59 protein-coding genes and 1 CRISPR repeat array (2 of these 60 running past the window's edge) are annotated in these 57,443 nt (G+C 39.5%); of the genes, 36 read left to right on the top strand and 23 right to left on the bottom strand.

The window, feature by feature from the left end:
- Together CRG89_RS00605 and CRG89_RS00610 are read left to right on the top strand one after the other, a co-directional pair.
- Nucleotides 1-829 carry the 3' portion of a M24 family metallopeptidase gene (locus tag CRG89_RS00605; protein WP_197706634.1) on the top strand. 254 nt of this gene lie to the left of the window's left edge, so 829 of the gene's 1,083 nt are visible here — the last part of the coding sequence; its start codon lies beyond the left edge, outside the window; its stop codon occupies nt 827-829.
- 123 nt (nt 830-952) lie between these two features.
- A complete protein-coding gene (locus tag CRG89_RS00610; protein WP_103286464.1) occupies nt 953-1,432 on the top strand; it encodes an Lrp/AsnC family transcriptional regulator in 480 nt (159 codons plus the stop codon).
- A gap of 12 nt (nt 1,433-1,444) precedes the next feature.
- Here the strand turns inward: CRG89_RS00610 and coaBC are convergent, their stop codons facing one another.
- The 4 genes from coaBC to CRG89_RS00630 are packed head-to-tail and all read right to left on the bottom strand — an operon-like array spanning nt 1,445 to nt 5,468.
- Nucleotides 1,445-2,740: a bifunctional phosphopantothenoylcysteine decarboxylase/phosphopantothenate--cysteine ligase CoaBC gene (gene coaBC / locus CRG89_RS00615; protein WP_158648640.1), complete on the bottom strand. Its 1,296-nt coding sequence runs from the start codon at nt 2,738-2,740 to the stop codon at nt 1,445-1,447.
- A gap of 18 nt (nt 2,741-2,758) precedes the next feature.
- Nucleotides 2,759-3,679 carry a 3-methyl-2-oxobutanoate hydroxymethyltransferase gene (gene panB / locus CRG89_RS00620; protein ID WP_103286466.1) on the bottom strand — a complete coding sequence of 307 codons (921 nt, stop codon included), beginning with the start codon at nt 3,677-3,679 and terminating at the stop codon, nt 2,759-2,761.
- A 42-nt stretch (nt 3,680-3,721) separates the two neighbouring features.
- On the bottom strand, nt 3,722-4,510 hold the full coding sequence (locus tag CRG89_RS00625) for a 4-phosphopantoate--beta-alanine ligase (RefSeq protein WP_103286467.1): 789 nt from the start codon (nt 4,508-4,510) through the stop codon (nt 3,722-3,724).
- On the bottom strand, nt 4,485-5,468 hold the full coding sequence (locus tag CRG89_RS00630) for a pantoate kinase (RefSeq protein WP_103286468.1): 984 nt from the start codon (nt 5,466-5,468) through the stop codon (nt 4,485-4,487). Before CRG89_RS00630 ends, CRG89_RS00625 begins: the two co-directional genes overlap by 26 nt.
- A 90-nt stretch (nt 5,469-5,558) precedes the next feature.
- Here CRG89_RS00630 and CRG89_RS00635 point away from each other — a divergent pair, with 90 nt between their 5' ends.
- Nucleotides 5,559-6,500 carry a phosphate signaling complex PhoU family protein gene (locus CRG89_RS00635; RefSeq protein WP_158648641.1) on the top strand — a complete coding sequence of 314 codons (942 nt, stop codon included), beginning with the start codon at nt 5,559-5,561 and terminating at the stop codon, nt 6,498-6,500.
- 68 nt (nt 6,501-6,568) lie between these two features.
- Here CRG89_RS00635 and CRG89_RS00640 read toward each other — a convergent pair whose 3' ends face one another.
- On the bottom strand, nt 6,569-9,082 hold the full coding sequence (locus CRG89_RS00640; protein WP_103286470.1) for a M1 family metallopeptidase: 2,514 nt from the start codon (nt 9,080-9,082) through the stop codon (nt 6,569-6,571).
- Between the two features lie 201 nt (nt 9,083-9,283).
- Between CRG89_RS00640 and phnD the strand changes: the two genes are divergently transcribed.
- The 4 genes from phnD (at nt 9,284) to CRG89_RS00660 (ending at nt 12,105) form a co-directional block, all read left to right on the top strand.
- Nucleotides 9,284-10,240: a phosphate/phosphite/phosphonate ABC transporter substrate-binding protein gene (gene phnD, locus CRG89_RS00645; RefSeq protein ID WP_103286471.1), complete on the top strand. Its 957-nt coding sequence runs from the start codon at nt 9,284-9,286 to the stop codon at nt 10,238-10,240.
- Nucleotides 10,237-10,956 (top strand): phosphonate ABC transporter ATP-binding protein, encoded by a 720-nt coding sequence (locus tag CRG89_RS00650; RefSeq protein ID WP_103286472.1) that lies wholly within the window; start codon nt 10,237-10,239, stop codon nt 10,954-10,956. Before phnD ends, CRG89_RS00650 begins: the two co-directional genes overlap by 4 nt.
- A gap of 10 nt (nt 10,957-10,966) precedes the next feature.
- Nucleotides 10,967-11,692: a PhnE/PtxC family ABC transporter permease gene (locus CRG89_RS00655; protein ID WP_103286473.1), complete on the top strand. Its 726-nt coding sequence runs from the start codon at nt 10,967-10,969 to the stop codon at nt 11,690-11,692.
- 113 nt (nt 11,693-11,805) lie between these two features.
- On the top strand, nt 11,806-12,105 hold the full coding sequence (locus CRG89_RS00660; RefSeq protein WP_103286474.1) for a hypothetical protein: 300 nt from the start codon (nt 11,806-11,808) through the stop codon (nt 12,103-12,105).
- On the opposite strand, the gene CRG89_RS00665 is transcribed toward CRG89_RS00660, so the two are convergent.
- Entirely contained in the window at nt 12,102-12,614 is a 513-nt protein-coding gene (locus CRG89_RS00665; protein WP_103286475.1) for an NUDIX hydrolase, read from the bottom strand. The genes CRG89_RS00660 and CRG89_RS00665 overlap by 4 nt on opposite strands.
- 38 nt (nt 12,615-12,652) lie before the next feature.
- On the opposite strand from CRG89_RS00665, the gene CRG89_RS00670 reads away from it, so the two are divergent.
- The 3 genes from CRG89_RS00670 to CRG89_RS00680 all read left to right on the top strand — a co-directional run bounded on the left by CRG89_RS00670 (nt 12,653) and on the right by CRG89_RS00680 (nt 15,342).
- Nucleotides 12,653-13,072 (top strand): secondary thiamine-phosphate synthase enzyme YjbQ, encoded by a 420-nt coding sequence (locus CRG89_RS00670; protein WP_103286476.1) that lies wholly within the window; start codon nt 12,653-12,655, stop codon nt 13,070-13,072.
- A gap of 151 nt (nt 13,073-13,223) precedes the next feature.
- Nucleotides 13,224-13,616, top strand: a complete 393-nt coding sequence (locus tag CRG89_RS00675) for a hypothetical protein (protein ID WP_103286477.1) — start codon at nt 13,224-13,226, stop codon at nt 13,614-13,616.
- Nucleotides 13,617-13,707: 91 nt separating this feature from the next.
- Complete coding sequence (locus CRG89_RS00680) at nt 13,708-15,342, top strand: ABC1 kinase family protein (protein ID WP_103286478.1); 1,635 nt, start codon at nt 13,708-13,710, stop codon at nt 15,340-15,342.
- 100 nt (nt 15,343-15,442) lie between these two features.
- On the opposite strand, the gene hsp14 is transcribed toward CRG89_RS00680, so the two are convergent.
- Nucleotides 15,443-15,814, bottom strand: coding sequence for an archaeal heat shock protein Hsp14 (gene hsp14 / locus CRG89_RS00685; protein ID WP_103286479.1), 372 nt, complete (start codon nt 15,812-15,814; stop codon nt 15,443-15,445).
- Nucleotides 15,815-15,986: 172 nt separating this feature from the next.
- Here hsp14 and CRG89_RS00690 point away from each other — a divergent pair, with 172 nt between their 5' ends.
- The 5 genes from CRG89_RS00690 (at nt 15,987) to CRG89_RS00710 (ending at nt 20,763) form a co-directional block, all read left to right on the top strand.
- Nucleotides 15,987-16,904 (top strand): metallophosphoesterase, encoded by a 918-nt coding sequence (locus tag CRG89_RS00690; protein ID WP_103286480.1) that lies wholly within the window; start codon nt 15,987-15,989, stop codon nt 16,902-16,904.
- A gap of 32 nt (nt 16,905-16,936) precedes the next feature.
- Nucleotides 16,937-17,530 (top strand): dTMP kinase, encoded by a 594-nt coding sequence (gene tmk, locus CRG89_RS00695; protein WP_103286481.1) that lies wholly within the window; start codon nt 16,937-16,939, stop codon nt 17,528-17,530.
- A 31-nt stretch (nt 17,531-17,561) separates the two neighbouring features.
- Nucleotides 17,562-18,878 carry an HD domain-containing protein gene (locus tag CRG89_RS00700; RefSeq protein ID WP_103286482.1) on the top strand — a complete coding sequence of 439 codons (1,317 nt, stop codon included), beginning with the start codon at nt 17,562-17,564 and terminating at the stop codon, nt 18,876-18,878.
- A 72-nt stretch (nt 18,879-18,950) separates the two neighbouring features.
- On the top strand, nt 18,951-19,706 hold the full coding sequence (gene pyrH / locus CRG89_RS00705) for a UMP kinase (RefSeq protein ID WP_103286483.1): 756 nt from the start codon (nt 18,951-18,953) through the stop codon (nt 19,704-19,706).
- A gap of 298 nt (nt 19,707-20,004) precedes the next feature.
- The gene (locus CRG89_RS00710) at nt 20,005-20,763 is read left to right on the top strand and encodes an SAM-dependent methyltransferase (RefSeq protein ID WP_103286484.1); all 759 of its coding nucleotides are present in this window, start codon (nt 20,005-20,007) and stop codon (nt 20,761-20,763) included.
- Nucleotides 20,764-20,850: 87 nt separating this feature from the next.
- Here CRG89_RS00710 and CRG89_RS00715 read toward each other — a convergent pair whose 3' ends face one another.
- The 5 genes from CRG89_RS00715 to CRG89_RS00735 all read right to left on the bottom strand — a co-directional run bounded on the left by CRG89_RS00715 (nt 20,851) and on the right by CRG89_RS00735 (nt 25,260).
- A complete protein-coding gene (locus CRG89_RS00715; protein WP_103286485.1) occupies nt 20,851-21,600 on the bottom strand; it encodes a PAC2 family protein in 750 nt (249 codons plus the stop codon).
- A 49-nt stretch (nt 21,601-21,649) separates the two neighbouring features.
- Nucleotides 21,650-22,174, bottom strand: a complete 525-nt coding sequence (locus tag CRG89_RS00720) for a stage II sporulation protein M (protein ID WP_103286486.1) — start codon at nt 22,172-22,174, stop codon at nt 21,650-21,652.
- A gap of 43 nt (nt 22,175-22,217) precedes the next feature.
- Nucleotides 22,218-23,408 (bottom strand): Cdc6/Cdc18 family protein, encoded by a 1,191-nt coding sequence (locus CRG89_RS00725; RefSeq protein ID WP_103286487.1) that lies wholly within the window; start codon nt 23,406-23,408, stop codon nt 22,218-22,220.
- Between the two features lie 530 nt (nt 23,409-23,938).
- A complete protein-coding gene (locus CRG89_RS00730; protein ID WP_103286488.1) occupies nt 23,939-24,916 on the bottom strand; it encodes a DHHA1 domain-containing protein in 978 nt (325 codons plus the stop codon).
- A 101-nt stretch (nt 24,917-25,017) separates the two neighbouring features.
- Entirely contained in the window at nt 25,018-25,260 is a 243-nt protein-coding gene (locus CRG89_RS00735; RefSeq protein WP_103286489.1) for a hypothetical protein, read from the bottom strand.
- Between the two features lie 38 nt (nt 25,261-25,298).
- On the opposite strand from CRG89_RS00735, the gene CRG89_RS00740 reads away from it, so the two are divergent.
- Nucleotides 25,299-25,805: a HEAT repeat domain-containing protein gene (locus tag CRG89_RS00740; RefSeq protein ID WP_197706632.1), complete on the top strand. Its 507-nt coding sequence runs from the start codon at nt 25,299-25,301 to the stop codon at nt 25,803-25,805.
- 50 nt (nt 25,806-25,855) lie between these two features.
- On the opposite strand, the gene CRG89_RS00745 is transcribed toward CRG89_RS00740, so the two are convergent.
- Nucleotides 25,856-26,095, bottom strand: coding sequence for a hypothetical protein (locus CRG89_RS00745; protein ID WP_103286490.1), 240 nt, complete (start codon nt 26,093-26,095; stop codon nt 25,856-25,858).
- A gap of 267 nt (nt 26,096-26,362) precedes the next feature.
- Between CRG89_RS00745 and CRG89_RS00750 the strand changes: the two genes are divergently transcribed.
- Entirely contained in the window at nt 26,363-26,746 is a 384-nt protein-coding gene (locus CRG89_RS00750; protein WP_103286491.1) for a hypothetical protein, read from the top strand.
- On the opposite strand, the gene CRG89_RS00755 is transcribed toward CRG89_RS00750, so the two are convergent.
- Both CRG89_RS00755 and CRG89_RS00760 read right to left on the bottom strand, forming a co-directional pair.
- On the bottom strand, nt 26,743-27,471 hold the full coding sequence (locus CRG89_RS00755) for a winged helix-turn-helix domain-containing protein (protein ID WP_103286492.1): 729 nt from the start codon (nt 27,469-27,471) through the stop codon (nt 26,743-26,745). The genes CRG89_RS00750 and CRG89_RS00755 overlap by 4 nt on opposite strands.
- 74 nt (nt 27,472-27,545) lie before the next feature.
- On the bottom strand, nt 27,546-27,902 hold the full coding sequence (locus tag CRG89_RS00760; protein ID WP_103286493.1) for a hypothetical protein: 357 nt from the start codon (nt 27,900-27,902) through the stop codon (nt 27,546-27,548).
- 60 nt (nt 27,903-27,962) lie between these two features.
- Here CRG89_RS00760 and CRG89_RS00765 point away from each other — a divergent pair, with 60 nt between their 5' ends.
- The 4 genes from CRG89_RS00765 (at nt 27,963) to CRG89_RS00775 (ending at nt 29,569) form a co-directional block, all read left to right on the top strand.
- Nucleotides 27,963-28,709, top strand: a complete 747-nt coding sequence (locus CRG89_RS00765) for a phosphoglycerol geranylgeranyltransferase (RefSeq protein WP_103286494.1) — start codon at nt 27,963-27,965, stop codon at nt 28,707-28,709.
- A gap of 27 nt (nt 28,710-28,736) precedes the next feature.
- Nucleotides 28,737-28,922, top strand: a complete 186-nt coding sequence (locus CRG89_RS08520; RefSeq protein WP_148695288.1) for a hypothetical protein — start codon at nt 28,737-28,739, stop codon at nt 28,920-28,922.
- A gap of 106 nt (nt 28,923-29,028) precedes the next feature.
- Nucleotides 29,029-29,283, top strand: a complete 255-nt coding sequence (locus CRG89_RS00770; RefSeq protein ID WP_103286495.1) for a hypothetical protein — start codon at nt 29,029-29,031, stop codon at nt 29,281-29,283.
- Nucleotides 29,264-29,569, top strand: coding sequence for a hypothetical protein (locus tag CRG89_RS00775; protein ID WP_103286496.1), 306 nt, complete (start codon nt 29,264-29,266; stop codon nt 29,567-29,569). Before CRG89_RS00770 ends, CRG89_RS00775 begins: the two co-directional genes overlap by 20 nt.
- 91 nt (nt 29,570-29,660) lie before the next feature.
- On the opposite strand, the gene CRG89_RS00780 is transcribed toward CRG89_RS00775, so the two are convergent.
- Both CRG89_RS00780 and glnA read right to left on the bottom strand, forming a co-directional pair.
- Nucleotides 29,661-31,019, bottom strand: coding sequence for a serine hydroxymethyltransferase (locus CRG89_RS00780; protein ID WP_103286497.1), 1,359 nt, complete (start codon nt 31,017-31,019; stop codon nt 29,661-29,663).
- 35 nt (nt 31,020-31,054) lie between these two features.
- Nucleotides 31,055-32,515 carry a type I glutamate--ammonia ligase gene (glnA, locus tag CRG89_RS00785; protein ID WP_103287842.1) on the bottom strand — a complete coding sequence of 487 codons (1,461 nt, stop codon included), beginning with the start codon at nt 32,513-32,515 and terminating at the stop codon, nt 31,055-31,057.
- Between the two features lie 56 nt (nt 32,516-32,571).
- Here glnA and CRG89_RS00790 point away from each other — a divergent pair, with 56 nt between their 5' ends.
- The gene (locus CRG89_RS00790) at nt 32,572-33,123 is read left to right on the top strand and encodes a DNA replication complex subunit Gins51 (protein ID WP_103286498.1); all 552 of its coding nucleotides are present in this window, start codon (nt 32,572-32,574) and stop codon (nt 33,121-33,123) included.
- A gap of 88 nt (nt 33,124-33,211) precedes the next feature.
- Complete coding sequence (locus tag CRG89_RS00795) at nt 33,212-33,487, top strand: hypothetical protein (protein WP_103286499.1); 276 nt, start codon at nt 33,212-33,214, stop codon at nt 33,485-33,487.
- A 118-nt stretch (nt 33,488-33,605) separates the two neighbouring features.
- On the opposite strand, the gene CRG89_RS00800 is transcribed toward CRG89_RS00795, so the two are convergent.
- Together CRG89_RS00800 and CRG89_RS08525 are read right to left on the bottom strand one after the other, a co-directional pair.
- Nucleotides 33,606-34,628, bottom strand: a complete 1,023-nt coding sequence (locus CRG89_RS00800) for an alcohol dehydrogenase catalytic domain-containing protein (RefSeq protein ID WP_103286500.1) — start codon at nt 34,626-34,628, stop codon at nt 33,606-33,608.
- Between the two features lie 32 nt (nt 34,629-34,660).
- Complete coding sequence (locus CRG89_RS08525; protein ID WP_158648642.1) at nt 34,661-34,807, bottom strand: hypothetical protein; 147 nt, start codon at nt 34,805-34,807, stop codon at nt 34,661-34,663.
- A 76-nt stretch (nt 34,808-34,883) separates the two neighbouring features.
- On the opposite strand from CRG89_RS08525, the gene CRG89_RS00805 reads away from it, so the two are divergent.
- From CRG89_RS00805 to cas1b, 9 genes are all read left to right on the top strand, one after another.
- Nucleotides 34,884-35,432, top strand: coding sequence for a thioredoxin family protein (locus CRG89_RS00805; RefSeq protein ID WP_103286501.1), 549 nt, complete (start codon nt 34,884-34,886; stop codon nt 35,430-35,432).
- Nucleotides 35,433-35,538: 106 nt separating this feature from the next.
- Complete coding sequence (gene cas6 / locus CRG89_RS00810) at nt 35,539-36,297, top strand: CRISPR-associated endoribonuclease Cas6 (RefSeq protein WP_103286502.1); 759 nt, start codon at nt 35,539-35,541, stop codon at nt 36,295-36,297.
- 196 nt (nt 36,298-36,493) lie between these two features.
- Nucleotides 36,494-37,996: a hypothetical protein gene (locus CRG89_RS00815; protein ID WP_103286503.1), complete on the top strand. Its 1,503-nt coding sequence runs from the start codon at nt 36,494-36,496 to the stop codon at nt 37,994-37,996.
- The gene (locus CRG89_RS00820; RefSeq protein WP_158648643.1) at nt 37,977-38,363 is read left to right on the top strand and encodes a hypothetical protein; all 387 of its coding nucleotides are present in this window, start codon (nt 37,977-37,979) and stop codon (nt 38,361-38,363) included. The genes CRG89_RS00815 and CRG89_RS00820 overlap by 20 nt, the downstream gene beginning before the upstream one ends.
- Entirely contained in the window at nt 38,335-39,390 is a 1,056-nt protein-coding gene (gene cas7i, locus CRG89_RS00825) for a type I-B CRISPR-associated protein Cas7/Cst2/DevR (RefSeq protein ID WP_103286505.1), read from the top strand. The genes CRG89_RS00820 and cas7i overlap by 29 nt, the downstream gene beginning before the upstream one ends.
- A 6-nt stretch (nt 39,391-39,396) precedes the next feature.
- On the top strand, nt 39,397-40,233 hold the full coding sequence (cas5b, locus tag CRG89_RS00830; RefSeq protein WP_103286506.1) for a type I-B CRISPR-associated protein Cas5b: 837 nt from the start codon (nt 39,397-39,399) through the stop codon (nt 40,231-40,233).
- Entirely contained in the window at nt 40,205-42,874 is a 2,670-nt protein-coding gene (locus CRG89_RS00835) for a CRISPR-associated helicase/endonuclease Cas3 (RefSeq protein ID WP_103286507.1), read from the top strand. Before cas5b ends, CRG89_RS00835 begins: the two co-directional genes overlap by 29 nt.
- Nucleotides 42,875-42,914: 40 nt before the next feature.
- Nucleotides 42,915-43,484, top strand: coding sequence for a CRISPR-associated protein Cas4 (cas4, locus tag CRG89_RS00840; RefSeq protein ID WP_103286508.1), 570 nt, complete (start codon nt 42,915-42,917; stop codon nt 43,482-43,484).
- A 4-nt stretch (nt 43,485-43,488) separates the two neighbouring features.
- A complete protein-coding gene (cas1b, locus tag CRG89_RS00845; protein ID WP_103287843.1) occupies nt 43,489-44,475 on the top strand; it encodes a type I-B CRISPR-associated endonuclease Cas1b in 987 nt (328 codons plus the stop codon).
- A gap of 164 nt (nt 44,476-44,639) precedes the next feature.
- Here the strand turns inward: cas1b and CRG89_RS00850 are convergent, their stop codons facing one another.
- Complete coding sequence (locus CRG89_RS00850; RefSeq protein ID WP_148695286.1) at nt 44,640-45,269, bottom strand: hypothetical protein; 630 nt, start codon at nt 45,267-45,269, stop codon at nt 44,640-44,642.
- Nucleotides 45,270-45,391: 122 nt separating this feature from the next.
- Here CRG89_RS00850 and cas2 point away from each other — a divergent pair, with 122 nt between their 5' ends.
- Nucleotides 45,392-45,655: a CRISPR-associated endonuclease Cas2 gene (gene cas2 / locus CRG89_RS00855; RefSeq protein WP_103286510.1), complete on the top strand. Its 264-nt coding sequence runs from the start codon at nt 45,392-45,394 to the stop codon at nt 45,653-45,655.
- 125 nt (nt 45,656-45,780) lie between these two features.
- Nucleotides 45,781-52,596: a CRISPR direct-repeat array (repeat unit 30 nt; unit sequence GTTTGAATCGAACTATAGTAGGATTGAAAT).
- A gap of 88 nt (nt 52,597-52,684) precedes the next feature.
- Here cas2 and CRG89_RS00860 read toward each other — a convergent pair.
- The gene (locus tag CRG89_RS00860; RefSeq protein ID WP_103286511.1) at nt 52,685-54,160 is read right to left on the bottom strand and encodes a hypothetical protein; all 1,476 of its coding nucleotides are present in this window, start codon (nt 54,158-54,160) and stop codon (nt 52,685-52,687) included.
- A gap of 72 nt (nt 54,161-54,232) precedes the next feature.
- Here CRG89_RS00860 and CRG89_RS00865 point away from each other — a divergent pair, with 72 nt between their 5' ends.
- Nucleotides 54,233-54,571 (top strand): dUTPase, encoded by a 339-nt coding sequence (locus tag CRG89_RS00865; protein ID WP_197706631.1) that lies wholly within the window; start codon nt 54,233-54,235, stop codon nt 54,569-54,571.
- A gap of 59 nt (nt 54,572-54,630) precedes the next feature.
- Here the strand turns inward: CRG89_RS00865 and CRG89_RS00870 are convergent, their stop codons facing one another.
- Nucleotides 54,631-55,116, bottom strand: a complete 486-nt coding sequence (locus tag CRG89_RS00870; RefSeq protein WP_148695285.1) for a hypothetical protein — start codon at nt 55,114-55,116, stop codon at nt 54,631-54,633.
- Between the two features lie 121 nt (nt 55,117-55,237).
- Between CRG89_RS00870 and CRG89_RS00875 the strand changes: the two genes are divergently transcribed.
- Nucleotides 55,238-55,702 (top strand): DUF4149 domain-containing protein, encoded by a 465-nt coding sequence (locus CRG89_RS00875; RefSeq protein ID WP_103286513.1) that lies wholly within the window; start codon nt 55,238-55,240, stop codon nt 55,700-55,702.
- Here CRG89_RS00875 and rtcA read toward each other — a convergent pair.
- On the bottom strand, nt 55,694-56,806 hold the full coding sequence (gene rtcA / locus CRG89_RS00880; RefSeq protein WP_158648644.1) for an RNA 3'-terminal phosphate cyclase: 1,113 nt from the start codon (nt 56,804-56,806) through the stop codon (nt 55,694-55,696). The genes CRG89_RS00875 and rtcA overlap by 9 nt on opposite strands.
- Before the next feature lie 91 nt (nt 56,807-56,897).
- On the opposite strand from rtcA, the gene CRG89_RS00885 reads away from it, so the two are divergent.
- Nucleotides 56,898-57,443 carry the 5' portion of a nicotinamide-nucleotide adenylyltransferase gene (locus tag CRG89_RS00885; protein WP_103287845.1) on the top strand. 3 nt of this gene lie beyond the right edge of the window, so the window shows 546 of its 549 coding nt (coding positions 1-546); its start codon is at nt 56,898-56,900; its stop codon lies off the right edge, out of view.

Here is a 57,443-nt window from a genome sequence, read left to right on the forward strand (position 1 = left end):
TGTAGCAGAGGATGCAAGTATTTGCACAGACTGTAACGACCATTCGATATTTGAGAGGATGAGGGTTAAGTTGGTTGATAGTAGTAGGTTAAGGTACAGCAAGGATATCTTCTACAATGCAAGGAAGGTGAAGGATGAGTATGAGATCAGGATGATAGAGCATGCAGCAAGGATACTCGATGAACTATTCAAGGTATGTGAGTATGTGATAAGGACAGGGTTAAGTGAGAGGCAGATACAGGCAATGCTCATGTATGAAGCGATGCGTAGAGGTGCCTATCCTCCATCATACAGGTATACACTCTCACCCCTGATAGTAGCATCTGGTACAAACTCATCACTACCCCATGCTGAGCCAAGTGATAGGATACTCTCAATGGGTGATCTTGTAACAGTTGATCTAACCCTAAGGTACGGTGGTTACATAGCAGATGCAACAAGGACATTCGCTCTAGGCAGTATAGACAGGGAGAAGGAGGATATCTACCATATCGTTAGGGAGGCACAAGAGAGGGCTTTGGAGTCTGTGCATGATGATGTAGAATGTAGAGAGGTAGATGGTGCTGCTAGGGCATACATAGAGGGCAAGGGTTATGGGGAGAGGTTCATACACTCTACTGGCCATGGTATAGGGCTTGATGTGCATGAGCCACCATGGATAAGCCGTAACTCTCAGGAGAGGCTTGCTAGGGGTATGTGCATAACTATAGAGCCAGGTATATACATTGCTAACAGGTATGGTGTAAGGATAGAGGACTCTTTAGCAATAAGCAGAGATGGCAGGGTAGTTGTGATGAATAGATACACAAAGGATCTCATAAGATTATGAAAAGTGGTTATGTAGATAAAGGCCAATTATAAATAAGGGGGAAGATACGATCAATTATGCTAGCATTTATTACATTTCTCGTAATAAACAAGATATTTATAGGCTGGAACAGTAAATATATCTATGCTGAAGAGAAGGGGTAGGAAGCCCAGACTACTAGATGAGATAGATAAGAGCATACTATCTATACTCCATGAGGATTGCTTGATCCCATTTGTAAAGATAGCAAAGGCACTTAATGTGAATGAGGGTACGATAAGGCATAGGGTTAAGAGGCTTGTAAGGAGTGGGATAATCAAGAAGTTCACAATCAAGGTTGATCCAATCATGCTTGGATTGGGTACATTAGTGCTTGTTATAGTTGTTGTTAGCCCTGGGAATGTAAAGTACGTTGCACAAGAGTTGGCAAAGGTTCCAAACGTGCTTGAGGTGCTAGAGGTTCATACATACGGAGATCTACTCCTGAAGGTAAGGGGTAGCAGCATGCAGGAGATAGCAAGCATACTAGCAAACCAGATCAAGACTATAGAGGGTGTTATAAGTACCCAAGTCATCTCAGTGCTTAATGTATGGAAGGATGAGCATCCATTATTCTTAAGATGAGTGCTCTCTCCTTTATTTATTATCGTTCTTATTCTGCTGCTGTTGTTGATGTTGCTGTTGAGATGATGACAATGGTGATTGTGATGATAATGATGCCATCCTCTCTGCCATGTATGCTAGTATCCTCCTAGCCACATCATCCTTCCTGCCATGCAAATCCATGATAGAACCATCACTGCTCACAATTACTGCATCACAACCATCTTTGCTTATACTCCTACTTGCATAGTTTGCAACAACGATATCCCCTCTACACTCCTGCAACTTTGCCTTTGCCTTTGCTATCAACTCCTCCCTACTACAGTCATCAGCCTTGAATGCTATAAGGAATGTATCTGGGCTGAGCATCTTCACAACATCCACTATCTTCTCAGTAGGCTCAAGTCTTAGCATTAAACCATTGCTATCCCTACTCTCTATCTTGCTACTGCTAACCTGAGCAGGTCTAAAGTCTGCAACAGCAGCATTCATTATAACAGCATCGTAACGCTTGCTCTTCAACTCATTAGTTAATGCATTGAGCATATCCTTGCTTGTGCTAACCTTGATGATTCTAACATTGGAAGGTGGATCAATGCTCCCATGCCCATAGATGAGCGTTACATCAGCACCCATTAGCATAGCCTCTCTAGCAAATGCCGTACCAAACCTTCCAGATGATAGGTTTGTTATAACCCTTACATTGTCTATATGCTCAACGGTTGCACCAGCAGTTATCAGTATGCTCTTGCCCTTGAGGAGTGCTCTACGCTTGAGTACCTCTATTGCCTTTGCAAGTACATGCTCAGGCTCTGCAACCTTGGCCTTGCCCTCCTCTATAACTGGATCAACGAACTCAACTATGCCTTGCAATGCCCTTACATTTCTAGCAACCATTGGGTTATGGTACATCACCTCATGCATCGCTAATGCTATTATAATTGGTATTCTAGAGCCTAAGGCTACAGATGCTACTGTAGTAACGCTTGTATCATCTATGCCATTAGCAATCTTGCTCAATGTGTTTGCTGTACAAGGATATATTATTATGAGATCTGCCCTATCCTTATCTGCAAGCTGTATATGCTCCAACTCCCATGTTAGATCAACAACTGCTCTATTCCCAGTTGCCCATGAGAGCAGTTCACTGCCAACAAGCTTTGTTGCCTTCCTTGTAAGCACTGGGTAAACATCTGCACCATGCCTCATGAGAAGCCTAGCAAGATCAACTGCCTTGTATGCAGCAATGCTAGCAGTTACACATAACACTATCCTCTTACCCTTCAACTCATCGCCATGCGAACCAATTATCTCCTTGGATGGGTGCATATGCATAACCTCATCACACTATTTATTGATGCTCTCCTCCCCTCGCTCTCCTCCACCCTTCTGCTCCTGATTCTTCCTCTCAGACCTCATAGCATCCATAGCAATGCTAGTAGCCTTCAACCTCTCATACTCTTTAGCATCCATATGGAATGTATGCTCCTCTCCTGGGAACCTAGCATTCAATACATCATCCCTGTACCTTGTTAACGCTTCTGCAATGATACTGGAGAGATCAGCATACCTCTTCACGAACCTTGGGCTGTACTCGTAGAGACCAAGCATATCATGGAGTACAAGTACTTGACCATCACATGAAGAGCCTGAACCTATCCCAATTGTAGGTATGCTTAATCTACTGCTTATCATCTCTGCAACCTCATATGTAACCTGCTCCAGCACTATGGAGAATGCTCCAGCCTCCTCTATAGCAACAGCATCCTCTATTAGTCTAGAAGCATCATCAACCACCTTGCCTTGAACCTTATACCCATGCCATAGTGGTGCAGTCTGAGGCTTCAAGCCTATATGCCCCATGACAGGTATACCAGCATCAACAATTGCTTCTACAACATGCTTGAACTCCCTCCCTCCCTCAACCTTCACAGCATCAGCATTGCCTTCCTTTATGAACCTACATGCATTGTATAGTGCATCCTCCATGCTGATCTGATAGGACATGAACGGCATATCTGCAACTACCATAGCATGCTCCCTTGCTCTAGATACTGCCTTGCAGAATACAAGCATCTCCTCCATGCTGATAGGGGTTGTGCTCTTATACCCAAGCATGACCATTGCAGCACTATCCCCAACAAGTATGATATCAACACCAGCCCTGTCACATATCCTTGCTGTGGTATAGTCGTATGCTGTTACAGCAACTATCTTCTTCTTACCCTTCATACCCATTATGCTCTCAACGGTTATCTTGCTACCCATAATCCATAACACCTACTTGCTGTATTCACAATCTACTATTACCTACCTACCTCCTTCCCTTCCTTCCCTCTCCCTCTCTACATACATATCATCTACACTACCCCTTATCACTGCTAGGGATGCCTCAAGGTTCCTTGCGTTAGAGAATGATCTGAGTATCTCATTGAGTCTATCCCTTGGCTCATCCTTCAACCATTTAGCGGTCTCAACCATCAAAGGCATTGCTCTTGTTATGTTATCAACTATAGTTATGGTAGCACTCTTTGCAGTCCTTGATAATGGGTTAAGATCTACTGCTACAACCTTCTTGCCCATCCTTACAAGGGCTTCAGTCCTATCCCCATCTTCCAATGGCACAAGAACTACATCAGCACTGTATATCCCATCTCTATCAACCCTCCTCCTCTCACTCATGAGTTCTGGTATGCTCATGCTTGCCCTATCACCTACCCCATACACCATACTGGCACCATGCTCCTTGAGGAGCATCTCTATAGCCTTCTCACGCTCATATGATCTGTAGAATAGGTTAACCTCTATCCTTGCATTGATGAGTGATGCTAACCTTACAACATCCCCTGCGCAGAGGCATGCAACATTCCCGTTAACGGATATGACTGGATTATCTGCAAGGAGCATCATTGCCACTGAAGCCCTTATGGCTTCTCTAGCGTATATGGTTGTACGCTCTCCAAGCAGGTAATCAAATGCCTCTCCCCTACCATGCGCTATCAACCCTTGCTCAACAACTATACCCCTCCTTAAGCACTCTACAAGTCTCTCCCTTATCCTTAACGACTCTGCTCTAGGATGGTTCTCTGGTATCCTCAATTACTGTTGCACCCCTTGTATCTATACTGCATGATAGATAGCATACTGATGAAGAGGAGTTAGAGTAGAGATCCCTGTAGCATGATAGAACCTTCTCAACCTCTCCAACCTTATCATTACTTACTATGGTGAATACAGTCTCTCCAAATAGTGCTACAGATGCCTTGCAGCCTATACAATGCAGTGCATCTATAACCCTTGCTGCTCTATCTGTGATGAAGTCTATAGATCTAGCAAACCTGAAAGATAGATCAAGGAAGGTCTCTACAGATCTGCTCTCCTTGAGTATGTTAAGCATCTTCCCTCCCAGCCCATTTATCATGCCTATCCTGTTTGTAAGGAACTCCTTGGTTGAGTAAGGGCTTATGCAGAGCATCAACACCTTATAGTCATCCACCTCATCTATTATGCTCTCAACAATACCTATACCAGGTGCGCCAGCCTTGAGCCTCATCTCTAATCCTCCATGGTACTCTGCTATCACCGTACCAGCACCGCACCTGCATGCTAGATCTGCCTTGTGTGCTATCCTTGCTGCCTCCTCATTGCTAAGGTTCAACATAAATGCTCTGTTAAGAGCATAGGAGAGGCTGAGTGCTGCTGCCCCACTTGAACCTAAACCATAACCTATTGGGATATCTGCCCTATGCATTATATCTAACTTGAATCTACGTATATCAACTAACCTAAGGTACTCTTTGACTACGTAGAGTGATACATCTGCATCGCTACAAGGTTTACCATTTATAGAGATCTTTATCTCTGGTACTTCTAATCCATCGTATGGGTAGAGGTGTACCTCGGTGGTTATACCCTTACTTATACATACACCAGCACCCCTAGAACCCTTGAGTAGGGGATCATCTAGCATGGGTGTGGGGAACTCAACGAACCCAGTTATATGACCTGGTGCAAATGCAATAGCCTTAGCATATCCATCCATCATCGTCATCATCATAATGCACAACTAGAGTTGTATGCTAGATGAGAGCATATATAAATAACGTTTAAAGAATATAAATTGATTTAAATGAGATACACTAGAAAGGTGCAGAGGATAGGGAGTAGCCTACTCATCTCTCTACCAAAGGAGTGGGTTGAGAACAATGGTATAGAGAGGGGTAGTATAGTACTGATAGAGACTGCAAATGATAACTCTTTGAGGATATATCCAACGCTAGATGAGGTTAAAGAGAGCAAGGAGGTTGTGATAAACTACCCTTCACCATACTACGAGCCTATAGCGAACAAGATAACTGGAGCGTACCTTCTAGGCTATGATCTTATAAAGGTTAAAGCCAACACACCAATATCGTATGAGGAGAGGGAGAGGATAAAGGAGGCTATAGAGAAGCTTGTGAGTTTAGAGATAGTTGATGAGGATGCAACCCATATAGTTGCACAGTTCCTGCTTGATGCAACAACACTCGATGCTGAGAAGATACTCTACAGGATAAGCAGTATAGTCTCTGGCATGTATAGGGATGTTATAACAGCATTGCAGAGCAAGGATAAGGGTATACTCAAGAGCATAGCAAGGAGGGATGATGAGGTTGATAGGCAGTACTTCCTACTTGTAAGGCTATTGAGGAGTCTGCTGAAGGATCAGAGGCTAGCAGCAAAGATGAACCTAACAAGCATAGAGGTCTTGGATTACAGGCTAGCAGCACACCTGCTAGAGAGTGCTGGAGATAGTGCAGTTGAACTTGCAAGGGCTGTAGAATCCCTAGAGCATGAGGTAGATGAGCATAGCAACCTTGTAGAGGTAGCAAAGATGGTTGAGAGGATACAGGATACATCTGTTAAAGCATTCATAAACCATGATAGGAAGGGCTCTATAGATGTTATGAAGCAGTACCTTATGCTAAGTGAGCATATCTCAAGCATGAAGCAGGATACAGATGCCAAGGTTCTTGGCTTTATGCATCTACTTGACAAGTTTGCAAGGATATGGGTGGATATTGCTGATCTAGTAATGCCAATACCTTAAAGAAATAAAATAAACAGCAGGAGTAGTAGGAGTAGGAGGAGTACCTTTACCTTTTATTCTATCGCTACTTAACTTGACTTTATCTCCCTCTCTAGCATATCAAGCCTACTCATCATATCCCTACTCATACCCTTGAGCCTCTCTACTTCCTCTCTCATCTGTGCTAACTCCTTTGGTACCTGTGTAGCCTCCCTTATAGTTATTATTGCCTCCTCTGCAACCCTTCTTACTCTAGCATCTATATCATTGCTAGCAACCCATTCAAGGTCTCTTAATGCCTTCTGCTCCTGAGCCTCTGCAAGTGCCTTTATAGCATTTATCCTTACCCTGAACCAGTGATCTCTAAGCAGTTGTATGAGATGATCTACTACCTTCTCATTACCCTTTGCATACTTGCTTAGTGCTAGAGTTGCTGCTTCCCTAACCCTGTTATGCTCCCCAAGCCTTGTATGATCTATGAGCACTGGTATGCTGAACTCATCCCTAACCTCACCAAATGCAGCCATTGCTGATGCTCTAACAACCTCATTATGGGACCTTATCTGGAGTGAGCCCATAAGGTATGGTAATGCCTTCTTACTCTTACTCTTCCCTATTGCAAGTACAGCCTCTGCCTGTACATAGTAACTCTCATCACTCTGCACTATCCTGTTAAGCAATTGTATGCTATCTTCCCTTGCAAACTCACCTATCGCTCTTACAACTGCCCTTCTAGCCTTTGGATGCTTGATAGACTCTACTATGCTTGTAAGTGCACTGTATGCCTTCTCACCCTTTATGCTTGCCAATGCCTTTGCTGCCTCTGCAGCAACACCCCAGAATGCATCACTTACTATTGCTTCCCTCAATGCATTTATAACATCGTCAGAGTCCATGGTAGTGTTTGCTAGAGCCCTTGCAGCATTTATCCTCTCAACAGTATTGCCATGCTTAAGCATAGCTATGAGCATATGCTTGTCTATCTTCAACTCTACAATCTTCTTCAATGGTAGTTTGTTGAGTGGATCTATGCTTATGTACATAGGCTCATACTTGAGTGGTATATGCATGCTCTGCTCCTTAGCCTCTATGTTGAGCATGATCTCCTCCCTCTTACCATCCCTACTCACTATATGCACATCTAGCGGGAAGATGAATGGCTTGCCCTCATCAATGCTCTGTACTTGTGCTATGTTGATGTTTAGCATACTTGTATCATGGTTGTAATCAACCTTGATCTTAAGCTCTGGATGCCCTGCTCTATACAGCCATTGCTCAAAGAACTCTTGGAGAGAGTAGCCAGTAGCATCCTCACAACATCTTCTAAACTCCTCACTCTCAGCATTGCTGAGCCTAAACCTCTCTAGATAATGCTTTATTGCCCTCCTGAACTGCTTATCCCCAATCATGCATCTGAGCATGTGTAATACACAGGCACCCTTCTCATACGCATGTCTATCGAATAGATCATCTGGATGCTTGTAAACGTTTGTAACTATGGGTCTTGCATAACGTTTACTATACTCCTCAAAGTACTCATTCGCATACTGCATTATGTAGTAGTTGAACTCATCCTCCCCCCTGCTATGTAGCCAGTAGAGTGCCTCAAAGTAGGTTGCAAATGACTCATTCAGCCATATATGCTGCCAATCTCTACACGTTACCAGATCACCAAACCACTGGTGTGCAAGTTCATGTGCTACAAGATGATCGCTTGTAAAGTCTATATGAGCCCTCTTATCATGCAAAGTCTCCACTGTAAGTGTAGTTGCATTTATGTTCTCCATCCCTCCATATATGAAGTCATCAACGGTAACCTGAGCGTATTTGCTGTATGGATACTTCACACCTGTATACTCCTCAAAGAACCTCATCATATCCTTTGTATTTGCAAATGATAGCTCAGCATAATCAACCATATCCTCTGGCACGTAGTAGAGTAGTTCTACGCCATTGTACTCATCCCTCAACTCCCTGAACCTTCCTATTGCAAGTGAGGTTAGATATGCTGGATGTCCACACTCCTCAAGCCAATGGTACCTCTTGTATGAACCATTATCCTCAACTCTTACAAGCCTACCATTGCTTACTGCTGTGAACCCATCTGGCACATCAACTATCATCTCGCTTGTGAACCTAATATCTGGATGGTCTATGCATACAAACCAGTACTTAGAGTATATGCTCTCCCCTTGTGTCCATGCTTGCAATCTTCTCTTTGGATAGTGCTCATCAGGCTTTATGAAGTGCAGACCCTTCCTTGGCTTAGCACTGTACTCTATGGTTATCTTTACGTTCTCACCCTCCTTGAGTTCTCTAGGTAGTTCTATCCTCAACCTCTCATCTACATGCTTGAAGTTCAACTCCTGCTCCCCAAGCATAACCCTTGCTATCTTAAGTTCAGCAGCATCAAGCACTATACTCCTAACCTTTTCACTATTGGCAGTTATCTCAATATCTTCCCTAGCATTTATGCTCCCTTCATTAAGATCTGGCTTGAGTTCAAGTCTAATATGCTTTATAAGGAATGGCTTTGACGGTGCATAATGTGCCTTACTGCCAGGAAGCTCAAACCTCTTGCTATTATTTGCTACTCTGTTCATGGCTCACCATCCTGCTCTGCCATAAAAAAATATTATCATAAAGGAAGGATCAGGGGAGATGCATCTCCTCATCTCCCATATGGGATCAGCGCAGGTCAATCTCATCACCATGATAATCTTCTCCTCTTGGGGATTTATTCTTATATTGTATAACGGGGTTATAACAATGTTTAAATAGGTTTGCCTAATTAGCCTAGCCTAATGAGATATGTGCAGATAGTTGCTGTTTTGGCAGCAGCACTCCTAGTTACTGGGTTGGTTGCTGCTAGCAGCATACAGGTAGAGGCAGAGGCACAGCAGAGGCTCAACAAACTTGTTATAGTTGTGCAACCAATACCAAGGGATAAGGTTGTTGCTGAAGCAGCAGAGTTGGAGAAGTACTTCGAGGATAGGCTTGGCATGGATGTTGAGATACTCTTCCCACAGAACAACGCTGCAATAGTTGAGAGTATGAGGTTTGGGCATGCACACGTTGCCCTAGGCGTTGGCTCACTTGTAGGAGCAATGATAGCAAAGCATGCAGATGTAGTCTCACCAATGCTTGTTGAGAGGAGAGCAGTGTTCATAGGCAATGAGCAGCATGTACTCAACTACTACTACTCATACTGGATAGTGTTAAAGGATTCTCCCTATAACTCGCTTGAGGAGTTGAGGGGCAAGAAGGTCTGCTTCCCTAGCGAGACCTCAGTCTCTGGCTTTGTGATGCCAATGAAGACGTTGGTTGAGAAGGGTTATGTCAAGCCTATAGATGCAAGCAAGAGGCCAGTAGATCTTCCAAACCAGTTCTTCGGTGAGGTTGTGTTTGGTGGAGGTTATGCTCAATGCTGGGAGGCATTGAAGCAGAGGCAGGTGGATGTTACTGTTACTGCAGGGGATGTACCAGCAAAACTATACCAGGAGGCACTTGAGAACAGTAAGGTACTTGAGCAGAATGGACCGAATCCAGCGCATGTAACACTAATCTCAAAGAACCTACCAAAGGATGTTAAGATGAAGCTATGGGATGCGTTGAGGGATCTAAACAAGGAGCCAGAGAAGGTGCAGAAGTTCGTATCAGCAATCTTCGTAAAGTTTGGGATAAGGTATGAGGCACAGCATCTAGGGCCGTTGATGGATGCACTAAAGGTTACAGGGCTTGATAACGTGATAAAGATATGATAGTTCAGGGAAGAGAAGATGCATCTGTAGGAAGCATATATGCAGTTGAGACTATAGCTGTAGCATATGGCTACAGCAACAGAAGCATTTTATTCGATAACGTTAACCTTGCTGTAGAGCGTGGTAAGAGCATAGCGTTGATGGGTAGGAGTGGTTCTGGTAAGAGCACACTCCTTAGGATAATAAATGGTTCTATTAGGCCAATAAGGGGTATGGTTAGGGTTCTTGGTGTTGAGGTTTATGGTAAATATAGCAATGGGTTGAGGAGGAGGGTTGCATACATACCCCAGAGCCTTGGACTTGTGGATAATGCAACTGTACTTGAGAATGTTCTCCTTGCAAGAGCAGCAGACTCTCCATTTAGAGCATTGCTTGGGTTATGGAGGAAGGAGGATGTTGATGGGGCCATGAGCATACTCAAGAGCATAGGCCTTTATGAGAAGGCAAGGAGCAAGGTTAACATGCTTAGTGGGGGAGAGAGGCAGAGGGTTGCAATTGCTAGAGCACTGATGCAGGGTGCAAGGGTTGTGCTTGCTGATGAGCCAGTATCTAACCTTGATCAAGATAATGCACGCTCAATCCTTGATATATTCAAGGAGATGGGTAGGAGGAACTCAACATCATCCATCATAGTCATGCATGATAGGGCACTTGCTGAGGAGTATGCAGATGAAGCGTATATGCTTGCAGATAGAATGCTCTCAAGGCTATGGTAGGTGATGCTTTATGGTTATATGGGCATTGATACTCATCGCATTGATACTAGCATACTTCCTAGGTCTTGTTGATCTTGATTCATGGCTCAAGGCATCAAGGAATCTAGCAACATTTGTCTCAGAACTCTACATAAGGTTTGATCTGCTCCCAGATGCATTGCATGCTGTAGGCGAAACCTTCATCATAGCACTCTTCGGCACAGTGGTTGGTGCACTGATCTCTTACCCATTATCTGCCATCTCTGCCCAGGGCATAACTGCAAGATGGATATCATTAACAGTAAGGACTATTGCAAATGTACTCAGAACGGTACCAGCGATATTCTGGGGTATACTCTTTGTTGTTATGTTTGGGCCAGGGAACGTTGCTGGTGCTGTTGCTCTAGCACTCTACACTGCAGGATACCTATCAAAGTTCTTCTATGAAACGTTTGAGAACGTTGGTAAGGAGCATTATGAAGCATTGGGCTCCCTAGCACTGCCATGGATGATGATGGCAAAGGCACTATTCAAGCATACTGAGAAGCAGATGATGAGCCATATCATGTTCATGTTCGAGTACAACCTTAGGACTGCAAGTATACTTGGCATAGTTGGTGCTGGAGGCATAGGCTATTATATAACTCAGTACGTTAGCATCCTTAACTATTCTGCTGCATTCACATTCTTCATAGTCATACTGCTCTTTGTATTCCTTGTTGATGGTGTAAGTTATATAATAAGAAGGAGGGTATAATATATTATCTGTTTATCTCTTTCTAATATTTATTTAATTATCTTGGAAATAGTTTGGTTCTAACATCGTGGTAATTTACAAAGTTTAATAACCTCTTATGGGAAATAGTAGGTATGCGTGAGGAAGAGGAGTGGTGGTATTCAAAGTGGCTCTTTCCCCTCTTCGTTGGTGCATTCATAGCAATTGCTCTATTTGCTATAATCCCAAACCTTCCATGGGTGAAGAATGAGGTTAGTGAGAGTTCAACTGTTGTATCTGTTAATGGCTCTTCATGTACGGTAGAGACAACATCCCATAGACTGATAAATGTATCAAACTGCATGAATCATGAGGTAGGGGATAAGGTTAATGTTAAGTATAGAGAGACCACATCTATAGGCGAGTTAACTAACACATCTTTTGCTACTCCTTAATGCTGAAACATAGCGTATCTCAAGAGTGCATAGAGCGTCTTGGCATCCTCTATCTCATTGGCTAGAGCCTTCTCTATAGCCTCATCAATGCTTATTACAAGCAGGTTTATCTCCTCATCCTCATCCATGCTTACGCTGGAGACCCTCTCAAGGTTACTTGCAATGAAGAAGTGTATCAACTCATTGCAATAGCCTGGGGTCATGTAGCATCTCCCCATGTACTCAAGCCTCCCTGCCCTATATCCAGTCTCCTCAACCAACTCCCTCTGTGCACACTCTTCTACGCTCTCCCCTTCCTCAACCTTCCCTGCAGGGATCTCAATCAACTCCTTCCCTATAGCATGCCTATAATGCCTCTCAAGTACAACCCTACCATCATCAAGCACTGGGAGTATGGCAACTGAGCCATTATGCTCAACCACCTCCCTTACCCTACCATCCTCAAGCTCATCAACCCTGAGTGCTATAACCTTACCCTTATAGATGTACCTACTCCTTACCCCTTCCATGTTTAACGCTTAAAGGTAGTTATATAATTAGGTTAACCATGCAAGTGATAACAAAGAGAGTTAACGTAAGGACTAGGGGAGAAGCAGACATTATTGATATAAGCGAGCATATAAGCAAGGCTGTAAGAGAGAGTGGGCTTAGCAATGGTATAGTTACTGTATTCGTCAAGGGTTCAACTGCTGCAATAACAACTATAGAATATGAGCCAGGGTTACTTAAGGACTTCCCAAACATGCTTGAGCGTGTAGCACCAAAAGGCATAGAGTATGAGCATGAGAAGGCATGGCATGATGGTAATGGGCACTCGCATGTTAGAGCATCACTGCTAGGACCATCACTAACAATACCATTTGTTGATGGAGTATTGGCACTTGGTACATGGCAGCAGGTAGTGCTTATAGAACTGGATATAAGGAGCAGGGAGAGGAGCATCATAATGCAGATAATAGGAGAGTAACTACTACAATTATTTTATCATTGGTTATGTATAACAGAAGAAGAGTACTTGCCATAATCAACTAATATCTCATCTAGCCTTAACATTATGAATATCTTATGATCATTGCAGAGATCAAGAATTATATTATTTAAATAGAAATAATTAATTTATGAGTAAAGGGATAGAGGTTCCAAAGGATGCTAGACCTATAATGCTTGATGGTGCAGAGGAGACACTGCTTGGAGATCCCATGGGTGCTAGGAAGCAGTACAGGTACGGTAATCTGCACATAAGGGAGTATGAGGATAAGTATGTTGTGCATGTAGATAGAGCGGATCCAAGGAAGGACCCCCTCATGCATATACTGCTTGATGCTCCAGAGTTGATCTTTGCTAGTGTATTTGGAGTATATGCTGGTTTAAAGGCAGGTAGCAGGGTGTATAAAGCAACTACAAGCAAGAGTAACGCTATAATTGCTGGTACACTTGTATCTGCAGCATCTGGGTATATGCTATACCTCTTGGGTAGATATATCAAGGATAGGATTATGATGAGGGGATAATCAATTCTCTAATAAGGGTAGAGAGGTTAGCAAGAAGTGACCTACATAGCAGAAGGTCGGAAGGAGGAGGAAGGAGGTAGGAAGTAAGGTTATGAAGGGGAGAAAGGTATCAGCAAGCAGTAAGAAGAAGGATTACAAGCTTAAGAGGCGTTGCCTACACATAGCCATAAGGCTTGCTCCCATAATTATAAGGTTCAAGCGTGATAGAAAGGAATGGGTGAAGAAGGAAGGGAAGGGATGTGATGAGGCAAGGATGAGGAGGAATGCAAGTAAAGCTGTGAAGACGTTCATAGATCTAGGACCAGTGTTCATAAAGTTTGGCCAGTGGCTCTCAAGCAGACCAGATCTACTCCCACAGCCATATCTTGAGGAGTTTGCAAAGCTCCAAGATGATGTGCCTCCAGCACCAATAGAGGAGGTTAAGAGGATAATAGAGGAGGAGTTTGGAGCAATGGATAAGGCATTTGACTCATTCAATGAGCGATGCATATCTGGTGCAAGCTTAGGGCAGGTTTATATGGCTACGTATAAAGGCAGGGATGTTGTGGTTAAGGTGATAAGGCCAAACATACACTATACAGTTGAGAGGGATCTTGAAGCAATAAGGTTACTCCTACCATATGCTATAAGGTTCCTTGATCCAAACATAGCATTCTCTCTAGAATCAATATACTATCAGTTCGTTGAGACTATAAGGGAAGAGATGGACTATAGGATAGAGGCTGAGAATCTGAGGAGGATAAAGAGGAATCTGAGGGGAGATAGGTATGTGATGATACCAGATGTAATAGAGGAGAGGAGTAGCAGTAGAGTGCTAACTCTGGAGTACATACCTGGAGTAAAGGTTACTGATGTGGAGAGGCTTGATGCTCTAGGGATAGATAGAAGGACACTTGTGATAAGACTGCACAGACTATTCTTTAAGATGCTCCTCAAGCATGATATATTTCATGCAGATCCCCATCCTGGCAACATTGCAGTCAAGGAAGATGGCACCATAATCCTGTATGACTTTGGTATGGTAGGCAGGTTGGATACAAGCACAAGGCTCAAGTTGATAAGACTATATCTAGCATTGATTGAGAAGGATCCTGCAAGAGCAGTAAACATACTCTTCAGCCTAGGTGCACTTGCTCCAGATGCAAATAGATATGTGATAGAGAAGGGGATAGCACTTGCCATAGAAGGGATGCATGGCAAGAAGGTTGATGAGATGGAGGTTAAAGCCTTGATGGAGTTAGCAAACAGAACTATGACTAGATTCCCATTCAGGCTTCCAAAGCAGCTTGCACTTTACATGAGGATGGCATCCCTGCTAGAAGGGATATACCTAACTCTTAAGGTTGACTTTCAGTTCATGAGGGTACTCTCCTCCCTACTCCAAGAGGAAGGACTGATAAGGGATGCTTATATTGAGGAGGTGAAGAGTTCCATAGAGAGTATAGTAAGAGGCTTACAGGATTACATAGCAGTTGCACCAATGCTAAGAGATTATCTTGAGAGGAGCCTAATGGAAGGTAGTAGTAGCAGTAGTAGCAGAAGCGGTAGGCTAGGATATAGGACAAGGTTGAGCAGTAGTGCTACACTTATAGCAGGGAGTATAGTTACCTCATCCTTACTTATAAGTTCAGCCATAATAATGGAGTCAAACCCAACCCTTGGTCAGATAGGCTTTGCAGCAGCAGCCATGGCTATAGGTGTTATGCTGATTGCAAGGAAGATCTGATTTGATTGATTGATTGGTAGTTTGTTAAATATAGTATAGGTTAGCCTACCTAACCAATATCCTCTCTACCATTCTCTACCAAGATCCCATCACTGCTCTTCTACTCTATCTTTACTGCTCCCTTCAGTGGTACTCTAATCTCTAGCAACCCTTCCTTGTATGTAGCCTTCACATCCTCCTCAGCAACACTGAATGGGAGGGGTATCTTCTTATCTATCTTCAATGGCCTCTGCTGCCAGTACACTATGCCAGTTGGTTCTGGCCTATCCCTGGTTGCTCTAACTGAGAGTATGTTACCACTAACCCTTACCACTATATCCTCCTTCTTGAATCCAGGCATATCAGCAACCACAACCAGATCAGAACCATCCTCATAGATATCTACTGGGGGCATGACAAACTCATAGAACTCCCTAGTCTTGCTTGTAAACTCTCTCATCAACTCACGTACTACATACTCTGCTATGCCCATAATAGAACTTGCTCTTGAATTGAATATAAACCTTTAAGGAGATTCTAGATATCATTCTATTATCAATAACAGATTCTTTCTCTTATTTGCAGAGTAGAATAATAATATAGAGGGTCTAACAAAATCATCGTCTTATGAGTATCTTTATAAACTCATCTAGTATACTCTAGTCATGCATGAAGTAGATTTAAGGAATCTCTCATCGATAGATAGGGCTGAGTTCTTATCCTTACTTGATAATGTTATGACAACCATCAAGAAGGAGAGAGCCAATGCCAGAGTAGGTTATAACAGTATAGATGGTGGATTGGTTAAAATATCTTCATTCAAGGAACTGGTTATTATAGGCGATGTACATGGTGACCTTAACACGTTACTCGCCATACTTGAGATGGTTAAGTTCATGGATGGGCATAACATACTCTTATTCTTAGGCGATTATGGAGATAGAGGTATTATGTCTGTAGAGGTTTACTATACACTTCTATACCTCAAGAGTAGATATCCAGATAGGCTTATAATGCTGAGAGGTAACCATGAGGGGCCTATGGATCTGCCATTCTACCCACATGATCTCCCAGTTATGCTTGAGGATAAGTTTGGTACACATGCAACGCAGATATACTTGAGGTTAAGAGAGCTCTTCGATCTCATGTATACAGGAGTACTTCTAGATGGTTTGATGTTGGCACTTCATGGTGGTGTGCCAGTAAATCTCAACTCTCTTGATGATATAGCATATTCAGAGAGGATGCATCCTAAGAGTAGTAACCTGCAGGAGATACTCTGGAACGATCCCAGAGAGATTCAAGGCTATAGGCCATCTGCAAGAGGCTATGGCTATTATTTTGGCAAGGATATAACTGAGCATGCACTCAATGCTATAGGGGCAAGGTTGATTGTAAGGGCACATGAACCATGCAATGGCTACAAAGTTAACCATGATGGTTTAGTGCTAACACTATTCTCATGCAAGGAGCCATATGGTAATGATAGAGCATCGTTCATGAGCATAAGCAAGGATGAGTATAAAGTGCTGGTTGATGATTACAGCATTGAGAGGCTCTTGCAGCATGTTAATGTATTCTAGGTAGGTAGGGAAGGAAGGAGGAAGCATCAGACTTGCTCCTAGTTATAGAAGGTCCAGACAAGGCTGGCAAATCAACACAGGCAAGGATGCTCAACGATACTCTAACCAGAATGGGCTATAGGTGTGCAATGATGAGTTTCCCAGACTACTCAACCCCTATAGGGAAGGAGATAGAGGCATTCCTTCGAGGTGAGAGGGATTATCCATTGCAGGTTAAGCACATGCTCCTATCAGCAAACAGGTGGGAGAAGAAGGATGAGGTAGAGAGGTTACTAGCAAGTAATGATGTAGTTATACTTAACAGATACTACCAATCAAATATAGTGTATGGTATTGCAAATGGTCTAGATATGCAATGGTTGGAGATGCTTGATAGATGCCTACCAAAGGAGGATCTTGTTATAGTGCTGCATGTTACTGCTGAGATTGCTCTAGAGAGGGCAAGGCTCAATGCAATGCATAGAGATATGTTTGAGAGCGTAGAGTTGCTCAAGAGGGTATCCTTGCTTTACTTGGAGTTGGCAGGGAGGTATGGTTGGGTTGTGGTAGATGGGGGTAGAGGGGTTGAGGAGGTTCATAGGGATGTTCTAAGCATAACACTTAAGCATATACAAGATAAGGCATAATAATTTTTAACCACCTCAGTTAATCTAGATTATGAGAGCAGTAGCAGAGATAAGTGATCCTATACATGGCTACTTCTACCTAAGCAGTGTTGAGAAGGATATAGTTGATAGCCCACTATTCCAGAGGCTTAGGAGGATAAGGCAGCTAGCAAGTGCATATCTAACCTATCCAAGCGCACAGCATACAAGGTTTGAACACTCCCTAGGTGCAATGCATCTAGCAGGCTATGCAGGCAATGTGCTGAAGGATAAGGAGTATGTAAGCAGTGATGATGTGCAGATGCTGAGGCTTGCAGCGCTCCTCCATGATATAGGGCATGGTCCATTCTCCCATCTCTTCGAGGAGGTGCTTGAGGTGAAGAGCAACATCACACATGAGGATATAGGGAGGATGATTATAAGGAAGAGTGCTATAAGTGATATACTTGCAAAGCACGGCTATAGGGCAGATGAGATAAGCGATCTTGCATTTGGACAGTCTAGCAGGATGTTCCTAAACGAGATCATCTCTGGGGGCTTGAGTGTTGATCTCATGGACTATCTGCAGAGGGATGCATACTTCACTGGTGCACACTACGGCAGGATAGATGCTGAGAGGATAATAAGTTCTCTAGAGGTCTATGATGGTAGGTTAGCAATAGATAGAGCAGCACTCAACTCATTTGAGTCATTGCTTATAGCAAGGTATCAGATGTTCAAGGCTGTATACTTCCACAAGACTGTTAGAGCAGCAGAGGTTATGCTACTTAAAGCAATGATGCTTGCAGATGGGCACTTACACTTATCTGAATCATACAAGAGGGTAGAGGATTATATGCGGTTGACGGATGATATGACCCTTGCTAACCTACTCATGTTAAAGGTTGATGTTAATAATAATAATGATAAGGATGATAGCAACATAAAGGAACTTAGATTAGCAAAGAGACTGGCAGAGGATTACAGGGATAGGAGGCTCTTCAAATCAGTATTTGAGAGCATACTCCAAGCAAGTAGTAGGCTGATAAACAGGTTAACGGATGCAAGGTATCTAAAGGATAGATGTGATGAGATTGCAGGTATAGCAGGTGTTGATCCAGATATGGTCTATATAGATAGTGCAAAGGCACCATCCATACCTAGAGCACCAGGCAAGGAGGAGCCTAGAGACCTTATACTAGTTGGTAAGGAACCATTCAGGGTGAAGAGGATAGAGTTGAAGGATATACCCTTGATAAGTTCTATTCTGGGCTACATGAACATGATAAGGGTTTATACTATAGAGGAGCATAGGGAGAAGGTAGCAAAGGCTGCATTGAGTGTATTTGGTAGCGAGGCTGAGTCATGGTATGAGAGGATAGCTGTGTAAGGTTTGAGGGAGGATTACATTTTATATTGCATAGATTGTAGTTAGTGAAGAGAGGAGGAGAGGTTAGTGGTGATGATTGATAATAGTAGTAGTAACAGTAATAGTAATAGTAGCAATAATAATAGTAATAGTAAGAATTCTAGAGGTAGGGTTGTTATAAAGTTGAGTGGGAGCATCTTCGATCTCTATAAAGTTGATACCATAACACCATATGCAAAGATGCTAAGGGAGATCTGGATGGGCAAGAGTCTACAACCCATAGTAATAGCTGGAGGGGGTAAGGAGGCTAGACTGTACATTGATGCTGCTAGGGTACTTGGAGCAGATGAGTCTAGCCTTGATGAAATAGGGATAGAGGTATCAAGATTGAATGCTAGGCTCCTCTCATATGCTATAGGGGTAGATATAGTCTACCCTTCTATACCAACTAACCTTGAAGAGGTTAGCATGGCAGCGTCTACTGGAATGGTTGTTGTTGCTGGAGGACTTCACCCTGGGCAGAGCACTAATGCAACATCAGCACTTATCGCTGAGAGAGTGAATGCTAAACTCTTCATAAATGCTACTGATGTTGAAGGTATATACACCTCAGATCCTAGAGTGCATAGAGATGCAAGGTTGCTCAAGAGGGTAAGTGTTAATGAACTACTCTCCATGCTTGGAAGGGAAAGGTTCAATGCAGGCACGTATGAGTTGATGGATATAGTTGCATTGAAGATAATACAGAGGTCAAGGATACCAACCAGGGTTGTGAAGGCAGATCCTCAAGTTATAAAGGATGTTATCGATGGACATGATCTTGGTACAGAGATAGTAAGCGAAGAATGAATGAATTAGGAATTATTTATCTTGATGTTGATATGAGATTCAATAACTCATCATTCCTCTATGCATTGATGATGTAATAACATCATCAATTGTAGGCTATTGATTAAAAGCAAATATGTATTACTGCTATCATCCTGTACTTACTCCTTCTTGTTACCTCTCTTCTTAAATCCCTCAACATCAAGGTTGAGTGACTCCGATATCAGCCACTCGTATATCTCCTTTGGTACCCTCTTCTCATCCAGCACCATGCAGATACAGCATAGGCTTATATAATTAAATCTTTTGCCTCTCTTGTATGGGTAAGGTATACCTTGTAGGTGTAGGACCTGGAGGAGAATGGTACATCACAGAGATAGCAAAGAGGCTTATAGAGAGGGCAGATGTAGTTGTTGGGTATAAGCATGCATTGAATGTTATAAAGAATATTGTAGATAAGGGTTATGATGAGATGGAGAAGAGCAAGGGTAGGAGTGAGAGGGTAAAGGGGAAGAAGGATATTAGGATGATAACCCTTAAGACACAGGATGAGGTCTATGCTCAACTCCTAGATTATCTGAAAGGTAAAGATAGAGAGGAAGGGGAGAAGGGAGGAAGGGAGAAGGTATGCTGCATCCTCTTCACAGGTGATCCAGACTTCTCAGAGTCTGAGATAGTTGATAAACTTGTATCGTTATTTGAGAGTAATGGTATAGAGGTTGAGATCATCCCTGGTATAAGTTCAGTACAAGTAGCAGCAGCAAGGTCAAAGGTTGCTATAGATAGATCTAGCCTAATAACCTTCCATGTAACAGGGAGCATAGATAGAGAGAAGGATGCTCTCCTCAACACATTAAGAGCAAAACGCACAGTTATACTCTTGCCTAGACCATGGGACTTTATGCCACAACACATAGGAAGGTTCTTGAGGGATGAGGGTATAGATGTTGATGCTTTCAATGTTGATATATATGAGAATCTTACTCTGAGTAATGAGAAGGTTACACACTGTAAACTTGCAGATATCCCAGATAGGGATTATAGCGATCTATGCGTTATGGTGATCAAACCAAGCTAACAACAACAATAGCAATAAACCAAACCAATAATAATAACAATAGCAATAATAATAATAAGAGGAGTAGTTAAGTAACACTCTATCTCATCAGTAGTATATCCCAATATCTCTACCCTTTCCCTTATTCCTCTCAAGCATGCTGTTCATGTAACGCAACTGCTCCTCCATGAACCTCTTCCTCCTCTCCTCCTCATCCAGTTCTGACATATCAAATCCTCTTATCTTTGAAATCTCCAACATCTTCTCAAGCACCCTCTTTGCTGATCTAGGCTGTATTATCTCTGGATTATCTATCTCCCCTAGTATGCATATAGCATCCAACCCTCTCTCCATTGCTATACCTAGTATGAGACCATTGAAGCCAGTTATCTGCCCCTCTCCCTCCAAGATGAGTATGTTATGCTCCTTCAGCACATCAATGAGGCTGCTGTTGTTAACTGCACCATATACCCTTGGTTCTGCCCCAACAGAAGGTCTTAGTGCTGCTCCTACAGTGTATAACCTCTTTACAGATAACCTCTGGGCCATGTTAACTACCTCATAGCATACCTCATATAGCCTCCTTGGATCTGTAGGGTTAAAGTCTCCTCCAAATATAACAAGATCATCCCTGCTTGAGTAGTAGAACCTGTATGTTGACTGTCTATACTCTACAACACCATCCTTGTATGTAACGTATGGTGGCCAGTATGCATATACCTCAGCAAAGAGTTCAGCATTAAGCCCTTTGAGTAGGGTTGAGATGCATAGACCAGCAACATTGCCCATATCTGGTAAGGCAGCAACCATCACAGGCTTATCAAGCCTTGGATAGTAGTGTACTTTTGTACCAAGCATGTGAGAAGTTTAGCTGGAGGGGATAAATGTTTGTATTGTTAACTATTTACTATACTTGTACCCTATCCATTGCAGATCTTATCATATAGTACTCTATGAACGCTCCAGCAAGTAGCAGTGCACAGACTATACCTATGAGTATGAGTGTTGGTACTATAGCAATCCTGAAGCCCTTCTTCTGGATTATGTTTTGCAGGAGTATACCACTCTGGGACATTGCTAGCCCATATGAGATAACCTCCATTATGCCAAATGGTGTAGCAAGTACTAGCAATGGAGGTATCCCTGCAAGCTCTGGTGTTGTTGTAACTAATGCCTTGAATACCAAGCCTGTTGAGTAGGCAGAGAATAAACCAATCAATATACCTAGAGCAGGTATGAACATTGCTAATGCTATCCTAAAGTTGTTAAGGAATATACCATAAGCATCTATATCCTTGACCATCTCCTTGAACTGCTCTGTCATATTCTTAGCATCCTGCTCACTTATCTCGCTATTTGCACCGATGTTGAAGAATGCTATGAATGCTAGGGATGCTATGGCAAGGAGTATTAGCCTTCTCCTCTTACTCATATGAGTTTAAGTGAATAAAGGTTATTTAAATCAAGAGTAAATATCAGAGTAGAACTGCAAGCATTGGGTCTTCAGCAAGGACCTCCCTCACTAGGGAATCCTGTATGGCTAGAGATATACGCTTTGTCCTACCATATCTACCTTGATTAACCACTGGAGCGTAGAGCAATCCTTGCATATCCAATTCACTAACTATCATCCCTACCCTCCTCTGTGTCACTGGCTGTACTCCTAACCTCTTTGCTAATGAGATGTATGTATCATAAACATCCCCAGTCGAACCCTTGTTTGAGAGCATAACACTTACTATAACAAGCTTCTCATGAAGTGGTAACTTCCTTAGGGTCTCACTCACCTTATCCTGCTCTATCCTCTTCTCTGCTATCCTAACATGTCTCTCCTCAACCATATCAGCACCCTCACGCTCAGCAACCTCACCTGCTACCCTTAACAGATCCAGTGCCCTTCTAGCATCACCATGCTCTGCCCCTGCTATTGCAGCGCATAGGTTTATTGCAGCATCACTTATACACCCTTCGTTGAAACCTAACTTGGCTCTATCCATGAGTATATGCTTCAACTCATCAACAGTGTAGGGGGAGAAGAGAACTTCCTCCTCGCTAAGACTGCTTAGAACCCTTGGATCTAGCATATCCTTGAAGTTAAGATCATTAGATATACCAACAAGGCCAAGAGAGCCTTTATGTAAACGCTCATTTGCCCTTGTCATCTGGTAGAGTATCTCATCCCCATGCTTCTTGACAAGGAAGTCTATCTCATCAAGTACGAATACGGTATCTATACCATGCTCATCTATATGGTTGACTATCCTTGTGAATATCTCACTTGATGCTAGACCAGTGAATGGGAACCTTAAGCCTATAGCCTCTCCAAGTTGTACAAGCACTGTATACTCCCTCTTTGCATTCTTTACATTTGAGTATGCTAGAGCAACGTTTAGGTTGTATCTCCTTGCCCTCTCCTGTAGATGTTTTAGTACGTATCTAGCAACAGCTGTCTTACCAGTTCCAGGCTTACCATAGAGTAAGAGGTTAGATGCCCTAGATCCCTTGAGCAATGGTGAGAGTGACTCTGCAACTGCTCTAATCTCATCATCCCTGTAGAGTAACCTGTCTGGTACATAATCCGATCTAAGAACATCCCTATCCTTTATCAATGGCTTGGAGGTTACAACCCTGTTGAAGATCTCATCTATAAGATTATCGTACTCCATCTCTTACCTACACCTCTTCATTCTACACACCCACACCACCATTTCCAATCTACTTACTAACTTTACAGTATACTATGTTAACTTTTAAACTACTAACTCAATTTTAGTTGATGATTTATCTAGAATATTTATCATTAATTGCTTTGCTATTGCTACTCTAGTTATTCACCTCTTTATTGTAAGCAGCAGAAGAAATCATGGTGTCCCTCTTCCATTAACAGATTGTTAACTACAAGTTAACTATATATGAACTGGGCTTAAAATGACACCATCACTTCCACTGGAGCATAAAGTCTATGTTAATATGGTTAATACAGGCTTAAAATGACACCATCACTTCCACTGGAGCATTATATAGTTAGATAATGACACCATCACTTCCACTGGAGGTTAATATGTTAATATCTCTCATATGTTAACAGAATCTACATTAACAACCATACTTAATCTCTACAATTGTTAACATGTACTATAGATTAACTAACTAAATAAATATGGAAGCCATCCAATTATAATAAAAATACTATATATTAAGTGGAGCCGTTTATGAGACCTTTAACCCTTTCAATGAATATATTTATGCTATCCTTTGGTAGCATTGCACCAGAAGCCTTTTCATGCCCTCCTCCACTACCCCCAAGTTCACTTGCTACATCATTTGCAAGCTTGCCTAGATGTAACTTACACAGGTTGGATCCCCTTAAGGATACAACCATCTTATCGCCCCTCTGCTTGTATGCTATAGCAACCTTGATACTCTTGTGCATTGTCAATAGCATATTTGCAACAGTGCTTGCAGGAAGGTCTACAGCTTGAATGTAAACAATACCATCATCCTTTCTTGCACCATTCTCTATCACACTTATATTATTGGTTATCTTCTGAGCATACTCCTTTGCAGATTCTAACACTCCATCTATTGCATGGGGCATATCCTTTACAAGTCCATCAACCAATGTAAGCAGGAACTCCTCTCTATGCTGATTCTGGTATATTGCATATGCTAGCAATGTTGCTTCAAACTCAACGAAGTGCCTATCATAACTCTTCAATATCCTACTTGCTATCTCCCTACCATCCATTTCATCAATCACTGCAGCAAGCCCAGCAAGTAGAGCAAACCTAGATGGTATATTCTCCTTCAGTAGGTTATGATATATAAGGATGGATGTGCACTCTGCTATGCTATGTACCAACTCAACACCATAACCCCTTAACCTATCCTTGCTCTCCTCCTCTAGATGATGATGGTCTATGTATGTAACCCTTGATCTCTTGCTAGCCTCTTCTACAACTTTGAAGAACCTTTCTTCATTGGCCTTACTTAGACCCATATCACATATGAAGAGATGATCAAGCCCTTCAATCCTTACTGCTTCTTCAAGCCTCTCTAGTAGATCTGAGTAATCTGCAAGAATAACTATTGTATTAGGATATGCATATTTGATCAGCGATGCTGATACTATACCATCTGGGTCCTCCTTATGAGATAAACATACATTCACCATTACAAGATTGCTTAACTACCCTATATATAAAGTAGTTGTAGCATATACATCATCAATTAATTAATTAATTAATCAACAATAAACATCCATCATCATTTACATCAAGGATACCTATAATGGTTGATCCATACAATGGTTAATGCTAGACCTATACATAGTGCAGTTATAAGCATATCAACGATGAAGTCTATTGACCATGCTCCAGTCAATCTACCAAGTATCCAATGCGTATAGTGAAAGTTGGGACCATCTGGCATAGCCATTGATACAATACCATTAACAATGGCTATCATCAAGAAGGCTAGAAGGGAGAGCAATAGATATATCCTAAGCAGCAAGCCCATGAGTAAAGTATGAATCTACCACTATATTATCCCTAATTATGAACAAGGCTGATGCAAAGAATCTACTACTTGAGGAGATGGAAGAAGCATTCTATAGGAAGGATGTTGAGTACTTCAAGGCATTACTAAAGCATGAAGACTTTGATATAAGGGCTAGAGCAGTATGCATACTTGTAGAGATAGCAGAGGGAGAGGATGCTGTAGAGCCTATATGCGATGTACTCCTCAACGATCCCAATGCACTTGTGAGGCATGAGGCAGCATTCTCCCTAGGACAGATGGGTTATGCCAAGGCAGTAGATGCACTTATAAGCGCAATGCTTAAAGATGATAGCCCGTTCGTTAGGCATGAGGCAGCCATAGCATTAGGTGTTATAGGATCTGAGAGTGCTAGAAGAGCACTCATACAGGCTTTAAATGATGAGAGTAAAGAGGTTAGAGAGTCAGCAGAGATAGCACTTGTGAACCTTGATTATCTAGCCTACTCTAGGCAGAAGGGGAGCAGCAGTGTAAATAGCAGATTTGCAAGACTAACAGGTGGTTAATAAACAAATAAACAAATAAACAAATTCTTATTCAAAAAATAGTATGTAGGCTATACTGGGATAGCCTCCTTGTTCAATGGTAGCTCCTGTGAGTATAGCTTGCTTATACCACAAGCTTCCTTTACCCTCTCCCTATCTATTATCCCTTCATCTATATCCTTCTCTATGCTCTTCAGTATAGCATTGGTTAGGTACTGCTCAACCCAACCATTGGGATACTGCCAGAGTATCTGCATTGCTCTAAGGAACCTCAGTGCACCATCTGGTATCTCAACCTCTACTATAGCCATGACTATACTTTATTCAATCATTTAATTCCTGAAGAGTTAAGATTGTTTGATATTGTAGAGATATCATCTTGACAAATCTACTGCTAAATTGAGTGGGTAGCAAGTAGAAGATGTACATAATAGTTTAATCATCTTAACTGATGAGTTAATTATAGTATATCCTAAAGTATATTATTCCATTCAAAAGTTAGACTAACTCTACTACAGATTTAAACCATCATCTTTATTGATCCTCTAAGGAAGAGGATAGATAGGTGCACCTGATACGTGGCACGTAAGAAGGTGAAGATAGAGTTAGAGGATAGCGAGGGTAGTAAGTACTCTATTGTAGTAGAGGGTAACCTTACTCGTGAGAAGGTTCTAAAGGTGTTTGAGATGATGAACCTCCTAGATGATAGTAGCAATGAGAAGTATGATGCTGAGGAACCCAACTCCCTTGGAGAGAGGATAATGCACCTTATAGAGGAGGAGTTCCCGTATGGTGAGTTTACATCCTCACAAGTGCTTGAAGCATATGAGGATAGGTACAATGAACCTATAAAGTTGAGCATGGTCTCAACATATCTTGCAAGGTTTACAAGCAAGGGCATTCTTGCCAGGAATAGGAGTGGGAGGGAGTGGAGGTATAAGAGGGTATTACTGAAGCATTAAGATGGTATCTGCTTGTAATTGGTGACCTTTTTAGCATCATCTGTTTGAGCAAGTATATACTTGTATGGTCTCTTACTCTCATCCCTTATAACATAACCCATCTCATACAAACGTTTCATAAGCCTTGCAGTATGCTCCCTACTCATCCCTAGTCTCTTCTCTATCTCCCTTGATGTCTTTGGTCCCTCTTGTATAATACTCAAGATCTTCTCTATAGTACTATTATTTATATTCCTATAGCTAGAGTCTCCTTTACCCTCCTCCTTCATAGCTACATCATCATTGGCATCATGGTAACTTGAGATTATCATCAACTTACCATTCATACCGCTTCTACCCTCTCTACTAGCATCAGCATCACTACCGTCATCATCATCAACTGCCTTAGCCATAGATGGTGAACCCTTGTAATCATCACTACTTGTACTATTATCCCGTTCAACCTCATCAACCCTACCATAATAATCATAATTTCCTTCCATGTGATGTGATACATTGTATAATGATTCTGTGATACTATAAATCCTCTTAACCCTAAGATCTATCACATCTATTCTAGCCATAAGATCAGCAATAACATGCTCATAAGCCTCATAAGGGTTATGACTAATTCTATTAGAGTATCTATCCTTGTTTATCATAAGCGATGTTACAATCATCCCTGCAATATATGATATGAGCATGAACATCACATCCTCTACGCTTACTCCCATGCTTATACTCATGCATCACATCCTAACAGACCTGTATATCACATGATGAGCCAAATATAGTTGACCAATCTATAAATAAAATCACTTCAAACCCTACTCAGCCCTTTCACTAGCTTATCTATCACATCCATCACATAGATCACGTCATCACTATCAGCACTACTACGTGATATCACATCTATCTGTTTGAGGAGTTGTAAAAGCACCTCTTGCTTCTTACCATCCAGCATACCTATGTATGTTAACAGGAGTAGACTATAGATTATCCCTTCAACCTTTTCTCTACTCTGCTTTAAGAGTCTATAGTATGCTCCTCTACTTATTCCCAGATCTCTCCCCCCATGGATTCTTCTATAAATAATATCAAATTGTCTAGCACTAAATAAGGATCTTTCAAGAAAGAACCTTAATATCTTATCATCATTCAAGTCATCCCTATCCATTTAGCTATCCAGATATGTATAGCTAAGAGTAGATATAAAGGTAGAGTATATACATCTGCAATGGGACCTGTAGAGAGTAGGCTCTTTGAACTATCAAAGAAGAGACCATTATGCTTCATCTTAATAGACTCAGAGTCGCTAGAGTATGATAGCGCATCTAACATGGCAAAGAAGGCAGAGGAGTTGGGGGCAGATGCCATACTGGTTGGTGGCTCATCAGTAATAGATCAGATAGAGTTGGATGGTGTAGTAGCATCAATAAAGGCTAGTGCAAAGATACCAGTCATACTCTTCCCTGGCAACATAACTGGGATATCAGCAAAGGCAGATGCCATACTCTTCAGTTCACTCCTCAACTCAGAGAACCCATACTTCATTACCCAAGCACAGGCTTTAGGAGCACTCTATGTGAAGAAGCATGGGCTTGAGGCTATACCCATGGGTTACCTTGTGATAGGCGAGGGTAGCTCTGTATGGTTCATAGGGAGGGCAAGAGGTGTACCAATGGACAAGCCCAAACTTGCAGTTATGCATGCTCTAGCAGCAAAGTACATGGGTATGAGAGCACTTTACCTTGAGGCTGGATCTGGAGTGCATTCATCAGTAAGGCCTGAGATGGTCACTGCTGTAAGGAAGAACTTCGATGGTCTGCTATTGGTTGGAGGAGGCATAAAGGATGAGCATACAGCAGTATCCCTTGCAAAGGCTGGAGCAGATGTGATAGTCATAGGTACATTATTCGAGGAAGGGATGTACGATACTGTAGGTAGGATAATAAATGGTGTAAGAAGTTTGACTAGGAATTAATTTATACCCCCTCCAGTTATTCGTTTTATGCGTTGCATCATATGCGATATGAACTTTGCATTTGAGAAGGGCAAGGGTATAAGTTTCAGGAACAAGCCTATATGCGATGAGTGCCTGCTCAACCTAACCATAGTCTTCCTAGATAAGTACAAGGAAGGGATAAAGAGGTACCTAAAACAGGAGATAAAACTAGAGCATTACAACAATATATGATTTTATGTTAATTTTTATCATCTTATGATATTTTGTTTGCCAGAATAGGACTTGCTCGATTATTTTAATCCTCATATAATAAGCCTATCTATTAATAATAATTCTTATGAACTTTAGTAAGAAAGGGATGGTAGGAGTGGTTCTAGCACTTGCTGGATTGATGTCAGTAGTATATGCACAGGAGGGAGGAGGAGAAGATGAGCATCATGCACTCTGTGAGGTAGAACGTGATAGGGAGATTACACTAACCCTATCTCAGAGTAGTGGATTGCTTGGGAGTACTATAACAGCAGAGATGAGCGTTACATTGGTAGGGGAAGATAAACCAAGAGGGTGGAGAGATGCAGTTTGCATGGATTGATAGTTATACCATCATAGGTGATGGGTTAGTAAGCGTTGTTGGTGGAGCAGGTAATCCATTCGCTGGTTATGGTACATGTAGTGTTCCTGCTGGAGAGACATCAACAGGATACGCTACTGCAACGCTCATGGCTGATGTAGAACTTGGTACTACTACAGGTTATGGTATGTGTTGGATATCCATATGGACTAGAGATATGCACTGGTACGACTTTACAGTAGAACCTTTTATGGTGGTGCCAGAGACAGTGCTTGGCATAGGTGTGGTTGCAGCACTGCTAGGGTAATCTCATCTACGCTAGGATGAGCATTAACCTTTTTTATTTATTAATTGAAGATTTCAAATTGAAAATATTCCTTCAAATAGATACTCCATTACTACCTCTCCTTTACCAATGAGATGTATTCGTATGCCCCTACGTTATCATCGAATGCATAATGGACCTTCTGGAAGTCCTTCCTTAACTCCATTACATCATTTGCTACCTTGCTTACCTCTTCCCTATCTACAACTACCCTCTTGATGAACCTTGCTATCTCAACCATATCCTGCTCCCTCATACCAAGCCTAGTAACCTCTGATGTTCCAAGCCTTATGCCCCCTGGATGCTTATAGTTCCTCCCAGCCTTTATATCCCCTGGCAATAACTGCCTATTGCATATGATCCCAGCCCTCTCAAGCATCTGCTCTATGCTCCCTCCATCACCATACCTGCTCACATCAACAGCAACCTGATGAGATCTTGTAAAACCATGTTTTGCTCCAAGCACATCAAATCCAAGGTTATACAGTGCTTCTGCCAATGCTTTAGCATTCCTAACAACCTGCCTAGCATAATCCCTACCAAATGCAAGCATCTCTGCTAGTGCTATAGCCTTACCTGCTACATTGTGGAGATGATGGCTGCTAGTGTTGCCAGGGAAGACAGCCTTCTTTATACTCTCAGCATACTTCTCAAATGAGAGTATCATTCCTCCTTGAGGACCAAATAGCGTCTTATGTGTGCTCATAGTCATAACATCTGCCCCTTCTCTCAATGGATCCTGGAACTCATTCCCTGCTATAAGCCCTGCAACATGTGCAGCATCATAGCATATGGTTATGTTATTTGAGCGAAGGTAATCTGCCAACTCCTTAACAGGATGGGGGAAGAGGAAGAGACTTGCACCAAACATTGCAAGTTTTGGAACCTTGCTATCATTACTATTCCTCTTCATCTCCTCAACCTTCTTTATTGTAGCATCAACATCTATGTTCATCTCCTCCTTGTTGAATGCAAAAGTCTCTACCTGCAACCCTCTAACAAGACCAGCAGTACCAGAATGCTCCCTCTTCCCATGGGAGATATGTCCTCCATTTGGTATTGCTAGAGCAAGCATGGTATCTGAAGGTTCTGTGAACGCAGCATATACAGCAAGGTTTGCTACCACACCAGATACTGGTCTAACATCAGCAAACTCAGCCCTAAAGACCCTCTTTGCTAGTTCTATGCATATCAACTCAACCTGATCTATGTATATGCATCCAGCATACACACGCTCACCTGGCCATCCCTCAGCATACCTGTTTGCAAAGTCAGAGACTATAGCCTCCCTAACAGCAGGACTAGGCACGTTCTCGCTTGCTATCAAAGGTATGCACCTATTGAACCAAGAGTGATGCTCTCTTAGGAGCCTCAAGACATTGCTGTAGTGCTTGTACGCTTCATCATTGCCATTCTCATTACTTGCTACCATGCATAAGCAGATGGATAACCTAAATTTAAAACTATTCAAACATCAAAGTAGAGGTAGAACTCATATGGATGAGGTCTCAACTTGATCTCCATGTAATCCTTGCTCTCAAGCTCTATTATCTTATCTATCAAGTCCTGTGTAAATACAGACTTTAGGTAGAGGTCATCACTCTTCAAGGCATTAATAGCATCTATTAACGTTGGAGGGATCTGTCTTATCCCTAACTCTCTTCTCTTCTCAGCACTCATAAGGTATATGTTCTCATCCACAGGCTCCCCTGCATCCCTCTTCTTCCTTATCCCATCCAAGCCAGCAGCAAGTATAGCACTGAAGCACAGGTATGGGTTGCATGATGGATCTGCTGCCCTGAACTCTATCCTCTTGCTTGCTGCCTGCTTCTTGCCTCTAAAGTACACAGGTACCCTTATTATGGCTGATCTGTTACCCTTGCTCCATGCTATGTACACAGGTGCCTCATACCCTGGCACCAGCCTCCTGTAAGAGTTTGTTGTTGGTGCAACTATTGCACATAGTGACTCTGCATGCTCCAATATACCTCCAGCAAAGTACCTTCCTATCTGGCTCAACTCAGCATACTCATCATTTGCATCGTAGAACTCATTCTTATTATCATTCCATAAACTCACGTTAACATGCATGCCAGAGCCATTATCCATTGCAAGAGGTTTAGGCATCATGGTAGCGATTAGGTTATTCATCTTTGCTATGTTCTTAACAACATACTTGTATGTCATAGTGTTATCTGCAGCATTTGTTAGCGTATCATAGCGCATATCTATCTCACACTGCCCTGCTGTTGCAACCTCATGGTGATGTGCTTCACAAGGTATGCCAAAGTAGTCATTAAGTACTTGCATACACTGATTCCTAAGATAGGTTAGCGTGTCGTATGGCTCAGCAGGCATGTAACCTTCTTTCAACCTTAGAGTATGTGATGAGTCATTGCTCCATGGAGCCTCTACACTCTCTATTGTGTAGGATATACCTCTGCTTGGTACCATAGCCTCCCATCCAACCCTGTTGAATACAAAGAACTCAACCTCAGGACCCCAGTAGGATACATTGAAGCCTTCATCCTTGAGCATGCCCTCAGCCCTCTGTGCAACTGCTCTAGGATCCCTTGATAGCCTCTCGCCTGTGTAGCCCCAGTAAACATCGCATATCATCCTTGCTGTTCTGCCCTGATCCTTCCATGGTATTATTGCAAATGTATTTGGATCTGGCTTGAGTATCATATCAGACTCATATATCTGTGCAAAGCCCTTTATGGATGAACCATCCAACTTTGGGAACCCTTCCTTGAGCGTATCTATGCTTAGCATCTTTGCATTAACAGTTACATGGTGGAACCTCCCTGTAAGGCTTGTGAACTGAAGGTCTAGATACTTCACATCTTGACTCTTTATGATATCCATGACCTCTTCCATAGAATAACTTACAGGCTCCATTATGCCATTTACAAGCCTGTAAGGCATGAACTGCATTCTTTAATTCGTTATTTAATTATATCGTCTATGCTGAATAGAATGGTATGGATATACTTGATACGAAGGTGTTGTATGAGTATCTTAGCAGGGAAGCAGGTAATGGTTCACTGCAAGAACTTGATCCTATGATATATAGGAGGATTGCAGATATGCTTAATGCACTTAAAGGCTATGGTTATGAGGGTATAGATGCAAAGGTAAGGGATGCACTAGCATCTATGCTCTCAGATATAGCAAGACTCATGCTTAGAATAAGGCTGGAGAAGGTTAGAGGCTCTGATCCAATAGACTACTCCAAGCTTACAGAGGAGGAGTTGTACATAGCACTTGCTGAGAGGGAGTTAAGGCTTAGATACAACCTCTTACTCTCATCAGTGCTGAATGGAAGGAGCAAGGTTATTGAGGCTATTGTGAAGAAGGCAGCATCAACGCTAGTACTTGTTAGGTTCATAAAGCAGGTAGATGCCTTCATAGGCAAGGATGATGCTAGATACGGTCCATTCGAGGCTGAGGATGTAGCGATGATACCATTTAGGGATGCTATAGATCTGGTAAGGCAAGGCAAGGCAATAGAACTCCCAATGGTTGAGTATTAGCATAGCATATTATATGCATGGGAGGAGAACTAAAGGTAATAAATAATATAATATAATATAGAGCAATGAGAGTAGGTAGAGAGTAGAGATGCCACATACAGGTATAGACCTGCTAACTCATCTCCTGCTAGCACTATACCCAGCAGCAGCCTTCTTCTTAATCGAGATAGTATGCAGGTTAACAGGCATACCTGCATGGAGGAAGCATGTACTACAAGGCCTTGCAGCACTTGCCTTTGCAGTAGCATATGTTACAGTCATAGATGCATCTGGTATAGCAGTAGCATTATTCATATTTGCTCCACTTCTATTCCTTCATGCTAAGAATGTTAAGGCTAGAGAGATGGCTAAGAACCAAGGGTAAAGGATGAAGTAAGTTATAGGTTCAGATCCTTCTCTACGGAAGGATGTAGATGGTGAGGAGCAGCATGGTATGCAACATTTGCTTTCGTAAAGATAAAAAATGTTATTATTCTTCTTAATTAAGGTACTATATACCCTCTCCCAACTATCTCTCCCCTTCTAAGCATTGCTAGAGCATCATTGACCTCATCAAGCGTAAAGGCCTTGTTAGCAATACTCCTTATCCTCTTGCTTGCTGCAAGACCAACCAACTCCTCTAGTTCATCCTTGGTTCCTACTAGAGAGCCTAGTATGGAGAACTCTTTAAGCACTGTCATCTGTGGGTCTATGCTTATTGGTTTGTTGCTTACCCCTACAAGTACAAGCCTTCCTCCATTTGCTAGCATGCTCATAGCATTCTTTATAGACTCATCGCTTATAACAAAGTCAAGTACAACATCTGCACCAACACCATCAGTTAGCCTCTTAACCTCCTTCCTAATGTTACCATCCTTAGCACTAACAACATTATCAGCACCAAGGCTCTCAGCAAGTCTAAGCCTTGTCTCGCTCCTTGCTATTGCTATCGTGTATGCCCCTGCAAGTCTTGCTGCTTGTAGTGCATATAGACCAACACCACCAGCACCATATATAACTACAGTCTCACCACTCCTTACCTTTGCTATGCTCTTCACTGCATGGTAAGCAGTTATGCCAGCACATCCTAATGTTGCAGCAAACTCTATGCTGAGATCATCTGGGAGTTTAACAAGCCTATCAGCATTAACCTTACAGTACTCAGCATAACCTCCATCATCAGAGAACCCATAACCCTCCCTCTTGAATAGGTTGAAGCACTGCATCCCTTTTCCTTGTAAGCATCTCTTGCACTTGCCACATGGGCTTAGGAAGTGTACAAGCACCTTATCACCCTTCTTGTAATCTGTAACGTTTGAGCCTAGTGCTTCTACCACACCTGCTATCTCATGACCAAGGGTTACTGGAGGATCTGCTGCTATAACCCCATCTAATACATGCACATCACTATAGCACATGCCTGCTGCCTTCACCCTTATGAGTACATCATCAGCATCCAACCTAGGCATCTCTATCTCCTCTATCTGCAAAGGCTTGCCTACAGCATGGAACCTAGCAGCTCTCATGCTATTGCAAATGCATGGATGTTAAAAATACTTTATCTTGTATCACACCCACAACCATCCTCAGAGTCATGCATAACTATGCCGTAGCGTTCAGCACATGAGTTGCATATACTATCATTGTATGCATCATCCAGCACCGATTCACAGAATGCACATACCCTCCTTAGACTATTGCCCATCCAGCCTCACCTACCCCATCTTCAGCCTACTTACCACATCCCTAATATTTTAATATGCTTGTGTATATGCTTATGCATGGCAAGAACATACTCAATACAGAAGATGAACATAGGAGATAGAGCAATAGACTTCAACCTATTGGGCATAGATGGCAAGTACTACTCATTGAAGGACTTCAAGGCAGATGCATTGCTTATAATCTTCATGGCTAATCATTGTCCATACGTTAGGGCAAGGATGGATGACATAAACATGCTCTACTCAAAGTTCCATCCAAGGCTTGATATAGTTGGGATAAACAGCAATGACCCAAACTATGAGGGTGAGGGGTATGAGAATATGAAGAGGTTTGCTAAAGAGTTCAATGTAAAGTTCCCATACCTGTTTGATGAGACTCAAGAGGTTGCTAGAGCGTATGGCGCTGTATGTACACCAGATCCATTCCTCTTCGATAAGGAGAGGAGGCTTGTTTACCATGGAAGGATAAACGATGCTATGAACCCAGATGCAAGGCCTACAGTGCAGATAATGGCTGAGAATGTTGAGAGAGTGCTTAGAGGAGAGAAGATAGAGAAGCCATTCGACCCATCAGTAGGATGCTCAATAAAATGGAGAACTAACTGAGTTTACAATTAATTTTTATTATTGTTTTCGTTTCAATATCAAACTCATGCAAGGTATACTAGGAAGAAGCATAATCAATTTAAATTAGATAGCATAATTAGATGTCATGCGTATACTGCTTAAATTAGAATCTACAAGGGATCAAAGATATCAGTTGGACTACCATTATAGTGTGCAGGGCTTCATTTACAATCTTCTCAAGGGTAGTAGGTTTGAAGATCTTCATGACAAGGATGGATACAAGTTCTTCTGCTTCTCAAACATATTCCCATACTCAAGCATGATGAAGAAGGGTGAGAAGAAGTATCTGCTCATCTCTTCTCCTAGCAAGGAGTTTATAGATTATATAACAGATAGACTCAAGGAATATAAGAATAGATCTCTAATTGGTATTGGTAATATGAAGTTCTTACTAAAGAATATAGAAACCATAGATTATCAGATAAAGAGAAGGAGTTATAGAGGCGAAACGGTTAGGTTAATAACGGCCACTCCAATAATAATAAGAATACCAAGGTTGAAGTATGAAAAATTTTATCTAAATCTACGATATCCTTATAAGTATATCTATTGGAGAAAGGAGCATCCATTTGAGTTATTTATAGATCAGTTAGAGAGCAATCTGTACAAGAAATATGAAGAGTTTACTGGTACTGTACTCACTAGAGAATTTATAATAGATAGATTAATATTCAAGAAACAGGTCTCTCTAAAGTTGAATATTCATGGCAATGAGCATATAGTGATAGGTACATTATGGGAGTTTATATTTTATGAACCGGTTAGTGAGTTAGTCCAATTTGGGTTGGATTGTGGATTTGGGGAGAGGAATTCTCTTGGGTTTGGTTTTATGAATCTAATCTAATTAAAGAACTGTTAAACGGAGTGTTGCTTCATTACTAGTTTATCTATATACTATTAACGAAGAAGAATAATAGAAGAATAATCAGTTCTAATTATATATTTTAAACTATAATTGATCAAAATCAGATAGAATCTACGATTATATCCGATTCTTTTAGTAGAAATGTATAAATATACAGTCTAAGAATTTAGTATAAATGGGTATAAATCAGTCGCAGATGCTAACTAACAGATTAAATTTTACTGGTAACTGGTTTATAGATGTAGGAATACTAGGCTTCATCAACTTAATGGAAGAGGTTTATGGGTGGAATTTGAAGAAATTAGAGGAGGAGCTAACCAAGTCTCAAGAGAGAGTCTATTATGGCTACTATCCATTTGCATATTTTAGTAAGATACCTAGCAATAAATTTATCAATAAAAAGATAGATGAGTGGAAGATGGATGTCAAGAAGATGGCATATGAGTTAGAAAATGAACTAAATAATAAAAAGTATAGTAAAGAAGAGATATTTAACAAAGTATGGGATGACTTCATTTGTAAACTATACAAAAAGTGGGGGTGGGAAGGAACAAGGCTTCCAATATCGACTAGCTTTTATACTAATTTCCTATTCTTTAATAACTCTCTTGATCATAATAAACAAAAAAATTCTTTGTTTAACGCAATCTCTTATTCAGGTAAAGAAGAAACCGATATTCTAAGAAAGATAGATAAAACTGTTAATAAGCTTCTCCCATCAACTGATGATTTTCCTAACATATTCTATACAAATCTTGAGAGTCGTATAATCCACATACCGTTTCTATTCGTATACCTGCTTTGTTTTATCTATGGATTCATAAGGGTAGTTAATAAAAATATAGTCTTCTATTCAAACGATATAGAGTTATGCTATAAGGTCAATAGAAGGCTTAGACTAATGCAAGAGGATGGGAATAAGAATAAGAGCAATACAATTCTTGCAAGAATATGGGGTTCTCTTATAGATGTATTGGTGGAGCATAAATCAGAGTGGAGCCTACAGAATATGTACATCATAAGTTACAAAAGACTAGATAACCAAACACAGGAAGGTGTTGAATATATAGGCATACCAAAACTACAAGCAACTATACTATTGGATGACAAAATAAGAGAGCAATTAAATAGATCTATTAAAATAGGTGAAGGTGAAACTGAATACGTCTGGATTTTAGAAGAGTTCATAAAGGGAAACCCTCTCTACCCCCATATCCACCAACATATAGCATATAAAATTAAGTCAGAAAATAGCATAAGCTTTTTATTGTATCCACTCATAGTAGATGCAAAGGTCTTAGAGTTGAGAGCGTCTAGTGATAATAGAGTATTTTCTGCTCCTTCTAGTAATTATAGGAATATTGTGAGGGATATAAAAGAAGAAGTAAGAACTGTATCTTATACTATTGGATTGCTTAAAGGCATAGACGATGATATAAAGCAGAGAAAGAATCTGGCGTTAGCATTACTTGATGCCTTGCAAGCAGAAGATAAGAATATGTATATGAATATCTTATTACATCACCTAAATGCAAAGAATGAACTATGCATAAACTACAATCTAATTAAATATCTTCAGGAAAAGATTATATCTAACCCTACTACTTTTAGGGTATATGGGTTGGCCCTTACAATGGGGCTCCTGAGCGGAGGTGAGAATGATGAGCAGGATCGATAGAGGGCAAGAGTATAGGTATTATTGGCAGAGGGTTATTGGAGATGAGAAATTAAGATTGGATCTTGAAGAATTGAAGGATGCTGCTAGTAAATACTTCAAGAATGTAAGCGATAATTATAAGCAGAGACTCGTATATCAGTTATTAGAAGCTGTAAAAAATAAAGATCAAGGTGAGTTCTTCTATATATTATTAAAGACTATCAATAAACCAAAAGAGGGTTCTCATTATTTTTCACACATTCTCCAAAAGAATTATGATACAATGCCAGACGAAATATTTATAAACTTTGCGTATAGTATAATACTGGGCATAATGTCTACGTATTCGCCCAAAGAGGATGAGAAAGGAGGAAATAAGAATGAATAAAGGAGAAGATAAGCAAAGTGGCAATAGTGATAGGAAATACATCGTATTTGATATAGTATTCTATGCAAACTCCCTAAACTATGATCAGGGCGGTAGCAATTACCAAGAGTTAAAGAAGATAACAAAGTGGGATGGTAGACAATATATACTGGTTAGTAGATACGCTCTACGTTACAGCATATTACACCATGCAGAAAAATTATTCCCCGATAAGTGGAAGTTAGCTGGAAGAAATGAGTTAAGTAGAGAAGATGTTGTTGTTCATGCAAGTAGAGATTTAGTAAAGAAGGGGGAAATATTGAACTTTCCTGAGTTCGATCTCTTTGGATTTATGATTGCTGAAAAGGGAAGAGTGGAGGAAGAGAAGGGTGCGCTGTCACGAGTTTCTCCTGTAAAGATCTCACATGCTATATCTCTTACCCCTTACAATTATGATTCGCACTTTATGGCCAATTTAGATATGATGAAACGTGCTGGTGGAAGTGGAAGCAATCCTGTTACTATTGAAGAGAAGAAAGATTTCTATACATATAATGTGGTTATAGATGTGAATAGAGTAGGAATATACACAAAAGAAGAGAGTGGTTTTGATAAAGATATTAAACTCTCAGATAACGAAAAAATCCAGCGTATACTCGAACTAGTAGATACTATATTTTCTCTCAAACGGGAGATCAAAGGTAGAATGGAAGATTTATCACCGTGGTTAGTAATATGCGGTTTATATAATAATGGGAAGTATGAAACATTTCTAGATAAGATAGAGTTGGCCAAATCTCATGTTTATAAAATCATAACCAAGACCAAGAAGTATACTGACTCTGATGGGAGGAATATTGAAGAGGTTGAGAATGAGATAGTTAAGAATGATACTCCTAAATTCATTATAGATATAGATAACTACGAACCGATCAATAATCTTAAAGAGCTAAAAGAAAGAATTGTAAGCTTTTTAGAGGATAAGATAGATAATAGTAATATATTAATTTATAAAAGGAAAAACATTGAAATAATCCCAACTAAATGAGAGGGTATGTCTAATGCTGTTCTCTTTATAGAATTATTTCAACCTTTTGCACAATATAGGAATCCATTTACCTTCTACTATGCCCAGACATATCCTTTACCTTCAAGATCAACAGTAATAGGGATGTTACAGAACGCACTAGACGATTGGTATGGTAATAGGTATGGTTGCCTCTGGGATGAGTTAAAGATAAGCATTCATGGGGAGTTTGAAAACTCATTCTGGAATTACCAGAGTATGATCAAAGGTTATCCCTTTGTTAAAGACGGTATACTGATGATGGAGGATAAGAGACTATATGGAGAAGGGAAGAAAGCCCAGAGATCTCCGGTTTACCAAGAGGAGTTATTTAATGGTAGGTTGTTTCTCTTCCTTCAAGGTAACGAAGAGTTGGTAAATGAACTCCATAAAGCATTAGAGCATCCTAGAAAGATATTAATGCTTGGAAGGAGTGAGGATGTAATTTTTATTAGAAGAGTATGTGTGGCTGATAAAGTAAACAAAATTTCTATTAAAGGAGATATAAAGATAACCTATCCAACATATATAATTGAGAAAGAATTCCCAATAGAGAATAAAAAATATCCAGTATTTTACATTCCAATTTCTAGTAAATTCCAAAATAATAGACAGGAGATTCGTTATAAATCTGATATCAAACAATATTCTACTAAACGTGATGTTATTTTTGAATCTGTGATATATACTGGCCGGGATTATAGTATAGTTTTAAAAGAAGGTAGTAGTATAGATGTCGATTTTTATAAAATAAATGATAATGTATATCCAATAATAGATAAATGGGGGTGGTTAGATGGATCTACTGGATGCGTTAAGGGCTAAATCTGATGATAGTAATGGCGGGGCAATTCTACTAAAGGACCATCTTTACTTAACTATAGAAAGAGCGATCCAGTTAAAAAGATTTATAATTGATAACCAAGAGGCAATAACATATAATAAATTAGGTAATGACTTCTTTAGAAGTCTATATATAGCATGCCTGCTACATGATCTGGGTAAGATCGATCTAAACTTTCAGGAAAAGTTATATGGCAACCCTCACGATTCTAGTCTTGATACATTACGCAAATTCTTTAAAAATTATAGAAACCTACGCATAAAGGATCACGAAGTAATTTCTATACTCTACTCCTTAATATTTCTTGACAACAACGAATGGGATAAGAAGATAAGGACTGCCATTCTGTTGCACCATTATAATGACTTTTATGCAAATAAGGGTATCAATGCAAGATACCTCTTTGATGAATATCCTGACCTTAGCAAATATCTGGAATTTATGCTAAATAATAAAGATGAAATAAGACGATTATTAAAATCTCTACTAGACTACATAAAAGAGAAGATAGAAGAAAATAAGGGTAATATAATAGATGATATAAATCATCTATTCCAAGAACTTAACGAGAAGATAGAGGTAGGTTATGATAAGATCAAACAGTTATATGATGCAGATAGGACGGGCCATGGTTTATCTGAAATATTAAAATTCTTTATCTTGGATGAGGACTCTAAGGTTGATATCTACGATTTCTTTGTATTTTTAGGGGCATTACGTAGATGTGATTATGCTGCTAGTGCTAATATTGATATCGAATACCCAATTAAATTAAGCAATGATGTATATTCTAGTATAGATAAGAAGATCAAAGATAAAATAGGTGGAATTGAGAGAGATTCTCTTTGGCAAGAAGAATTAATAAATAAGATAGGCAATATTAAGAGGAATATTGTACTTATAGCACCAACGGGGTCTGGAAAGACAGAATTTGCTCTATTATGGGCAAGTAAGAAAGGTAAGAAGTTGATATATACATTACCTTTAAGAGTAGCACTAAATGATTTATATTGGCGCTTTGGGAATGATATTAATGGTTATTTTAATAACAACTATTTGAATATACTACATTCAACAGCCTTTATAGAGTATGTTAAGGCTAGAGAGTATGGAAGGGAAGGCAGATATGGTATGGTTGATGTGGGGATAAAACAGAATACAGCAAAACTATTCTCAACCCCAATAATCTTAACTACTCCAGACCAAGTCTTCCTCACTAGTCTAAAGTACTATACGTCTGATAAGTTGATTAGCATATATCCTTTATCTACAATAATAATAGATGAGGTACAGGCGTATAAACCAGAGATGGTAGCAATTATCCTCAAGACAATAGAGATAATTCAAAGATTGCAAGGTGATATAATTATCATAACAGCTACATTTCCACCCTATGTAGAGAAGTTCATTAAAGATAAATTTGATATAATTGATGTGAGCAACTATATTGATATACGAGAGAAGGTTAAAAATTATAATCAAAGGAGGCATTGTATAGATCTTATACGATGCGGACTCTTTAAAGATGAAGATAATCTTGAAATAGATGAGGAAGGGCTAGAAGAGATCAAGAAACAACTAGAAAAGAACAGGGGTAAAAATATTCTCATAATTGTTAATAATGTAAAGAAAGCAATTAGATTGTATGAAAGATTAAAAGAAATGAGGAATGAGGACACGTATCTACTCCATTCTAGACTATTAGAGAAGGAGAAGAGTTCTCGTATATCCCGTATAAGAGAAGTGGAGAAAAGGGAAGGTAGGAAACGAATAGTCCTTGTAGCAACTCAGATTGTAGAAGCATCGGTAGATATAGACTTTGATATTCTTATAACAGAGATATCCCCTATAGATAGTCAGATACAAAGGTGGGGGAGAATATATAGAAATAGGGATGATAACTATACCTCTTCAGAACCTAACATATTGATATTCACAAAGTACGATAAAGGAACCACAGCGATATACGATAAAGATGTGATAGAACAGACTATATGTGTATTAGAGAGAAAGAAAGGAGAGATAATGGCGCATGAAGACGAGGTAGCTATTATAAAGGAGGTATATAATACTAAGATTGACGATAATAAGACATTGAAGGATAGCTACATTGAAAAAATAAATGAGCACTTAGAATATCTAAAGTATTTTACAGTAGAGAAGAAGAGTCATGCACAACGACTATTTAGAGAGATTGCTGGCTTACAGATTATTGTGCCTGCAATAATGAGTAAGAGCGATGATAAGAGAGTGAGTACATTTGGGGAGCTGATAGAAAAGAGATTAAGAGATAATGAAAGCGATAGCCTCTCATGGTCTGAGATAATCAATAAGATTAAAGAAGAGACCCAGTTAAATAATCTGGATGAATGGTATCTTAAACGTATCTTATATGAATATTCTATTAATATTCCCTTCTTCCTATTGGAAAAACTACAAAGAAATAGTAGTATATTCCGTATTAGGGAATTTAAAGGTTATTATGTATTAACCATAACAAATATGAAGTATCTTGACGAGATTATTAATGAGATCAAGGAGTACGGGATAGACAAAATGCTAGAAAGAGTAAAGATAGACACATATAAAAGTGAGATTGAGATTGCAGAGAATATAATCTGAATGATGTATAAAATGGTTTCTATGATTGATGGATTAGTATATGAGTGATGACAAGAATAACATTAACATTACTGGTGATGAGCATATCATTAATCTATTTATTAAAGAATTAGATTCTAATCTATACTTCACAGGCACCCAGATAAACTACTATCTAGTATGCAAAAGGAAGCTATGGTTCTTCTCTCATAACATGGAGTTGGAGAGCGAGTCAGATATAGTGCTGTTAGGCAAATTATTACATGAACAGAGTTATAAGAGTAAGAGGATGAGGGAGATTGCAATGGAAAGGATAAAGATAGACTTTATAGATAAGACAGAGGAGATACATGAGGTTAAGAGAAGCAAGAAGATGGAGGATGCTCATGTATACCAACTACTCTACTACCTCTACTTCATCAAACATTATACAGGTAGGGCTATGAAAGGTGTAATAGATTATCCATTGCTAAGAAAGAGAGTTAACATAGAGTTGGATGAAGAGAAGGAGAAAGAGATACAGAATATACTTCAAGATATTTCAAGGATAGTTAGTATGGATAAGCCTCCAGAAGAAGAATGGAAGAAGTACTGTAAGGCATGTGCTTATAGAGAATTATGCTGGTGCTAACTATATGAGGGATTATTATATATTCAAGAGTGGTAGGCTTAGGAGACATGAGAATACTATAGAGTTAGAGTTTAATGATGGTAAGAAGGCTATACCTGTTAATGATATACATGCATTACATCTGTTTGGCGAGGTAAATTTAAATACAAAACTCATAACATTTCTGAACCAACATGGCATTCCTATACACTTCTACAACTACTATGGTTATTATTCAGGCTCATTCTATCCTAGAGAGAAACTGGTATCTGGCTTACTAATTGTTAAGCAGGTTGAACACTATCTTGATAGGGAGAAGAGGATAAAGATAGCAAGAGAATTGGTTAATAGTGCTATACATAACATACTCTCTAACCTTAATCATTATAAGAAGAATAATAAAGGTGTTGACCATTTTATAACTGCAATAGAAGAAGAGAGAAAGTATCTTACTAACTGTAATGATATAGCAAGCATAATGGGTATTGAAGGTAGATGTAGAGATCACTACTATTCCTCATTCGATACTATTCTAAGGGAAGAGTTTAGATTTGAGAAAAGAAGCAGAATGCCACCAACAAATATGCTCAACGCTATGATCTCTTTTGGTAACTCTTTGCTTTACGCAACAGTACTGACAGAGATTTATCATACCCAACTCAGCCCAGCTATAAGTTATCTTCATGAACCTGGAGAGAGGAGGTATTCTTTAGCATTGGATATAAGCGAGATCTTTAAGCCTATTATAGTAGATAGGGTAATCTTTAATCTAGTCAATAACAGAATAATAAAAGAGGAACACTTCTTAGAGGAGTTAAATGGTTGTTATCTTAACGATAATGGTAAGAGAATATTTGTAGCAGAGTATCAGAAGAAACTGGATACCACATTAAAGCATGTTAGGCTTAAGAGGCATATATCATATCAGAGGTTGATAAGATTAGAATGCTTCAAATTGATTAAGCATCTATTAGGCGAGAGGGAATATATTGGTTTTAAGAGTAGTTGGTAAAATTGCTCGAATAATTCAGAATCTAGAAAAGTCTAGTATCACAATAAGCAGATTAATATAGATACCTCCTAGTATATACTAATTATTATCTGGAAGAATGCTATAGTACAACAAACGAAACAAAATAGAGAGAGGATTAGTTATTATGAGGACTATTAGTATTGCTATGGTGGGGTGTTACTGTCTTGCATTCTTTTGAGTTTTTCCACTTGCTTCATTATATCGTCTCTCATAGTAAGATATTTCTGATATATCTTGTATGGGTCTATAATTACAGCAAATAATGGACCGCTATTGAAGATAGATGTAACATTATCATTCTTATCTTTGTTACTGTTATATGTATTTGTAAGAAACTGGCGGAGATAGTAGCTTGCACCAGCATATAGATTCAGCATATCCTGCTCATTTATTATGCCGATGAACTTATAGATCGTGAAGATAGTCTTGCATATTGCATATGACAGCAGTATATTGTTTTTACGCATGTAGAACAGATGCAGTGAAAAGTGATCAGGTAAAGGCGCTATGTTTATGCATAATGATATGGAGATGTAACACTTATTTTGATCGTAGTCAAATGCTGGTATTATATATACGAAAGGATTGCCTGTAGATACATCTATATCCAGTATAACATCTGCCTTATCCACATCCTCTATATATACTAGATTATGGTTGAATGGCTGCAATGACTGTTGCATGACCCTCTCTATACACTCTCTTATCACCTCTCTTAGTGGTTGTGGAAGATTCTCAGCCATCCTACTTCTTATGTGGCATCTGACTTCCATATTATAATATATGTTTAGTAATAATATATCTATTTCTAACATTAAGTTAAATATTACTTAATCAAGTGAGTAAAGATAAACTAGATAGATGAATTTAAAAGAAGCAAAGAAGGAGAAAGGCTATGAAAGTAATAATAGTATATGATGTTAATATAGAGAGGATAACTACTATAAGGAAGATACTTAAACAATATCTATCATGGGTGCAGAATTCTGCGTTTGAAGGAGAACTAACTGAAGGTAGACTAGAAGAGTTAAAATCTAGGCTTTATGAGGTTATAGATCCTAATACTGATTCAATAATAGTATATACTATAAGCAATCCAAGATGGGTAGATAAGAGGGTATGGGGTGTTGAGAAGGGAGGTACAGATAATATCCTCTAAGTTTATATACGACTAGTCAACATTTATAAATATCGTATACGACTAGAGCTTGACTGGTTCCCCTTTGAGTAGAGGAGGGAGAGTATATAAAAGGTGAAGCGTGAGAAGGGGAGGCGCCAGGGGGGGTTTGAATCGAACTATAGTAGGATTGAAATATCAGCTGGTTCATTTACTTCTGAAAGTCTATATGCATGTTTGAATCGAACTATAGTAGGATTGAAATCTATTCTGATGAAGAAGGGTGATAAATTATATATTCTGTTTGAATCGAACTATAGTAGGATTGAAATTTATTTTTATTGCTGTTATCTTGTTCATGCTTGCTTTGTTTGAATCGAACTATAGTAGGATTGAAATTAATGAAAAGGCACTAATGTTGACATTTGTACAGATCAGTTTGAATCGAACTATAGTAGGATTGAAATGGATGAGGTTATATACTATAACATGTTAGATTGTGTAGTTTGAATCGAACTATAGTAGGATTGAAATAAGATGAGGGTGAATTTAAAGAGATAAAGAGTGGCAAGGTTTGAATCGAACTATAGTAGGATTGAAATACAGTACAGCAATTCTCATGTCCAACTCAGGCAACAGGTTTGAATCGAACTATAGTAGGATTGAAATTTTGCAGAAGAGATAGCAAAGAGAGCAGAAGGCATGCGTTTGAATCGAACTATAGTAGGATTGAAATTCCAAAATAATCTCGTACGCTGTCTTCGACGTCGTTAAGTTTGAATCGAACTATAGTAGGATTGAAATTGAACATAATGTAATTTTCTATGCCTTTTAGAGGCCTCGTTTGAATCGAACTATAGTAGGATTGAAATATGGTCTTACATTCCCTTAATTCCTCTATGCTTATAGTTTGAATCGAACTATAGTAGGATTGAAATCCTAAATACTTAAACAAGTAGTGTATTACAAAGTTATTATGTTTGAATCGAACTATAGTAGGATTGAAATAGTGCAGGGGGTAACATGGAATAACAAGAATAAAATGGTTTGAATCGAACTATAGTAGGATTGAAATCAGGCATGGATATTTTTATGGTCATGAGTTGCTCTATGTTTGAATCGAACTATAGTAGGATTGAAATGGGCCTGAACTACCCAAAAACCTATTTCCTACAAAAAAGTTTGAATCGAACTATAGTAGGATTGAAATAAGTAATAGCAAGTGTTTATTACCTCAGTTTACTAGATAGTGTTTGAATCGAACTATAGTAGGATTGAAATTGTTTATTATAAGGTATGTATTCCCTACTTGAAGGTTGTTTGAATCGAACTATAGTAGGATTGAAATCAAGGCTATTAAATACTTGGGATGTCATTTCTCAATTCGTTTGAATCGAACTATAGTAGGATTGAAATCCCAAAAATACCCTTTTTTTGCACATGCATATAATAGTTTGAATCGAACTATAGTAGGATTGAAATTTAATTGCTAAATAAGTATTTGCAGATACAAATAAAAGTTTGAATCGAACTATAGTAGGATTGAAATATGTAAGAACAGGAAGGCTCAAGAAAAGTATCAAAGTGTTTGAATCGAACTATAGTAGGATTGAAATTTAATATCATCAGGCTTACTGAATCCTACTACTCAATGTTTGAATCGAACTATAGTAGGATTGAAATTGTGTATCCTGATAATGAGGTATTTGAGGAAGCCTCTAGTTTGAATCGAACTATAGTAGGATTGAAATGAAGATAACAGCATCAAGTAACCTAGATTCATTCTTACGTTTGAATCGAACTATAGTAGGATTGAAATATGCAAGAGATAATAAATGAATCCATGGATAGAATGGAGTTTGAATCGAACTATAGTAGGATTGAAATTAGATATTGATACTGCTAAGGTTTATGAGTTTGATTGTTTGAATCGAACTATAGTAGGATTGAAATCATTTATACATACTGTTGCCTCTACCCCCTTATCATTGTTTGAATCGAACTATAGTAGGATTGAAATATTACTCATGAAATTAGAGAAGCAAGTATTTCATGACGTTTGAATCGAACTATAGTAGGATTGAAATAAGAGAGAGTTCATAGTTCATAGCAGGCATTTAAAACGTTTGAATCGAACTATAGTAGGATTGAAATCTTGATAAGGCTATTAATCCTTTTGCCATTAAGTTGCGTTTGAATCGAACTATAGTAGGATTGAAATAATACATAGGTTATAGGCAATCTGTTAGTGATTTAGCGTTTGAATCGAACTATAGTAGGATTGAAATGAAGCACTAGTAACACTTGCATTATGTAGGGTTTCTAGTTTGAATCGAACTATAGTAGGATTGAAATTTTGGACATGTATACTGAGGATGGTTTTTTAAGTTCATGGTTTGAATCGAACTATAGTAGGATTGAAATTACAATAAAGCACTATTTTCAAGTGTTTGATAGCCCTGTTTGAATCGAACTATAGTAGGATTGAAATAGATGTTAAGGATGCAATAATAATTGGGGTGATCTGAGTTTGAATCGAACTATAGTAGGATTGAAATTCAATAGCGGTGTATTACCAAACACAAGCACACCCCGTTTGAATCGAACTATAGTAGGATTGAAATGAGAGGGTTCATCAGACTTTACATATACACTTATCAGTTTGAATCGAACTATAGTAGGATTGAAATTAATGTCGATAATAAGCATTTTTGGAATATAACTGAGTTTGAATCGAACTATAGTAGGATTGAAATAAATTGAGATTAAATAGTATATGTTTGTTTTTGTTCAAGTTTGAATCGAACTATAGTAGGATTGAAATTCATTATTGCTAATGTGACCCAGCCAAAGAAATCTTTTGTTTGAATCGAACTATAGTAGGATTGAAATGAATTATTGTCGTCGATCCACGTATTACAGAGTTCGGTTTGAATCGAACTATAGTAGGATTGAAATCCATTTATCACATATTGAATTATCTCGTTCTCCTCAAGTTTGAATCGAACTATAGTAGGATTGAAATTCGTTCTTTATGTTACCCTCGCTATCAATAAATAATGTTTGAATCGAACTATAGTAGGATTGAAATTTCTTTGTTTATGTACTGTAAGTGTATTTTGGTTTATGTTTGAATCGAACTATAGTAGGATTGAAATGCTTATACATTCCTAATAGCTCGCTGACTTCTGCACTGTTTGAATCGAACTATAGTAGGATTGAAATTGGCTTGCAATCGTATACGCAAAGTTACCAAGATTCTCGTTTGAATCGAACTATAGTAGGATTGAAATAAGCCAATAAGGATAATATCAGATCAACGCAGTATAAATTGTTTGAATCGAACTATAGTAGGATTGAAATGACATACAACTTGACGCGGGCAATTACGCACTTATAAGTTTGAATCGAACTATAGTAGGATTGAAATGAATTATCGTCGACGAACCCTACATTACAATATTCGGTTTGAATCGAACTATAGTAGGATTGAAATGAGCTAACTTACTTATCGTTACACTTGCATTACCTATTGTTTGAATCGAACTATAGTAGGATTGAAATTTAGTTCACTAATATAGTCATTGAATCCCTTTCTATTCGTTTGAATCGAACTATAGTAGGATTGAAATTCTTTGCCACCTCTTCCGCAAAGGGTAAGAACTGACTCGTTTGAATCGAACTATAGTAGGATTGAAATCTCAGCTAGCAGATGGAGTAGTAATATCATCAAAAATAGTTTGAATCGAACTATAGTAGGATTGAAATTAGCTATAAAGAATCTCTCGTAACTCTGATTCGTTAAGTTTGAATCGAACTATAGTAGGATTGAAATTGGTGTACTTCTCTTGCAAATAATAAAGGTTATAAACTCGTTTGAATCGAACTATAGTAGGATTGAAATTGATAATACCAATTTCTACAAGTTTAGTATCAAGGAGTTTGAATCGAACTATAGTAGGATTGAAATTCTTTGATTATCTCACTCTCACTGTCAACGAATAATAGTTTGAATCGAACTATAGTAGGATTGAAATTTCGACGTAATCACATTTATTAAAGCGTTGGGAGATGAAAGTTTGAATCGAACTATAGTAGGATTGAAATAACTTACCGTACAAACTGTTCAGCAATAATTTATAAAGTTTGAATCGAACTATAGTAGGATTGAAATTCGGAAAAGGCAGTTGCAAAGAAGGAGAAGTTTATTGTTTGAATCGAACTATAGTAGGATTGAAATAAGAAGAAAGATTTAAATCCAAGCCTTCAACCTCAAGCGTTTGAATCGAACTATAGTAGGATTGAAATACTTCTCGGGGTTACTTTCTGCAAAGAAATTATATTGTTTGAATCGAACTATAGTAGGATTGAAATTGTTCTGCCAACCATTCAACACTTCAACACTTCAACAGTTTGAATCGAACTATAGTAGGATTGAAATTAGAGGTATTATAACCAAAGACGAGTTTTCTGAATTGCGTTTGAATCGAACTATAGTAGGATTGAAATCTCTCTTACGAGTTGTCCAAACTTACCGTACAGACTGTTTGAATCGAACTATAGTAGGATTGAAATAGGACAGCGTAAAGGACCTTTTTGGCTGGGTCACAGTTTGAATCGAACTATAGTAGGATTGAAATTAGTGATGGGAGTGAAACTATGAACAACGAGTCTAAGTTTGAATCGAACTATAGTAGGATTGAAATTTTTTCCCAATTCCTCGATCGATGTTTTATAAAAGTTGTTTGAATCGAACTATAGTAGGATTGAAATCAATGATTTAACCACTGATCTCGATGTTGACTTACGATAGTTTGAATCGAACTATAGTAGGATTGAAATAGTTGTATACATGAAGGTTGTAAAGCTGAGGTAATGGTTTGAATCGAACTATAGTAGGATTGAAATCAGTAAGAGCCTTAACTACTTCATTCAACTTAACAATTAGTTTGAATCGAACTATAGTAGGATTGAAATATAGTTAATTTAAAGATAATATCTACAATCATAAATGTTTGAATCGAACTATAGTAGGATTGAAATTTGCCTTATATGCCTTAATGTATTCATCCTTATCCAATAGTTTGAATCGAACTATAGTAGGATTGAAATCTGTATGAGTCTAACTCAAGTTTAATTGCATCAATGTGTTTGAATCGAACTATAGTAGGATTGAAATTCTTGCAGTAAATTCGTGTTTAGATTTTACAGTATATGTTTGAATCGAACTATAGTAGGATTGAAATATATTTCAACATCTCTGTAACAATACTCAACTAACTTGTTTGAATCGAACTATAGTAGGATTGAAATTGTAAATCTAGTAGTATTTGTATATGTCTTTCATCATGTTTGAATCGAACTATAGTAGGATTGAAATTAGAATCTATCTAGAAATGTAAGATCAAATATTATCTGTTTGAATCGAACTATAGTAGGATTGAAATCTTACTTCATATCTGCCTTCTACTTGCCACCTATCTTGTTTGAATCGAACTATAGTAGGATTGAAATACAAGAGTTGACTTACGTCGTATGTATCGTATTGGTGTGTTTGAATCGAACTATAGTAGGATTGAAATTGAAATATTATGAAGGTCATATTTAGAATACAGAAGGTTTGAATCGAACTATAGTAGGATTGAAATATTTTACGAATAAAATTTATAACGGCTTTATCGAAGTGTTTGAATCGAACTATAGTAGGATTGAAATTCGATAAGTGATTTAGTGCGTTTTGCTGTAAGAGAGTTTGAATCGAACTATAGTAGGATTGAAATTCGAATGATATAACTTTAAAGTCGGTTGCTCCGTATTCGTTTGAATCGAACTATAGTAGGATTGAAATCTGATCTACCTCTCACAAGATATGAGCATGACAAGGAAGGTTTGAATCGAACTATAGTAGGATTGAAATTCTTGTTGCTTCTTCTTTACAGCACTCCAGAAATATGTTTGAATCGAACTATAGTAGGATTGAAATCTAAGAAATCAGCAAATTCAGAAATTCTGGTACACAAGTTTGAATCGAACTATAGTAGGATTGAAATAAATTTAAACACACTAAAAACAGATTTCAGTTCATAGTTTGAATCGAACTATAGTAGGATTGAAATTAAAACAAAATAAAAGAAGAACAAAAGCAAAACAAAAGTTTGAATCGAACTATAGTAGGATTGAAATCTATTTCAACATCTCTATAACAATATGTAACTAAGTGTTTGAATCGAACTATAGTAGGATTGAAATAATTTGAAAGAGTTGAAAAAAGTGCGTGCGGTTTAAAGTTTGAATCGAACTATAGTAGGATTGAAATGTTTTGATAACTGTTAGGGCAATCCATGTGTTCAATGTTTGAATCGAACTATAGTAGGATTGAAATCATACCTAGATGCAGTATATAATGCCAATATCTGCAGTTTGAATCGAACTATAGTAGGATTGAAATTCCTCTAGTAACATTACCTTATATTCTTTTACTCTTTGGTTTGAATCGAACTATAGTAGGATTGAAATATAAGTTAACTGAGATAATAGAGAAAGAGATGCTTGAGTTTGAATCGAACTATAGTAGGATTGAAATAGTGAAATAAGTAATAAGTGGGTAAGAAGGCTATCAGGTTTGAATCGAACTATAGTAGGATTGAAATGATTTAAATAGACCTGCATCTAATGATGCAGTTCTAGGTTTGAATCGAACTATAGTAGGATTGAAATATACTTGTGATTTATAGGCTCAAGTGTAGATATAGATAGTTTGAATCGAACTATAGTAGGATTGAAATCAAGATTTATATAACCCATAATTCTATACTATGGCAGTTTGAATCGAACTATAGTAGGATTGAAATTGTTGCTGGTAAGACTAAGGCAAAAGTAAGTATTAAGTTTGAATCGAACTATAGTAGGATTGAAAGAAACTGAACCTGAAAGGCAAGCATTCATTGAAAAATGTTTGAATCGAACTATAGTAGGATTGAAATGAGCAGTAAGATAAAGAGCATCTTGCAGATGTATTTGTCTGAATAGAACTTATTGAACTGATACTATCGAGGATAAGAAGATAGATAGTTATACTTCCTGCTCTGTTTGTAAGGTTGCTAATCCGAATATCTCTGGATGAAGATCATGTATTATCTCTAACTCCCTGAATACATCTATTGCAGTCTTTGTAACCTTATGTGCCTCTTCAAGGTTTACTCCTGTAACCTCTACCCTATCAGGATGGTACTTTATCATTATCTTCCTGAACCTTGAAACAACATCGTGCCATCTAGCATCTGGTGGAAGTCCTACCCCTTCCCATGTGAGCATTCCCAATAACCTATTCTTCCTCTCAAATATCCTCTCTATATCCATCTTCTCCAATTCAACAACCTTCTCTCTAGGCCTCTCAGCCTTCTTGTTGAATATAAAGTGCCATCTTCCTAGAGTTCTTGCATCCTTCTCCTCTACACTAGCAGAGATATCCTCTCCTGCTAGATGGAGCCTTATAAGATCCCATATCTCCTCATAGTAAGTATCCTCCAAGTACCTCCAGTTCACCTTCCTCTTCTCCCTCTCCCATACCTCCCTTATCCTTGCCTTCTCCCTAGGGTAGAGTATGCCTAATGCTATCCTTAGCAGTGTCCACTCTAACTGCTTCTCCCTCCTCAGCCTATCCCTCCTCTCCATCTCCTCAGCACTGAACATCCCTCCAGCATCAAGTATTATTGCTCTTGATGTCTCACTTATCTCAGTTGTAGCAGTATCAAGGAAGCTCTGATCCCTCTCTATAACCTTACCATGGTGAAGTGTATGGTGTATCTCCAACCAACTAGAGTCTTTAAGGAAGTCAAACCATGCATTAAGATATCCTCTAAGCGCTACCATAGCCTTCCTCTGGTTCTCATGTGATCCTGGCCATATACCCTTGCTTGTGTACTCAGCCCACTCTTTAAGGTTAGATGTTAGAGCATCGTTTGGATCGAATATCCTGCTAACCTCCCTTGCCTTTGCTAGCCCAGCACCTATGTAGAGTGTAAGCATGAAGGCTATGCTAGAGGAGAAGAGCAGTGTGAATGCACCTATACCCTTGCCATTAAGATCATGTATCCTTGGGTCAGCCCTCCATGCCTCCATAAGCCCATAGCCATAGAATATCTCCTTGCTGCTAGGATTGGCTAGTGCAGCAACGTAACATGAAGGGTCGTTGAAGAGTATGAAGGGGCTTGAGTATCTATCCCCTGTACATATAAGCCCTATCCTACCCTTGCATAGTTCATCAAACACCTTATAGAACTCCTTGCTCTTACCTCCAAGGATATCTGCTATAGGATCACTTGCCTTCTTGAATATAGAACCCCCAAATATCCTGCTACCCCTCCACTCCATAATAACCCTTCTCATATGCTCTAGAGCATCGTGTATATACTCATGGAATGAGTCATCTTGTAGGCTATCCTTATCCCTGCCCCATACCAGCATATACTCTACCTTGTTTCTAGCATTCCTCATCGATTCTATTATCTCCTCAACCCTTACACTGCCCTCGCCAAGATAGAGCATCTATTATCTATGATTATGATAACCTCCATCTTTATATAAAATATGTTATCAGGTATTACCACTAATAGGTTGATGGATAGTATGGATGCTCTAGATACAATACTCAAGATGCAGAGGGAGTACATGGAGATGATAGATAGCAGGAGGATCGGGGAGAGGAGGGAGGAGAGGATATCCAAACTATGTACTGCTATAATACATGAGGCCTGTGAACTCCAGAATCTAACAAACTGGAAGTGGTGGAAGAGCCCTAGCATATTCGATGAGGAGAAGGCTAGGGAGGAGTTGATAGATATACTGCACTTCGTGATCCAGATATCTATAGAGCTTGGTATGGATGCTAAGGATATACTCTCTGCATATGCTAGGAAGAATGCTATAAATAGAGAGAGGCAGTTGAAGGGTTACTGATCTGATTTGATTGATTAATTGATTTACTAAGCAAGTGAGTGATTGCTAGCAAGCATGAATCAGAGGTACTCATCAAAGGTAACAGGTATTATGCTCCATGCAGTCTCTATATCTGCTGTACCCTTGATGTTCCACTCTACACCATCCACATCTCCCCTGATCAGTCTATTCCATGCACCATCTATACTGCTGTTGTAATTGAACTTAAATTCACTACTAAGGGTTGTGGTCTGCTTGGTGAATACAGGGGGTCTGCCTACCAATGCAACATCCTCGTATGAGAGGAAGTTTCTCCCAAGTGTAATCCCTTCAGCGATAACCTCATAGTCTATCTTGGATACTGTTATTATCTTATCTGTATGATTGGTTATCCCAAAGTTTATGGTTAGTGTCATGGTGTTGTTGTTGAAATCCACATCCTTCACACTTATGCTCTGTACACTCACCCTAACAGATCTTGCAATCTCCCCCTCCTCTATAACTGTACGGTACCATGCTGCCATGAATATTGCTACCATCACTACAGCAGCACCTATAACAACCATCTTACCCCTTCGCCCTAGTGTTAGCAATCTGGATCAGTTGAATTATAGCAGTAGGTTATTATTATCTTTACTTGAGGATGAGGTTAATATATATAATGCTTTAGCAAGATCTTAACCAAGATTGCTGATACATGAAGCGCTGATAACATGGGCACATCTCCTTGCTGCAAGCATCTGGGTTGGAGGCACACTATTTATAGGCATGGTGGTTGCTCCAGTACTCAGGTCAAATCTTAATGATGTTGAGAGGTTCAACCTAACCATTAGTATAGGGAAGAGGTTCAACAAGGTTGCTATACCAGCAATAGCAGTGCTTTTAGCAACTGGCGTATACAAGGCAGTTACAGGACCAGAGTTCTTGCTTAGCACCATGTATGGAAGTATACTCTTCATTAAGGTAGGGGTTGTTATCTCAATGCTTATAACTTGGTTAATGCATATAAAGATCTCCAATATGAATATAGATGTAAACGATTCTGTAAACCTGATGAGGAAGGTTAGGAAGAGATCTATACTGTTAGGGAATATGCTTGCTACTCAATCAGTTACAGTACTCTTCCTTGCTGCCATGTTAGACTCATTCTAACGTTGGCTCTATTGTAACTTGGTAGAGGCTACTCTCTCTATCAGTGCTACCTACTCTCTCTATACTATATCTGCATGAGGTTATCCTGCTAGCAATGTACAGGTTGGTGTCTAGATGCATTGATACACTGCTTACTGTATACCTTGATCTACCATCAGCAAGGCTCAATGGTAGTACAAGCATATCTGCAAGGTTAGGGTCTACAGTTGCATTACTCATGTATGGCTCTAAGAACCTAGAGGCTGCGTAAGAGCCTACATCCTCTGCCCTCTTGCCCTTCTCCCCTATAGCATCTCCCCCTATGAATGGTCCATAATCACTACTGCAGTAAACAAGCAGTGCTGAGCCTGGTGATGCTGCTGGCTCAAGCAGGGTTGATGTATGAGCGCACTTTACCCCTTCCTTCTCAAGCCTTGCAAGTGCTCCAGCAACCTGCCGTTCAGCAACATGCCTTGGCAAGTTTGAGCATACACTGATTATCCTTGCATCAAGCCTTGGAGCACTAAGCAGATCTACTGCCTTCACCTTCTTGCATGGTTCTATGCTTACATGCACCACTCCTCCTCCTATAGGGTAGTAACCCCTCCTCTTAACGGATATGTTGAACTCTATGCCTAGGGCTTTGAATGCTGGTCTTACAACATACCTCATATAATCTACTGTTGGACTCCACTTCACATCTGTACCCCCAACTAGTTCCATCTCCAACCTATTGCCAGATATGCTTACTGCAGGTATCAGTGCCTGAAGTACTAAGGTTATGCTCCCAGCTGTCCCTATATCCATCCTATTACCTCTAACACCACTACTACCATCACCGCTAACGCTACTACTCTTATCACTACCCATACCATAGCCTTCCTCCCCTGGGAAGAACCTTATCATGCTAGAGCCTACCTCAGCATTCTCTACTCTAGCATTGAATACCTCTGCAAGTATCTTAACTGCACTAGCATGCTGTGGTCTAAGCCCTGGATTGGGTCTATTTGCCCTTATGTTGAATACCTCAATTGGCTTCTTGGTTATAGCAGATAACGCTATTGCTGTTCTAAGTATCTGCCCTCCTCCTTCCCCATACGAGCCATCTATCCTTATTAACTCCATACCTCTTACCATCATCTGCCTAGTTAACTATCTTTTTGTTTGGATTAGATTAAGCATCTGGTTTATTTAGAGGATGATATTGCATAGTTATATGCATGGACTACTTGTAGGAAGGTTCCAACCATTCCATCTTGGGCATCTTAGTGCTGTTGAGTATGCATTGAAGAGCATGGATATGCTCTGGCTAGTTATAGGCTCAGCAGATAAGAGCCATGAGCCTAGGAACCCATTCACAGCAGGCGAGAGGTTGGAGATGATAAAGTATGCATTGGATGCACATGGAATAGATTCAAGGAGATGGCATGCAGTGCCAGTGTATGATGCAAGCATACACTACCTCTGGGTTGCACAGGTGAACATGCTCGTGCCTAGATACGATGTTGTCTTCACAAACGATCCATTCAGCAAGATGCTCTTCGAGGAGTATGGAAGAGGCAAGGAGGTGAGGGAGGTGCCTCTGCTTAATAGGGCAGAGTTCTCTGGCACTGAGGTTAGGAGGAGGATTGCCAATGGGGAGGATTGGAGGCAATTAGTGCCAGAGCATGTTGCATCAGTTATAGATGCTATTGATGGTGTGAGGAGGGTTAAGATGCTCTATGCTATGAGAGGTGTAGATATGCATAGGCATGGTTATGGT

The sequence above is a fragment of the Candidatus Nitrosocaldus islandicus genome, assembly GCF_002906215.1.
GTDB classification, from domain to species: domain Archaea; phylum Thermoproteota; class Nitrososphaeria; order Nitrososphaerales; family Nitrosocaldaceae; genus Nitrosocaldus; species Nitrosocaldus cavascurensis.

Excerpts from the sequence above, each read along its gene's own strand:
- CRG89_RS00610 (WP_103286464.1), top strand. The coding sequence starts at position 953 with ATGCTGAAGAGAAGGGGTAGGAAGCCCAGACTACTAGATGAGATAGAT.
- coaBC (WP_158648640.1), bottom strand. The coding sequence starts at position 2,740 with ATGCACCCATCCAAGGAGATAATTGGTTCGCATGGCGATGAGTTGAAG.
- panB (WP_103286466.1), bottom strand. The coding sequence starts at position 3,679 with ATGGGTAGCAAGATAACCGTTGAGAGCATAATGGGTATGAAGGGTAAG.
- CRG89_RS00630 (WP_103286468.1), bottom strand. The coding sequence starts at position 5,468 with ATGATGATGACGATGATGGATGGATATGCTAAGGCTATTGCATTTGCA.
- CRG89_RS00640 (WP_103286470.1), bottom strand. The coding sequence starts at position 9,082 with ATGAACAGAGTAGCAAATAATAGCAAGAGGTTTGAGCTTCCTGGCAGT.
- phnD (WP_103286471.1), top strand. The coding sequence starts at position 9,284 with ATGAGATATGTGCAGATAGTTGCTGTTTTGGCAGCAGCACTCCTAGTT.
- CRG89_RS00650 (WP_103286472.1), top strand. The coding sequence starts at position 10,237 with ATGATAGTTCAGGGAAGAGAAGATGCATCTGTAGGAAGCATATATGCA.
- CRG89_RS00655 (WP_103286473.1), top strand. The coding sequence starts at position 10,967 with ATGGTTATATGGGCATTGATACTCATCGCATTGATACTAGCATACTTC.
- CRG89_RS00660 (WP_103286474.1), top strand. The coding sequence starts at position 11,806 with ATGCGTGAGGAAGAGGAGTGGTGGTATTCAAAGTGGCTCTTTCCCCTC.
- CRG89_RS00665 (WP_103286475.1), bottom strand. The coding sequence starts at position 12,614 with ATGGAAGGGGTAAGGAGTAGGTACATCTATAAGGGTAAGGTTATAGCA.
- CRG89_RS00670 (WP_103286476.1), top strand. The coding sequence starts at position 12,653 with ATGCAAGTGATAACAAAGAGAGTTAACGTAAGGACTAGGGGAGAAGCA.
- CRG89_RS00675 (WP_103286477.1), top strand. The coding sequence starts at position 13,224 with ATGAGTAAAGGGATAGAGGTTCCAAAGGATGCTAGACCTATAATGCTT.
- CRG89_RS00680 (WP_103286478.1), top strand. The coding sequence starts at position 13,708 with ATGAAGGGGAGAAAGGTATCAGCAAGCAGTAAGAAGAAGGATTACAAG.
- hsp14 (WP_103286479.1), bottom strand. The coding sequence starts at position 15,814 with ATGGGCATAGCAGAGTATGTAGTACGTGAGTTGATGAGAGAGTTTACA.
- CRG89_RS00690 (WP_103286480.1), top strand. The coding sequence starts at position 15,987 with ATGCATGAAGTAGATTTAAGGAATCTCTCATCGATAGATAGGGCTGAG.
- CRG89_RS00700 (WP_103286482.1), top strand. The coding sequence starts at position 17,562 with ATGAGAGCAGTAGCAGAGATAAGTGATCCTATACATGGCTACTTCTAC.
- pyrH (WP_103286483.1), top strand. The coding sequence starts at position 18,951 with ATGATTGATAATAGTAGTAGTAACAGTAATAGTAATAGTAGCAATAAT.
- CRG89_RS00710 (WP_103286484.1), top strand. The coding sequence starts at position 20,005 with ATGGGTAAGGTATACCTTGTAGGTGTAGGACCTGGAGGAGAATGGTAC.
- CRG89_RS00715 (WP_103286485.1), bottom strand. The coding sequence starts at position 21,600 with ATGCTTGGTACAAAAGTACACTACTATCCAAGGCTTGATAAGCCTGTG.
- CRG89_RS00720 (WP_103286486.1), bottom strand. The coding sequence starts at position 22,174 with ATGAGTAAGAGGAGAAGGCTAATACTCCTTGCCATAGCATCCCTAGCA.
- CRG89_RS00725 (WP_103286487.1), bottom strand. The coding sequence starts at position 23,408 with ATGGAGTACGATAATCTTATAGATGAGATCTTCAACAGGGTTGTAACC.
- CRG89_RS00730 (WP_103286488.1), bottom strand. The coding sequence starts at position 24,916 with ATGGTGAATGTATGTTTATCTCATAAGGAGGACCCAGATGGTATAGTA.
- CRG89_RS00735 (WP_103286489.1), bottom strand. The coding sequence starts at position 25,260 with ATGGGCTTGCTGCTTAGGATATATCTATTGCTCTCCCTTCTAGCCTTC.
- CRG89_RS00740 (WP_197706632.1), top strand. The coding sequence starts at position 25,299 with ATGAACAAGGCTGATGCAAAGAATCTACTACTTGAGGAGATGGAAGAA.
- CRG89_RS00745 (WP_103286490.1), bottom strand. The coding sequence starts at position 26,095 with ATGGCTATAGTAGAGGTTGAGATACCAGATGGTGCACTGAGGTTCCTT.
- CRG89_RS00755 (WP_103286492.1), bottom strand. The coding sequence starts at position 27,471 with ATGAGTATAAGCATGGGAGTAAGCGTAGAGGATGTGATGTTCATGCTC.
- CRG89_RS00760 (WP_103286493.1), bottom strand. The coding sequence starts at position 27,902 with ATGGATAGGGATGACTTGAATGATGATAAGATATTAAGGTTCTTTCTT.
- CRG89_RS00765 (WP_103286494.1), top strand. The coding sequence starts at position 27,963 with ATGGGACCTGTAGAGAGTAGGCTCTTTGAACTATCAAAGAAGAGACCA.
- CRG89_RS08520 (WP_148695288.1), top strand. The coding sequence starts at position 28,737 with ATGCGTTGCATCATATGCGATATGAACTTTGCATTTGAGAAGGGCAAG.
- CRG89_RS00770 (WP_103286495.1), top strand. The coding sequence starts at position 29,029 with ATGAACTTTAGTAAGAAAGGGATGGTAGGAGTGGTTCTAGCACTTGCT.
- CRG89_RS00775 (WP_103286496.1), top strand. The coding sequence starts at position 29,264 with ATGCAGTTTGCATGGATTGATAGTTATACCATCATAGGTGATGGGTTA.
- CRG89_RS00780 (WP_103286497.1), bottom strand. The coding sequence starts at position 31,019 with ATGGTAGCAAGTAATGAGAATGGCAATGATGAAGCGTACAAGCACTAC.
- glnA (WP_103287842.1), bottom strand. The coding sequence starts at position 32,515 with ATGCCTTACAGGCTTGTAAATGGCATAATGGAGCCTGTAAGTTATTCT.
- CRG89_RS00790 (WP_103286498.1), top strand. The coding sequence starts at position 32,572 with ATGGATATACTTGATACGAAGGTGTTGTATGAGTATCTTAGCAGGGAA.
- CRG89_RS00795 (WP_103286499.1), top strand. The coding sequence starts at position 33,212 with ATGCCACATACAGGTATAGACCTGCTAACTCATCTCCTGCTAGCACTA.
- CRG89_RS00800 (WP_103286500.1), bottom strand. The coding sequence starts at position 34,628 with ATGAGAGCTGCTAGGTTCCATGCTGTAGGCAAGCCTTTGCAGATAGAG.
- CRG89_RS08525 (WP_158648642.1), bottom strand. The coding sequence starts at position 34,807 with ATGGGCAATAGTCTAAGGAGGGTATGTGCATTCTGTGAATCGGTGCTG.
- CRG89_RS00805 (WP_103286501.1), top strand. The coding sequence starts at position 34,884 with ATGGCAAGAACATACTCAATACAGAAGATGAACATAGGAGATAGAGCA.
- cas6 (WP_103286502.1), top strand. The coding sequence starts at position 35,539 with ATGCGTATACTGCTTAAATTAGAATCTACAAGGGATCAAAGATATCAG.
- CRG89_RS00815 (WP_103286503.1), top strand. The coding sequence starts at position 36,494 with ATGGGTATAAATCAGTCGCAGATGCTAACTAACAGATTAAATTTTACT.
- CRG89_RS00820 (WP_158648643.1), top strand. The coding sequence starts at position 37,977 with ATGATGAGCAGGATCGATAGAGGGCAAGAGTATAGGTATTATTGGCAG.
- cas7i (WP_103286505.1), top strand. The coding sequence starts at position 38,335 with ATGAGAAAGGAGGAAATAAGAATGAATAAAGGAGAAGATAAGCAAAGT.
- cas5b (WP_103286506.1), top strand. The coding sequence starts at position 39,397 with ATGTCTAATGCTGTTCTCTTTATAGAATTATTTCAACCTTTTGCACAA.
- CRG89_RS00835 (WP_103286507.1), top strand. The coding sequence starts at position 40,205 with ATGGATCTACTGGATGCGTTAAGGGCTAAATCTGATGATAGTAATGGC.
- cas4 (WP_103286508.1), top strand. The coding sequence starts at position 42,915 with ATGAGTGATGACAAGAATAACATTAACATTACTGGTGATGAGCATATC.
- cas1b (WP_103287843.1), top strand. The coding sequence starts at position 43,489 with ATGAGGGATTATTATATATTCAAGAGTGGTAGGCTTAGGAGACATGAG.
- CRG89_RS00850 (WP_148695286.1), bottom strand. The coding sequence starts at position 45,269 with ATGGAAGTCAGATGCCACATAAGAAGTAGGATGGCTGAGAATCTTCCA.
- cas2 (WP_103286510.1), top strand. The coding sequence starts at position 45,392 with ATGAAAGTAATAATAGTATATGATGTTAATATAGAGAGGATAACTACT.
- CRG89_RS00860 (WP_103286511.1), bottom strand. The coding sequence starts at position 54,160 with ATGCTCTATCTTGGCGAGGGCAGTGTAAGGGTTGAGGAGATAATAGAA.
- CRG89_RS00865 (WP_197706631.1), top strand. The coding sequence starts at position 54,233 with ATGGATAGTATGGATGCTCTAGATACAATACTCAAGATGCAGAGGGAG.
- CRG89_RS00870 (WP_148695285.1), bottom strand. The coding sequence starts at position 55,116 with ATGGTTGTTATAGGTGCTGCTGTAGTGATGGTAGCAATATTCATGGCA.
- rtcA (WP_158648644.1), bottom strand. The coding sequence starts at position 56,806 with ATGGAGTTAATAAGGATAGATGGCTCGTATGGGGAAGGAGGAGGGCAG.